Source organism: Pseudonocardia sp. CA-142604 (genome assembly GCF_050948475.1).
GTDB classification, from domain to species: domain Bacteria; phylum Actinomycetota; class Actinomycetes; order Mycobacteriales; family Pseudonocardiaceae; genus Pseudonocardia; species Pseudonocardia alaniniphila.
In genome coordinates this window covers 2112843-2170513 of the sequence record NZ_CP192045.1, presented here as the reverse complement: position 1 = coordinate 2170513, position 57671 = coordinate 2112843, and the positions used below count along the sequence as shown (strand labels likewise).

General features: G+C 71.9%; 53 protein-coding genes (2 of these 53 cut by a window edge). 12 read left to right on the top strand and 41 right to left on the bottom strand.

Annotated elements, in window-relative coordinates; all coding sequences use genetic code 11:
- Positions 1-974, top strand: the 3' portion of a protein-coding gene (locus tag ACQPZQ_RS09815; protein ID WP_433294256.1) for an ATP-dependent DNA ligase. The gene continues 94 nt to the left of window position 1, outside the view; the window shows 974 of its 1068 coding nt (coding positions 95-1068); its start codon lies off the left edge, out of view; it ends in the stop codon at positions 972-974.
- 27 nt (positions 975-1001) lie between these two features.
- On the opposite strand, the gene ACQPZQ_RS09810 is transcribed toward ACQPZQ_RS09815, so the two are convergent.
- From ACQPZQ_RS09810 to rpsB, 10 genes are all read right to left on the bottom strand, one after another.
- Positions 1002-1928, bottom strand: coding sequence for a TIGR03619 family F420-dependent LLM class oxidoreductase (locus ACQPZQ_RS09810; protein WP_433294254.1), 927 nt, complete (start codon positions 1926-1928; stop codon positions 1002-1004).
- Between the two features lie 219 nt (positions 1929-2147).
- Entirely contained in the window at positions 2148-3254 is a 1107-nt protein-coding gene (gene rlmN, locus ACQPZQ_RS09805; RefSeq protein WP_433294252.1) for a 23S rRNA (adenine(2503)-C(2))-methyltransferase RlmN, read from the bottom strand.
- Positions 3251-4390: a hypothetical protein gene (locus ACQPZQ_RS09800; protein WP_433294250.1), complete on the bottom strand. Its 1140-nt coding sequence runs from the start codon at positions 4388-4390 to the stop codon at positions 3251-3253. The genes rlmN and ACQPZQ_RS09800 overlap by 4 nt, the downstream gene beginning before the upstream one ends.
- Positions 4391-4466: 76 nt before the next feature.
- Positions 4467-5006: a hypothetical protein gene (locus ACQPZQ_RS09795; RefSeq protein ID WP_433294248.1), complete on the bottom strand. Its 540-nt coding sequence runs from the start codon at positions 5004-5006 to the stop codon at positions 4467-4469.
- Between the two features lie 62 nt (positions 5007-5068).
- The gene (locus tag ACQPZQ_RS09790) at positions 5069-5806 is read right to left on the bottom strand and encodes a class I SAM-dependent methyltransferase (protein ID WP_433294246.1); all 738 of its coding nucleotides are present in this window, start codon (positions 5804-5806) and stop codon (positions 5069-5071) included.
- Entirely contained in the window at positions 5806-6642 is an 837-nt protein-coding gene (locus ACQPZQ_RS09785) for a phosphatidate cytidylyltransferase (RefSeq protein WP_433299098.1), read from the bottom strand. The genes ACQPZQ_RS09790 and ACQPZQ_RS09785 overlap by 1 nt, the downstream gene beginning before the upstream one ends.
- A 34-nt stretch (positions 6643-6676) precedes the next feature.
- On the bottom strand, positions 6677-7234 hold the full coding sequence (gene frr / locus ACQPZQ_RS09780; protein ID WP_241040025.1) for a ribosome recycling factor: 558 nt from the start codon (positions 7232-7234) through the stop codon (positions 6677-6679).
- On the bottom strand, positions 7231-7998 hold the full coding sequence (gene pyrH / locus ACQPZQ_RS09775) for a UMP kinase (RefSeq protein WP_433294244.1): 768 nt from the start codon (positions 7996-7998) through the stop codon (positions 7231-7233). Before pyrH ends, frr begins: the two co-directional genes overlap by 4 nt.
- 40 nt (positions 7999-8038) lie before the next feature.
- Positions 8039-8854, bottom strand: coding sequence for a translation elongation factor Ts (tsf, locus tag ACQPZQ_RS09770; RefSeq protein ID WP_344725387.1), 816 nt, complete (start codon positions 8852-8854; stop codon positions 8039-8041).
- A gap of 87 nt (positions 8855-8941) precedes the next feature.
- Complete coding sequence (rpsB, locus tag ACQPZQ_RS09765; RefSeq protein ID WP_241040022.1) at positions 8942-9841, bottom strand: 30S ribosomal protein S2; 900 nt, start codon at positions 9839-9841, stop codon at positions 8942-8944.
- Positions 9842-10813: 972 nt separating this feature from the next.
- Here rpsB and ACQPZQ_RS09760 point away from each other — a divergent pair.
- Positions 10814-11227, top strand: a complete 414-nt coding sequence (locus ACQPZQ_RS09760; protein WP_433294241.1) for a M23 family metallopeptidase — start codon at positions 10814-10816, stop codon at positions 11225-11227.
- Positions 11228-11245: 18 nt separating this feature from the next.
- Here the strand turns inward: ACQPZQ_RS09760 and ACQPZQ_RS09755 are convergent, their stop codons facing one another.
- The 18 genes from ACQPZQ_RS09755 to ffh form a co-directional block, all read right to left on the bottom strand.
- On the bottom strand, positions 11246-12136 hold the full coding sequence (locus ACQPZQ_RS09755; protein WP_433294239.1) for a FliA/WhiG family RNA polymerase sigma factor: 891 nt from the start codon (positions 12134-12136) through the stop codon (positions 11246-11248).
- Positions 12111-13025: a tyrosine-type recombinase/integrase gene (locus tag ACQPZQ_RS09750; protein ID WP_433294237.1), complete on the bottom strand. Its 915-nt coding sequence runs from the start codon at positions 13023-13025 to the stop codon at positions 12111-12113. The genes ACQPZQ_RS09755 and ACQPZQ_RS09750 overlap by 26 nt, the downstream gene beginning before the upstream one ends.
- 268 nt (positions 13026-13293) lie before the next feature.
- Positions 13294-14457: a DNA-processing protein DprA gene (dprA, locus tag ACQPZQ_RS09745; protein WP_433294235.1), complete on the bottom strand. Its 1164-nt coding sequence runs from the start codon at positions 14455-14457 to the stop codon at positions 13294-13296.
- Positions 14454-15962, bottom strand: a complete 1509-nt coding sequence (locus ACQPZQ_RS09740; RefSeq protein WP_433294232.1) for a YifB family Mg chelatase-like AAA ATPase — start codon at positions 15960-15962, stop codon at positions 14454-14456. Before ACQPZQ_RS09740 ends, dprA begins: the two co-directional genes overlap by 4 nt.
- The gene (locus tag ACQPZQ_RS09735; protein WP_433294230.1) at positions 15962-16318 is read right to left on the bottom strand and encodes a YraN family protein; all 357 of its coding nucleotides are present in this window, start codon (positions 16316-16318) and stop codon (positions 15962-15964) included. The genes ACQPZQ_RS09740 and ACQPZQ_RS09735 overlap by 1 nt, the downstream gene beginning before the upstream one ends.
- Before the next feature lie 376 nt (positions 16319-16694).
- Positions 16695-17018, bottom strand: coding sequence for a DUF2469 domain-containing protein (locus ACQPZQ_RS09730; RefSeq protein WP_241040015.1), 324 nt, complete (start codon positions 17016-17018; stop codon positions 16695-16697).
- On the bottom strand, positions 17015-17860 hold the full coding sequence (locus tag ACQPZQ_RS09725; RefSeq protein ID WP_433299096.1) for a ribonuclease HII: 846 nt from the start codon (positions 17858-17860) through the stop codon (positions 17015-17017). The genes ACQPZQ_RS09730 and ACQPZQ_RS09725 overlap by 4 nt, the downstream gene beginning before the upstream one ends.
- 122 nt (positions 17861-17982) lie before the next feature.
- Positions 17983-19296, bottom strand: coding sequence for a signal peptidase I (gene lepB, locus ACQPZQ_RS09720; protein ID WP_433294227.1), 1314 nt, complete (start codon positions 19294-19296; stop codon positions 17983-17985).
- Positions 19297-19329: 33 nt separating this feature from the next.
- Positions 19330-19689: a 50S ribosomal protein L19 gene (rplS, locus tag ACQPZQ_RS09715; protein WP_241040014.1), complete on the bottom strand. Its 360-nt coding sequence runs from the start codon at positions 19687-19689 to the stop codon at positions 19330-19332.
- 148 nt (positions 19690-19837) lie between these two features.
- The gene (gene trmD / locus ACQPZQ_RS09710) at positions 19838-20584 is read right to left on the bottom strand and encodes a tRNA (guanosine(37)-N1)-methyltransferase TrmD (RefSeq protein ID WP_433294225.1); all 747 of its coding nucleotides are present in this window, start codon (positions 20582-20584) and stop codon (positions 19838-19840) included.
- 22 nt (positions 20585-20606) lie between these two features.
- Complete coding sequence (locus ACQPZQ_RS09705; protein ID WP_433294223.1) at positions 20607-21170, bottom strand: Clp protease N-terminal domain-containing protein; 564 nt, start codon at positions 21168-21170, stop codon at positions 20607-20609.
- A 13-nt stretch (positions 21171-21183) separates the two neighbouring features.
- The gene (locus tag ACQPZQ_RS09700; RefSeq protein WP_241040012.1) at positions 21184-21399 is read right to left on the bottom strand and encodes a helix-turn-helix domain-containing protein; all 216 of its coding nucleotides are present in this window, start codon (positions 21397-21399) and stop codon (positions 21184-21186) included.
- Positions 21400-21519: 120 nt separating this feature from the next.
- The gene (gene rimM, locus ACQPZQ_RS09695) at positions 21520-22098 is read right to left on the bottom strand and encodes a ribosome maturation factor RimM (protein WP_433294220.1); all 579 of its coding nucleotides are present in this window, start codon (positions 22096-22098) and stop codon (positions 21520-21522) included.
- A complete protein-coding gene (locus tag ACQPZQ_RS09690) occupies positions 22076-22315 on the bottom strand; it encodes an RNA-binding protein (protein WP_142049011.1) in 240 nt (79 codons plus the stop codon). The genes rimM and ACQPZQ_RS09690 overlap by 23 nt, the downstream gene beginning before the upstream one ends.
- Positions 22312-22764, bottom strand: a complete 453-nt coding sequence (gene rpsP, locus ACQPZQ_RS09685; protein WP_241040010.1) for a 30S ribosomal protein S16 — start codon at positions 22762-22764, stop codon at positions 22312-22314. Before rpsP ends, ACQPZQ_RS09690 begins: the two co-directional genes overlap by 4 nt.
- A 175-nt stretch (positions 22765-22939) precedes the next feature.
- Complete coding sequence (locus ACQPZQ_RS09680) at positions 22940-24151, bottom strand: lysostaphin resistance A-like protein (RefSeq protein WP_433294217.1); 1212 nt, start codon at positions 24149-24151, stop codon at positions 22940-22942.
- Between the two features lie 90 nt (positions 24152-24241).
- Entirely contained in the window at positions 24242-25327 is a 1086-nt protein-coding gene (locus ACQPZQ_RS09675) for an amidohydrolase family protein (protein ID WP_433294215.1), read from the bottom strand.
- Between the two features lie 3 nt (positions 25328-25330).
- On the bottom strand, positions 25331-26869 hold the full coding sequence (gene ffh, locus ACQPZQ_RS09670; protein WP_433294212.1) for a signal recognition particle protein: 1539 nt from the start codon (positions 26867-26869) through the stop codon (positions 25331-25333).
- A gap of 2156 nt (positions 26870-29025) precedes the next feature.
- Between ffh and ACQPZQ_RS09665 the strand changes: the two genes are divergently transcribed.
- The 6 genes from ACQPZQ_RS09665 (at position 29026) to ACQPZQ_RS09640 (ending at position 35175) form a co-directional block, all read left to right on the top strand.
- Positions 29026-30099 (top strand): LacI family DNA-binding transcriptional regulator, encoded by a 1074-nt coding sequence (locus ACQPZQ_RS09665; RefSeq protein WP_433294210.1) that lies wholly within the window; start codon positions 29026-29028, stop codon positions 30097-30099.
- Between the two features lie 79 nt (positions 30100-30178).
- A complete protein-coding gene (locus ACQPZQ_RS09660) occupies positions 30179-31414 on the top strand; it encodes a sugar ABC transporter substrate-binding protein (RefSeq protein ID WP_433294208.1) in 1236 nt (411 codons plus the stop codon).
- Positions 31415-31460: 46 nt separating this feature from the next.
- Entirely contained in the window at positions 31461-32420 is a 960-nt protein-coding gene (locus ACQPZQ_RS09655; RefSeq protein ID WP_433299094.1) for a carbohydrate ABC transporter permease, read from the top strand.
- 7 nt (positions 32421-32427) lie between these two features.
- Positions 32428-33255, top strand: coding sequence for a carbohydrate ABC transporter permease (locus ACQPZQ_RS09650; RefSeq protein ID WP_433294206.1), 828 nt, complete (start codon positions 32428-32430; stop codon positions 33253-33255).
- 37 nt (positions 33256-33292) lie between these two features.
- Entirely contained in the window at positions 33293-34072 is a 780-nt protein-coding gene (locus tag ACQPZQ_RS09645; protein WP_433294204.1) for a ThuA domain-containing protein, read from the top strand.
- Positions 34069-35175: a Gfo/Idh/MocA family protein gene (locus ACQPZQ_RS09640; protein WP_433294202.1), complete on the top strand. Its 1107-nt coding sequence runs from the start codon at positions 34069-34071 to the stop codon at positions 35173-35175. Before ACQPZQ_RS09645 ends, ACQPZQ_RS09640 begins: the two co-directional genes overlap by 4 nt.
- A gap of 42 nt (positions 35176-35217) precedes the next feature.
- Here the strand turns inward: ACQPZQ_RS09640 and ACQPZQ_RS09635 are convergent, their stop codons facing one another.
- The 8 genes from ACQPZQ_RS09635 to ACQPZQ_RS09600 form a co-directional block, all read right to left on the bottom strand.
- Positions 35218-35637, bottom strand: coding sequence for a DUF6924 domain-containing protein (locus tag ACQPZQ_RS09635; protein ID WP_433294200.1), 420 nt, complete (start codon positions 35635-35637; stop codon positions 35218-35220).
- A 122-nt stretch (positions 35638-35759) separates the two neighbouring features.
- Positions 35760-36383, bottom strand: a complete 624-nt coding sequence (locus tag ACQPZQ_RS09630) for an AAA family ATPase (protein WP_433294197.1) — start codon at positions 36381-36383, stop codon at positions 35760-35762.
- Between the two features lie 63 nt (positions 36384-36446).
- A complete protein-coding gene (locus ACQPZQ_RS09625) occupies positions 36447-38804 on the bottom strand; it encodes a [protein-PII] uridylyltransferase (RefSeq protein WP_433294195.1) in 2358 nt (785 codons plus the stop codon).
- Positions 38801-39139: a P-II family nitrogen regulator gene (locus ACQPZQ_RS09620; RefSeq protein ID WP_433294193.1), complete on the bottom strand. Its 339-nt coding sequence runs from the start codon at positions 39137-39139 to the stop codon at positions 38801-38803. The genes ACQPZQ_RS09625 and ACQPZQ_RS09620 overlap by 4 nt, the downstream gene beginning before the upstream one ends.
- A 111-nt stretch (positions 39140-39250) precedes the next feature.
- Positions 39251-39589: a P-II family nitrogen regulator gene (locus ACQPZQ_RS09615; protein WP_433294191.1), complete on the bottom strand. Its 339-nt coding sequence runs from the start codon at positions 39587-39589 to the stop codon at positions 39251-39253.
- Between the two features lie 3 nt (positions 39590-39592).
- Complete coding sequence (locus tag ACQPZQ_RS09610; RefSeq protein WP_433299092.1) at positions 39593-40948, bottom strand: ammonium transporter; 1356 nt, start codon at positions 40946-40948, stop codon at positions 39593-39595.
- 189 nt (positions 40949-41137) lie between these two features.
- Entirely contained in the window at positions 41138-42883 is a 1746-nt protein-coding gene (gene ftsY, locus ACQPZQ_RS09605; RefSeq protein WP_433294188.1) for a signal recognition particle-docking protein FtsY, read from the bottom strand.
- Between the two features lie 118 nt (positions 42884-43001).
- Positions 43002-45977 carry an ATP-binding protein gene (locus ACQPZQ_RS09600; RefSeq protein ID WP_433294186.1) on the bottom strand — a complete coding sequence of 992 codons (2976 nt, stop codon included), beginning with the start codon at positions 45975-45977 and terminating at the stop codon, positions 43002-43004.
- 133 nt (positions 45978-46110) lie between these two features.
- Between ACQPZQ_RS09600 and ACQPZQ_RS09595 the strand changes: the two genes are divergently transcribed.
- Together ACQPZQ_RS09595 and ACQPZQ_RS09590 are read left to right on the top strand one after the other, a co-directional pair.
- Positions 46111-46986, top strand: a complete 876-nt coding sequence (locus tag ACQPZQ_RS09595; protein WP_433294184.1) for an alpha/beta fold hydrolase — start codon at positions 46111-46113, stop codon at positions 46984-46986.
- A 338-nt stretch (positions 46987-47324) separates the two neighbouring features.
- The gene (locus ACQPZQ_RS09590) at positions 47325-47663 is read left to right on the top strand and encodes a DUF732 domain-containing protein (RefSeq protein WP_433294182.1); all 339 of its coding nucleotides are present in this window, start codon (positions 47325-47327) and stop codon (positions 47661-47663) included.
- A 60-nt stretch (positions 47664-47723) separates the two neighbouring features.
- Here the strand turns inward: ACQPZQ_RS09590 and smc are convergent, their stop codons facing one another.
- Entirely contained in the window at positions 47724-51317 is a 3594-nt protein-coding gene (gene smc, locus ACQPZQ_RS09585; RefSeq protein ID WP_433294180.1) for a chromosome segregation protein SMC, read from the bottom strand.
- Between the two features lie 42 nt (positions 51318-51359).
- Complete coding sequence (locus ACQPZQ_RS09580) at positions 51360-51674, bottom strand: acylphosphatase (RefSeq protein WP_433294178.1); 315 nt, start codon at positions 51672-51674, stop codon at positions 51360-51362.
- On the opposite strand from ACQPZQ_RS09580, the gene ACQPZQ_RS09575 reads away from it, so the two are divergent.
- A complete protein-coding gene (locus tag ACQPZQ_RS09575; RefSeq protein ID WP_433294176.1) occupies positions 51673-52419 on the top strand; it encodes a CAP domain-containing protein in 747 nt (248 codons plus the stop codon). The two genes, ACQPZQ_RS09580 and ACQPZQ_RS09575, sit on opposite strands and share 2 nt — an antisense overlap.
- Positions 52420-52441: 22 nt before the next feature.
- On the opposite strand, the gene ACQPZQ_RS09570 is transcribed toward ACQPZQ_RS09575, so the two are convergent.
- Together ACQPZQ_RS09570 and ACQPZQ_RS09565 are read right to left on the bottom strand one after the other, a co-directional pair.
- Positions 52442-53131, bottom strand: a complete 690-nt coding sequence (locus ACQPZQ_RS09570) for a response regulator (protein WP_241039990.1) — start codon at positions 53129-53131, stop codon at positions 52442-52444.
- The gene (locus ACQPZQ_RS09565) at positions 53128-55659 is read right to left on the bottom strand and encodes a DUF4118 domain-containing protein (protein ID WP_433294174.1); all 2532 of its coding nucleotides are present in this window, start codon (positions 55657-55659) and stop codon (positions 53128-53130) included. The genes ACQPZQ_RS09570 and ACQPZQ_RS09565 overlap by 4 nt, the downstream gene beginning before the upstream one ends.
- A gap of 134 nt (positions 55660-55793) precedes the next feature.
- Here ACQPZQ_RS09565 and ACQPZQ_RS09560 point away from each other — a divergent pair, with 134 nt between their 5' ends.
- Entirely contained in the window at positions 55794-57380 is a 1587-nt protein-coding gene (locus tag ACQPZQ_RS09560) for a Na+/H+ antiporter (protein ID WP_433294172.1), read from the top strand.
- Positions 57381-57448: 68 nt separating this feature from the next.
- On the opposite strand, the gene ACQPZQ_RS09555 is transcribed toward ACQPZQ_RS09560, so the two are convergent.
- Positions 57449-57671: the 3' portion of a potassium-transporting ATPase subunit C gene (locus ACQPZQ_RS09555; RefSeq protein ID WP_433294170.1), read on the bottom strand. The gene runs 395 nt beyond the window's last position; only the last 223 of its 618 coding nucleotides appear in the window; its start codon lies beyond the right edge, outside the window — the gene reads right to left on this strand; the stop codon is at positions 57449-57451.

The following is a 57671-nucleotide window of genomic DNA, read 5'->3' as shown; positions in this document are numbered from 1 at the left end:
GCTTCCGGTCGATCATCTTCCGGGACGGCGACGAGGTGGAGATCGGCAGCCGCAACGAACGCCCGATGACCCGCTACTTCCCCGAGATCGTCGAGGCCGTTCTCGCGGAGTTCCCCGAGCGTGCCGTCGTCGACGGGGAGATCGTGGTCGCCGACACCGCGCGCAACACCCTCGACTTCGAGGCGCTCCAGCAGCGGATCCATCCGGCCGCGAGCCGCGTCAAGCTGTTGTCCGAGCAGACACCCGCCAGTTTCATCGCGTTCGACCTGCTCGCCCTCGGCGACGACGATCTCACCGAGCAGCCGCTGGAAGACCGCCGTGCCGCACTCGAACGCGCCTTCGCCAACGCGGCACCGCCCGTCCATCTGACACCCGTCACCCGGGATCTGGACACCGCGCGGAAGTGGTTCGAGCAGTTCGAGGGCGCCGGCCTGGACGGACTCATCGCGAAGAAGCTCGATCTGCGGTACCAGCCCGACAAGCGCGTGATGAGCAAGATCAAGCACGAGCGCACCGCCGACTGCGTCGTGGCCGGCTACCGGGTGCACAAGTCCGGCCCCGATGCGCTCGGCTCGTTGCTCCTCGGCCTGTTCGACGACCGCGGCGTGCTCAACTCCGTCGGTGTGGTCGGCGCGTTCCCGATGGCGACGCGACGATCGCTGTTCACCGAGCTGCAGCCGCTGGTGACCACGTTCGACGAGCATCCCTGGAACTGGGCAGCGCACGAGCAGGGCGAACGGACGCCCCGCAAGAACGAGACCAGCCGCTGGAACGCCGGCAAGGACCTGTCGTTCGTCCCGCTGCGCCCGGAGCGAGTCGTGGAGGTCCGCTACGACTACATGGAGGGCGACCGGTTCCGTCACACCGCACAGTTCGTGCGCTGGCGGCCGGACCGTGATCCGGAGTCGTGCACCTACGACCAGCTCGAACGGCCGGTCCGCTTCAACCTCGCCGACGTCCTCACCAGCGGCTGAGAACGTCGGCGAGGTCTCCGGGCGTCCTCAGACGCGAGCCGCGGTCACCCGCTCCTTGATCTCCAGGGCCCTGTCGACCATCCACGAGGTGCCCTGGAAGGGCTCGTTCTGGGAGAGGTCGAGGAACAGCTCGTCGGCTCCGAGCCGGGCCGTCTCGACGATGTCCTCGACCACCTGGTCCACGCTGCCGACCATCGGCCGGCGCTCGCCGCTGATCGGCTGGTCGCTGAGCTCGACGTTCGCTCTGATCACGCACTCCATCGCCGAGACGTCCCGGCCGTAACCCGTCGCCTTCTCCCGGATCTGGTCCCAGAGCCGGGCGGTCGTCGCCACAGGAATGGCGGCGGGCGTCCAGCCGTCGGCGCGGCGAGCCACCTTGTCCAACGCCTTCTCGCCGTGGCCGGATGCGATCACCGGGAGCTTCGACACCGGCTTCGGCCCGACAAATGCGCCGTCGATCGTGATCCGCGCACCCTTGTACTCGACGGGGTCGGCTCCCCAGACCGCCTCGAACACGTCGAACGTCTCGTCGAGCAGTCGGTTGCGGTCGGCGAATGGAACTCCGACCGCATCGAAGTCGGAGTGGGCCCAGCCCGATCCGATGCCGGCGACGACCCGGCCGCCACTGATCTGGTCGATGGTGGCCAGTGCCGCCGCGAGCTGAGCCGGATGGTGCAGGGCCGGCACGAGGACGCTGCTGCCGATCCGTACCCGCTCGGTCACCGCAGCGGCGGCCGCCATGGCGGTCAGCGGTTCGCACATCCCCCTGTAGGCCTCGGGCCACGGCAGGCCGGGGATGCCGTACAGCCCCTCGGAGCCAGGGGCGGCATAGGTCGGTCGCTCCCCTACCCACACGCTGTCGAAGCCCTGCTCCTCCGCGAGTCTCGCGACTTTGACCACGTCGCGCCGCAGGTCCACCCCGTAGCGCTGGGGAAGGGCAAGCCCGAGCTTCATGCTCATCTCCTCTTCTGTCGGCTCTGGCAGCCGGCCCGTCGCCAGGGCAGTCGGAGACCGGAACGTCACGGCTCTCCGCTACGTCGTATTTGACGTGTCAACTACCACTGTCGAGCCAAGCAGCGACGAGATTCGGGGTCAAGGAAGGTGCTCGCTATGCCCAGTTCGTCCCGCCAACCGGACGTCGATCGCCCGTCGAACGGCCGTGAGGTCTGGGGCTCAGGCCTGCGACGCGGCGAGCTGACCGCAGGCAGCCGCGATCTCCCGGCCCCGTGTGTCGCGCACCGTGCACGCAACCCCCGCCGCCTGCACCCGCGCGACGAACTCGTCCTGCACCCGCCGCGGCGAGGCATCCCATTGGCTGCCCGGGGTGGGGTTCAGCGGGATGAGGTTCACGTGAACACGCTTCGTGCCGACCTGCTGGCGCAGCAGCGTGCCGAGGAGGTCGGCCCGCCACGGCTGGTCGTTGACGTCGCGGATCAGGGCGTACTCGATCGACACCCGGCGTCCGGTGGCCTGGGCGTAACGGCGCGCGGCCGCGAGCACCTCGCTCACCTTCCAGCGGTTGTTGACGGGCACGAGCGTGTCGCGCAGCTCGTCATCCGGCGTGTGGAGCGACACCGCGAGGGTGACGGGCAGACCTTCGGCTGCCAGCTTGTCGATCGCCGGAACCAGCCCGACAGTGGAGACGGTGACGCCGCGCGCGGAGATGCCCAGCCCGTCCGGCGACGGCTCGGTGATCCGCCGCACCGCGGCGACCACTCGCTTGTAGTTGGCCAGCGGCTCACCCATCCCCATGAACACCACGTTGGAGAGCCGGGCGGGACGGCCCAGCGCGCCGTCGCGGGCGGCGGCCGCGGCCTGCCGGACCTGCTCGACGATCTCGCCGGTGGACAGGTTGCGCTGCAGCCCGCCCTGCCCTGTGGCGCAGAACGGGCAGGCCATGCCGCAGCCCGCCTGACTGGACACACACACGGTGGCGCGGTCCGGGTAGCCCATCAGGACCGACTCGGCGCGAGTGCCGTCGTGGCCCTTCCACAGCGTCTTGCGCGTGGCGCCGTCGTCGCACGACTGCTCGAGGACGGGCGTGACGAGCGGTGGGAGCAACGCACGGAGGGTGTCGCGAGCGCCGGCCGGGAGGTCGGTCATGGCGTCGAGGTCGGCGGTGAAGCGGCCGAAGTAATGCCGGGCCAACTGGTCGGCGCGGAAGGCGGGCAGGCCGAGCTCACCGGCCACGCCCCGCCGGTCGGCGGGGTCGAGGTCGGCGAGATGGCGCGGCGGGGTGGCACGCTTGGGCGCGTCGAACACCAGAGGCAGGGCAGTCATGACCCGTCGATTGTGCCAGGCCGGGCCATGTCGTCCCGTCGGCGAAGGGCATAGGCCAGAACGGCAGCGCCGAGCGCGGGCCCCCAGACGGGGAACGGGAAGTAGAGCAGCATCTCAGGCATCCCGCTCGTGACCGCCATGACCGAGACCGGAAGAGCGGCCACGGTGAACAGGGTCGCCACCAGTGTGCCCGGCACGACGGCCGCGGCCACCGGGACGGGCCGTCCCCGCAGCACCGGCAGCCAGCGGGGCCAGACCTCGCCCCAGCCGGCGACGAGTCCGGTGGTGAGCACCGCGCCGGCCAGAGCGGCCAGGCCGAGCAGCAGTCCGTGCAGCCTGATCTCGGGATGGGCAGCCAGTTCCGCGACGTCGCCGCCCACCGGCCACGGGGTCAGCCACGTGAGCCGGACCAAGCCGTAAGGCAGCGCACAGACCGTGGCGATCACCACCGCCACCCTTCCCCAGCGCGCTGCGGCGGCGGGCCGCATCCATGCGGGAGCCGGGCGGTCAACCCGCACCCGCAGCAGCGTGTGCGTGCCGAACAGGCCCCAGGCCAGGCCGCCGACCAGGAAGAACAGCAACACGGCCGGCGGTCCCGCCCGCTCCGCACTGGTCGTGATGACGTCCAGGTAGCGCAGGAGTACGGCTCCGTCCGCGAGCCCGGAGAACCAGGCCAGCGCCACCACCAGCAGGAGAACACCAACCGCCCAGGGGCCGCCGCGCCACCGCCGGGCCCCGGCGAGCACCGCGCTGAACAGCACGGGTGGCCCGAGCATCGCCATCGCATAGCCGACGAGGGTGAGCGGTTGGATCCCGGGAACGACCAAGCCGAACACCACGGCGAACACCGCAGCGGTCCCCACGACGATGACCGTCGTGGGCCGTGCCTGCTGCCGCTGAGCGGCGAGCCACGCGACCACCGTCCCCCACGCCCCCGCCGCGACGAGCAGGGGTGGCATCGCGGGAGCGGGCAGCACACCCAGCAGGGTGCCGAATGTGGCCGGATCGCCCGGGGCGAAGGGGTAGCGCTGCGGCTGCCACAGCCACCAGAGGCCGAGGCAGATCGCCAGTACCGACCAGATCAGGGCCGGGACGGAAGAGGGAGCAGTGCGTGTGCGTTCACGCGCGATGACCATGCCGGAGACGATCCGCCGATCACGCTGCCGTGGCCTCCCAGCTGCGAGGGAACCCGATCCCCCGTGGGAGGGAGAGTCAGTGCCGGACGCGCTGCCGCGCCTCGTCGAGCAGACCAGTGCGGTACGCGCCCGCCAGCCAGAGGATCCCGCCCGCGACCAACCCGACCAGCCCCTGCGGATACATGTTCCCCGCGGAGTCCAGGGCGAGCAGCGCGCCCACCGCTCCGAGCACCATCAACCCGCCCCCGGCGGCGAGGAAGACCCGTTCGTCCAGCTGCGACGACAGGAGTATCAGGGCCACGCCCACCATCGCGCACGCGATGGGGATCGTGAGCTCGCCGAGGCCGAAGTAACCCAGCACCGTGCCGGCCACCGCCACCAGCGCCACAGTGATGCCGAGCAGTCGGAGGAACCGTCCGCGGCCGCGTGGAGGCAGCGGGACGCCGGTCCCGTACCGCTTCTTCAGGGCGACGATCAGGCCGGCGGTGACGCCCAGGCCCCCCGCCAGCACGACAGTGCCCACGCCGGCGTCGAGCGCCGCCGCACCGATCGTCCACCATGCCCCGCCGGCGATCGGCTCGACGTAGGGCACGTAGGGCTCCGCGGATCCGCGCATGGCTCCACGGTATCCAGAGCGGGCCGCATCGTGTCGGCGACCACCCTCAGCGACCGGGCCACTCACGCCTGCGATATGGCTACTTTGCGGCGCACGTGGACGCGGTACCCGACGGGCACCGTGAGCCCGACGGTCTCGGCCACGGCACGCTCGGCCACCGCGCGGGAGAACTCGATCCGCAGCACCGCCACACATGAGGCGCGGTCGGGAAAGCGCCAGGTGGTCGGTACCCGACGCAGGCTGAAGCCCTGTTTCTCGAAGAAGCGCTCGACGCGCGCCGGGTCGTAGCGGGGGATGTCGGCGCGCATCCAGCGGCCGTAAGGCTCCACAGTCGCATCCAGGTCGACGATGGCGATTGCCCCACCCGGACGCAGCACGCGCTGCGCTTCCGCCAACCCGGGCTCACATCCAGGACCGAAGAAGTACGCGGTGCGCGCGTGCACGAGGTCGACACTCGCATCCGGCAGCGGAAGCGCGGCGGCGCCCGCCTGCAGGACCCGTGCACGCGTCCCGACACGGCGGCGTGCGCGCTCGACCAGGGGCAGATGCGGCTCGACGCCCGTCACCGACGCCGCCTCCGCAGCGAAAACCGGGAGGTGAAATCCGTCGCCGCAGCCCACATCGAGCACCTCCAACCCGGCCCACGGCGTGAGCTCACGCAGAACCGTCCACACGGCACCGTCGGCGTCCTGTGCGCGGTTCTCCTGCTCGTAGACCTCGGGCCAGTTCCAGATGTTGGGGCTCGGGATCAGCGGGTCCGCGCCTGCGGCGGCAGCCACGGCAGCGCGCAGCGACCGCATCACTGCACGGGCACGACGATGCTGAGCAGCAACCAGGCCACGACGGCTGTGGGGAGCAGCGAGTCCAGCCGGTCCATCAGTCCACCGTGGCCGGGCAACAACGTGCCCATGTCCTTGATCCCGAGATCGCGCTTGATCATCGACTCGACGAGATCGCCCAGCGTGGCGCTGACCACCAGCAATGCTCCCGTGAGCGCTCCCCACCACCAGGCCCCACCGAGCAGGAAGTGGACGGACAGCGCTCCCGCGAGCATGCCGGCCACTTGCGATCCGGCGAAGCCCTCCCACGACTTCTTCGGGCTGATCATCGGCGCCATCGGATGCCGGCCGAGGAAGACCCCCGCCGCGTAGCCACCGATGTCGGACGCCACGCCGCAGATGAGGAACGTGAGAACGCGGCCGAGACCGTCGTCAGCCACCACCATGAGCGTGGCGAAGGAACAGAACAGCGGCACGTAGGCGGCCGTGAACATCCCGGCCGTGACGTCACGGACGTAGTGCACCGCCCCGGTGCGCATCCGCCAGATCAGCATCGCAAGTGCCGTGAGCACGAACGAGATGGCCAGGCCGCGCAGCCCGAACGGCCACGACAGCCACACCATCGCCTGCCCGCCGACGAGCAGCACCGTGATCGGCACCTCGATGCCTGCGCCACGACGCAACGCACCAGCGAGTTCCCAGGTGCCCACCGCCGTGGCCACGGCGAGGACGCCGATGAAGAAGTGTCGCTGGAACAGCAGTGAGGAAAGGATCACCACGCCCAACGCGACGCCGACAGCGATGGCCGCCGCGAGGTCGCGTCCTGCGCGGGAAGGCCGGCTGGCCGAGGGGACCATGGCCGTGGCGTGAGAGGAGGAGGCCGTCACCGGGTCAGACTTCGAGGAGTTCCGCTTCTTTGTGCTTCACCAGATCGTCGACCTGATGGACGTACCGGTCCGTGGTGGCCTGTAGCTCCTTCTCGGCGCGCCCGACCTCGTCCTCACCCGCGTCGCCATCGCGCACGATCCGGTGCAGCTCGTCCATCGCCTTGCGACGGATACTGCGGATCGTCACACGCGCATCCTCGCCCTTGCCACGTGCGACCTTGACCATCTCGCGGCGGCGTTCCTCGGATAGCTGAGGAATGACCACGCGAATGATCTGGCCGTCGTTGCTGGGGTTGAGCCCGAGGTCGGAGTCGCGGATGGCCTTCTCCAGCGCCTTCAGCTGACCGGCGTCGTACGGCTTGATGACGGCCATGCGCGCCTCCGGGACGTTGATGGAGGCGAGCTGGTTGATCGGCGTCATCGTGCCGTAGTAGTCGACGGCGACTCGCGAGAACATGTTCGGCGTTGCCCGACCGGTGCGGACGCTCGCGAGGTCGTCCTTGGCCACCGAGACGGCGCGTTCCATCTTCTCCTCGGCGTCGAAGAGCGTCTCGTCTATCACGGCTGCTCCTGCGGGTAGTCGGGCGTGCTGACCAGCGTGCCGATCCTCTCACCCCGCACCGCTCGGGCAATGTTGCCCTCCACCAGCAGGTTGAACACGATGATCGGCATCTTGTTGTCCATGCACAGGCTGAACGCAGTGGCATCAGCCACCGCCAGCCCCTGCTCCAGCACTTCACGGTGGGTGATCTCGTCGAACAGCTTCGCGCTGGGGTCGACCTTCGGGTCGGCGGTGAACACACCGTCGACGCTCTTGGCGAGCAGCAGCACCTCCGCCCCGATCTCCAGCGCGCGCTGTGCACCCGCTGTGTCGGTGGAGAAGTAGGGCATGCCCACCCCGGCGCCGAAGATCACGACGCGGCCCTTCTCCAGGTGCCGGATCGCGCGGCGCGGGATGTAGGCCTCCGCGACCTGGCCCATCGTGATGGCCGTCTGCACCCTGGTGTCGACGTGGTGCTCACGCTCCAGGAAGTCCTGCAGCGCCAGACAGTTCATCACGGTGCCGAGCATGCCGATGTAGTCGGCGCGCGCACGGTCCATACCCCGCTGCTGCAGCTCGGAGCCGCGGAAGAAATTGCCGCCGCCGATCACCACCGCGACCTGGGCCCCGGTGGCGACCACCTCGGCGATCTGGCGGGCAACCGTCTCGACCACTCTCGGGTCGACACCGACGGACCCGCCGCCGAACATCTCGCCGCCGAGCTTGAGCAGCACGCGGCGGAAGCCGGGGTGGGCGCCGTCGGCGCCGGTCCGAAGGTCGGTCATGACTTCCCGTCACTCATCTCGGATCGGAGCAGCCGGCCTGTCAGGCCTGGCCGACCTCGAAGCGGACGAACTCCTTGACCGTGACGCCCGCTGCGTCGAGCAGCGCCTTCACGCTCTTCTTGGAGTCCTGGACGGACGGCTGCTCGAGCAGGACGACGTCCTTGTAGAAGCCGTTGATCCGGCCCTCGACGATGCGGGGCAGGACCTGCTCGGGCTTGCCCTCCTCGCGAGCGGTGGCCTCGGCGATGCGCCGCTCGTTCTCGAGCACGTCGCCGGGGACCTCGTCGCGGGTGGTGTACTGCGGCCGAGCGGCGGCGATGTGCATCGCGACCCCCCGGGCGGCGTCGTCGTCGGCCCCCTCGTAGGAGACCAGCGCGCCGATGGCCGGCGGCAGGTCGGAGGCCCGCCGGTGCAGGTACAGGGCGACCGGCCCGTCTACGTGGATGTAGCGCTTGAGCTCGAGCTTCTCGCCGATGCGGGCGGACAGCGCCAGCACGGCCTCCTCGACGGTGCTCCCGTCGAGCGGAGCCTTCTTCAGCGCGTCGAGGTCGGCAGGCTGCTGGTCGACCGCGACCCGCAGGATCTTGTCGGCGAGCGCCTGGAAGTCGGGGCTCTTCGCCACGAAGTCGGTCTCGCAGTCGAGCTCGACCATCGTGCCGCCCTCGGCCGCGACGAGGCCGTTGGCGGTGTCGCGCCCGGCGCGCTTGCCGACGTCCTTCGCGCCCTTGATGCGGAGCAGCTCGACGGCCTTCTCGAGGTCGCCCTCGGACTCCTCAAGGGCCTTCTTGCAGTCCATCATCCCGGAACCGGTGAGGTCCCTGAGCTTCTTGACGTCGACGGCGGTGTAGTTCGCCATTTCGGTGCCTCTGGTCCGTTTCTCTTCAGGCTGTCGGGACGAGCGACGTTCGGGGCCGGTACCACCGGCCCCGAACGGGGAGCGGGATCAGCCCGCGGTCTGCTGCGTGCCGTTGCTGGTGGTGGCCGGCGCGGGCTCGGAAGCAGGGTTGGGCGACTCGCTCGCGGGACCGCTGGCCGTGAGGCTGGCCCCGTCGGAACCGGCGCCGTTGGTGAGCAGGTTCTGCTCCCACTCGGCCAGCGGCTCGTCGGTGGCGACACCGGCCTCCGGCTTGTCCTCGCCGTCTCCCCGGCTGCGGGCCGCACGCGCCATGAGCCCGTCGGCAGCAGCGCGCGCGATCACCTTGGTGAGCAGCGCGGCCGACCGGATGGCGTCGTCGTTGCCCGGGATCGGGAAGTCGACCTCGTCGGGGTCGCAGTTGGTGTCCAGGATGGAGACGACCGGGATGCCCAGCTTGCGAGCCTCGCCGACGGCGATGTGCTCCTTCTTGGTGTCGACGATCCAGACCGCGCTCGGGACCTTGGTCATGTCCCGGATACCGCCGAGCGTCTTCTCGAGCTTGGTCTTCTCGCGGGTGAGCATGAGGATCTCCTTCTTGGTGCGACCCTCGAAGCCCCCCGTCTGCTCCATCGACTCCAGCTCCTTCATCCGCTGAAGGCGCTTGTGCACGGTCTGGAAGTTGGTGAGCATCCCGCCAAGCCAGCGCTGGTTGACGTACGGCATGTTCACGCGGCCCGCCTCGTCGGCGATGGCCTCCTGCGCCTGCTTCTTCGTGCCGACGAACATGATCGTGCCGCCGTGGGCAACGGTCTCGCGGACGAACTCGTAGGCCCGGTCGATGTACGACAGGGTCTGCTGCAGGTCGATGATGTAGATGCCGTTGCGCTCGGTGAGGATGTAGCGCTTCATCTTCGGGTTCCAGCGCCGGGTCTGGTGCCCGAAGTGCACACCCGAGTCCAGCAACTGCTTCATGGTGACGACGGCCACGGCCGGTGTTCACCTCTCAGTCGGGCGTGGCCGCTCAGCGGCCACGCGCGCGGTTTCGCGGAGCGCCGGTTGGCGGCACCGCCCTGGCGTCGCGCCGGTGGCCGGACCCACATGGAGCTGCGCGGGACCGCCCGTCCACCGTTTCCGCCGGAGGGCCTGAAACGGCCGAACCGGGCAGGGCACGCGAGCGCGCGAAGTCACCCCTGACAGCAGTCGGGGTGCACGAGAAGTGTACGCCGAGGCGGGGAGGCCCCTCTCCTCGCATCCCTCGGTTGTCCACATCCGCACTCGGCCATCCACAACGCGGACGAAGGCGGTGTCCACCGCAGGCCACGGGGTCAGGCTGGGGCGGTGACCGAGGAGCGACGGCGGGCGGCATCCAGGGTGCCAACGCGGCCCGGGCGCCCGGTGCGTACGGGGCGGATTGCCGCACTCGCGTGGGCCCTGACCTCGGCGCTCAGTGCGGGCGTGATCGTGGCCGCCGGCGGTCCATCCAGCGAAGCCGCCCACCTCGCCCCGTACCGGGCCGCCGCCTATGACCCCGCCGGTCACGACGTAGGGCGTGCGTATCGGACGGGAGCGCCGGGACGCCCCGCACCGGACTCATCGCTCGGCCTCAATCCGGCTGCCGCACTCGCTGCTCACCATCCACCGGCCCGTGTCGCCGCGCCCCCGACCACCGTCGGCGGCGCAGCGATCAGCGCCACAACCCGCTCCACCGCATCCCCACCCGCAACCGGCCCGGCGCCTCCCCCGGACGTGGCTGATGTCCCTCCATCCGGTGCTTCGATTCCGCCGGCCGGAGCCGGCTCCGCCGCGCCTCCGCCTGCAGCCGACATTCCTGCCCCTCCACCCAGCACCGGGGTCACAGCCCCGAGGACCGGCTTCACCGCGCCTCCGCCTGCAGCCGACATTCCGGCTCCTCCACCCGGCGCCGGGGTCACCGCGCCGGGAGCCGGCTACGCGTGGCCGATGCTCCCCGCGCCGGCGGTCGTCACGCCGTTCCGGGCGCCCAGCCACACCTACGGGCCGGGGCACCGGGGCGTGGATCTCGGCGGAGCGCCGGGCGTGCCGGTTCTCGCCGCGCGAGCCGGCACGGTCGTGTTCGCGGGGCCGGTCGGCGGCCGAGACCTCGTGTCCGTGCTCCACGACGACGGCCTGCGCACCACCTACGAGCCGGTGCAACCCGTGGTCGAGACCGGGGCCGTGATCCGGGCGGGCGAGGTCATCGGGCTCCTGCAACCCGGGCACGCGGGCTGCGTGGCGCAGTCGTGCCTGCACTGGGGCGTCCGGCGGGATCGCAACGAGTACCTCGATCCCCTCGTACTGCTCCGGCCGCCGCGGGTGCGCCTGCTGCCCGTGCCGATCCCGTGGCCGGATGGCTGAGCGTGAGCGGTCCCGGCGTCAGCCTGCGGCGAGCTCCTCGAGCCGGCCCCTCAGCCGTCCCACCAACCGCGAATGCAGCTGACACACCCGAGACTCGGTCACACCGAGCAGCGTGCCGATCTCGGCCAGCGTCCGGTTCTCGAGGTAGTAGAGCCGCACCACCGTGCGGTCGCGTTCGCCGAGCTGCCCGACCGCCACCGAGAGCTGCCGCAACGTCTCATGGGCCTGCACGATCGCCATGGGGTCGGGGGCACTCTCGTCAGCGAGCAGCTCCGACACGCCGCCGCTGCTCTCCTCCAGCGCCTCCACGCTGATCACCTGCACCTGCCGCGTGAACGAGCGCAGCTCGTCCACGGCCACACCCAGCTCGTCGGCCAGCTCCCGCTCGGTCGCCGCGCGGAGCAGGCGCCCTTCCAACCGCTCCTGGGCCCGCTCGAGCTCACGGACGCGCCCACGCACGCTGCGAGGCACCCAGTCCTGCGCCCTGAGCTCGTCGAAGATCGCGCCGCGGATGCGTTGGCCGGCATAGCTCTCGAACCGCGGGCAGCGCTGCGGGTCGAACCGCTCGATGGCGTCGATCAGCCCGAAGATTCCGCACTGCACCAGGTCGGCGTGTTCGACGTAGGACGGCAGCCCGGCAGCCACCCGGTTGGCCACCGAACGGACTAGTGGCGTGTAGTGCACCACCAGTCGGTCGCGGAGCGCACGCGTCGGCTGCTCCAGATAAGCGGCCCAGACGTCATCGACCGGTGACGGCTCCACCGCTCGAACGGCGGCGTCAGCGGGCTCCAGAGCCTCCGCATGTTCGGGCGGAGGCTCCACTGTTGCCATGACGACCGGCGGTCCCACGGCTCTGAGCTGCGCCGACTGGACCAGGACACGGTCACGCCCTGGGATGCGCCTGCTCATGAACCACCTTCAACCGCTCGACGGTGACGTGCGTGTAGAGCTGAGTGGTTGCTAGCTTAGCGTGACCGAGCAACTCCTGTACGTAGCGGAGGTCCGCGCCGCGCTCCAACATGTGAGTTGCTGCGGCATGCCGCAGTCCGTGCGGTCCGACGTCCGGTGCGCCCGGAACTGCGGAGAGCGCCTGGTGGACGACACCACGGGCCACTCGCGGATCCAGTCGGCCTCCGCGGACCCCCAGAAGCAGGGCAGGCGGCGACCCGCTGCGCACCAGCGCCGGGCGGCCGGTGGCGAGCCACCGTCGAAGTGCGTCCTCTGCCGGCACTCCGTAAACGACCGTGCGCTCGCGATCGCCCTTGCCCACCACACGCAGGGCCCGCCGACCGGCGTCGATGTCGTCGAGGTCGAGGCCGCACAGCTCGGCGACACGGACCCCCGTGGCGTAGAGCAGTTCGAGGACCAGCAGATCCCGCAGTGCGACGGGCTCTCCCTCCGCGGCGCCCGAACCGGCGGCATCGAGCAGCGCGGTGGCCTCCGCCACCGTGGGCACGGCGGGCAGCGCGGAATTCGGCCGCGGGGACGCCAAGCGTGCTCCGGGATCGGTGGGGATCCGGCCGGTACGCCGGGCCCACGCGGTGAAGGTGCGGGCGGCCGCCGCCCGCCGGGCCAGGGTGGAGCGACCCGCCCCTGCGGCGTGTCCGGCAGCAAGCCAGCGGCGAAGCACCGGGAGGTCGAGATCCCGGAGATCCGCGATGCCGACAAGCAGACCGCTGAGGTCAGAGCGGTACGCCCGCACCGTGTGTGGCGAGCGGCCGCGTTCCAGCGCGAGATGTCGCAGGAACTCCTCAAGAGCCGCCGCGACACCGGAAGTGAGCTCCCCCGACGAGGTCACAGATCGACGGTGGGCGGCGGAACGCTCCTGGTCAAGCCCTACGGCGAATGCATACCGTACGCAGTTCGATCATGTGCGTCCTGAGGGCGCCACTCGCCGCTTTCAGCCATCGTCGCGCCACCTCCGGCCCCGATGCCGGAACGTTCGGCGGACGACCGAACTGCACTGAGCGGAGGGTGTCGGTGAGCCCGCGGGCGGCCCTGCCCGCAGCCGGGCACTGGCGTGCACCCGGCGCCCCACATCGTCGAGCCAGACGACGCAGCACGGTTCAGAGCTGTTCGCCGCGAGGACGACGCCATCGGCCGTCGCAGTGCTCCACGAGACCTCGGCGCTCCAGGTCGACGAGGGCGACACGCACTGCCCCGATCGGCACTCCCGCCTCCATCGCGAGCCACCGTGTGTCGCGGTGGGCCCGGGCCGGTAGCGCGTCATGCACCACGGCCGCGACGGGATCGAGACCGTCGGTCGGTCGCGAGACGCTCGAATCGAGTGGGTCGGCCAGGTCGAGCCCGAGCCGACCGACCGCCTCCAGCACTTCCTCGGTGCGCGTGACGAGAAGCGCTCCCTCCCGGAGGAGGCGGTGGCAGCCCGCCGAGAGCCCCGACGTGACGGGCCCCGGCACCGCCATCACCAGCCTGCCCAGGGCCGAGGCGTCGGCAGCGGTGCGCTGTGCGCCGCTGCGCAACCCTGCCTCCACCACGACCGTGCCCGCAGCCATACCCGCGATCAGCCGGTTGCGTACGAGGAACCGGTGGCGCCCAGGAACCGACCCTGGCGGGTACTCGCTGACGACGAGCCCGCTCGTCGCGATCCGCTCCAGCAGCATCTGGTGCGCCGCCGGGTAAGCGCGGTCGACGCCGCACGCAAGGACCGCGACCGTCGGCCCTTCGACGGCGAGCGCGCCACGGTGAGCCGCGCCGTCGACCCCGATCGCGGCACCGGAGACGACGGTGAATCCGCGGTCGGCCAGGCCCGCCGAGAAATCCCCAGCTACGTGGGCGCCGTAGCTGGTGGCCGCGCGTGCGCCCACCACTGCGACGGCCTGCTCGCAGAGCCCGGCGAGCAGGCCGGGACCACGGACCCACAACGCCAGAGGCGGTGCGAGCTCGCGCTGCCCGGTGAGGGCGAACGCCGCGAACGGCCACTGTGGCCACTCGGTGTGTTCGGGCGTGATCAGCCGGGCGCCGACGGCCGCAGCAGCGTCGAGATCGGCCGCCGCCCGCCGGACGACCCGCCGGGCGCCCGTCTCCCCCGCCACCGCCTCGCTGACCCGCCCGTCCTGGACCCGCTGCGCCGCCTCCACGGGACCGACCTCGGCGACGAACCCCGCGAGCGCGACGGCGGGGGCCTCGGCCACCCGCGAGAGGTAAGCCCTGGCGAGCAGCACGTCCTCCGCGACCTGGGGCGCGCTCGCGGACATCTGCCCGGTCATGCAGCCCTCCGATCGCGGAAGAAGAGGGCGGTCTCCACGAGCTCCCGATCCGGACGGTCCCGGCCGGCCAGGTCGGCGAGAGTCCAGGCCACCCGCAACGCGCGGTCGGCGCCGCGGGCGGTGAGCTCGCCCGCGCGCAGCCCTGCATCCAGGGGCCGGACGGCGCCGCGGGGCAAGGCGAACCGGGTGCGCAGCACCGGACCCGGGACCTCGGCGTTGGTGAGCCAGCCCTGTCCGGCCCAGCGCTCAGCCGCCGCGGCACGGGCGGCCAGGACCCTCTCCCGGACCGTGGCCGTGCTCTCGGCGAGGCCGGACGCGTCGGAGAGCGCGGTGACCGGGAACATCCTGGCCCGAAGGTCCACCCGATCGAGCAGGGGGCCGGACAGCCGCCCCAGGTAGCGCCGGCGGACCAGGGAGGAGCACACGCAGTCGCGGTCGTGGGCGGGAGCGCACGGGCAGGGGTTGGCAGCGAGCAGGAGCTGGAAGCGCGCCGGGTACTGGACGGTGCCGTCGGCCCGGGCGAGCCGTACCTCGCCTTCCTCCAGCGGGGTGCGCAGGGCGTCGAGCATCTGAGCGCCCCATTCCGGAGCCTCGTCCATGAACAGCACGCCGCGGTGGGCGAGCGACACCGCGCCGGGGCGGGCCAGGCCGCTGCCGCCTCCCAGCAGCGAGGCCATCGAGCTCGAGTGGTGGGGCGCCACCATCGGCGGCACGGTGCTGAGCCCGCTTCCGGGCGGGAGCTTTCCTGCCACCGACCGCACTGCGGCGAGTGCGAGCGCCTCGTCGGGGCCGAGCCGCGGGAGCAGCCCGACGAACCGCTGCGCGAGCATCGTCTTGCCAGTGCCCGGCGGGCCCACCAGCAGGACGTGGTGGCCGCCCGCTGCCGCGATCTCCAGCGCGTGCCGGGCGTCGTCCTGCCCGACGACGTCGGCGAGGTCGGGCGGCTCAGGACCCTCGTGGCCCGAGACCGGAACGGCGACAGGCAGGTCGTACTCGCCCCTCAGGAAAGCCAGCACCTCGGCGAGGCTGTGTGCCCCGTGCACCTCGATGCCCTCGACCAGCGCAGCCTCCGGCAGAGCGGCGGCCGGTACCACCACCCGCCGCATCCCGGCGGTCCGCGCGGCCAGCAGGCACGGCAGCACCCCGCGCACCGGACGCAGCCTGCCGTCGAGGGCCAGCTCGCCGAGCAGCACCGTGCCGTCGAGCGAGCGCTGGCCGACCACCTCGGACGTGCAGAGGATGCAACACGCGAGCGCGAGATCGAACCCGGAGCCGGCCTTGCGGAGCGTGGCGGGCGAGAGCGCGAGCAGGATGCGTTCGTTGGGCCACGTGCACCCGGAGTTGACGATGGCGGCCCGCACCCGGTCCTTGGACTCGTGCAGCGCCGCGTCCGGCAGGCCCAGCAGGTGGACCCCTGGCAGGCCGCCGCCGACGTCGGCCTCGATCTCGACGACGTGGCCCTCCACGCCGAGCAAGGTGACCGACCAGGCGCGCGCGAGCCCCATCAGAACGCCGCCTCGTAGTGGCGCACGGTGACGGGCTTGCCCGGCTCGGCGACGACCGCGAGCACGTCGAACCGGATCTCGCACCACCGCACCTGGTGGGCGGCGAGCCAGGCCTGGGTGACCCGCCGGATGCGGGCTGCTTTGCGCCGGTCGACGGCTTCCGCGGGCTCGCCGAACCGGACACCCGAGCGCGTCTTGACCTCGCAGACCACCAACCGGTCGGCATCGGTGGCGACCAGATCGAGCTCCCCGTGCCGGCACCGCCAGTTGCGGGACAGGACCACAAGACCCCGTTGCTCCAGGTACGTCGCCGCGAGGTCCTCGCCGTGGCGACCGAGCACGTCCTTCGCTGCCATGCCGACAACGATCGACGTCCGGCGTGTGCCGGGACAGCCGGTTCTCGCAACTGTGGACAGTTCGGGGGCGATGGGGACAACCCCGCCTACGGCGCTCGGCGAACGCCGATGCCGTCAGGAGGTTCGTGTAGGAGCCGCGAACTCGGCGTACCCGATGTGGACAACGGGTCGGTTGCCGATGCGCTCACGAAATCCACATCGGAACGTGCGAATGAGAGTCGCGCGCATCATTCTGGACGCACGGGCGCAGAGCGGCGTCAATCGGTGAATAGAAGAGATCGGGACCTACCGGCCGCTCTCGCGGCGGACGGTCCCCCGAGCTCACCCGCACCGAGTGGCGTGCTCGAACACCGGTGCAATAAGACGAAAACCGATGTCAGGAACCGAACTGGTCGCCGCCGGGTAGCCGCAGGTCCGGCTTGTCCAGCTCCTCGACGTTGACGTCCTTGAAGGTGAGAACCCGGACGTGTTTCACGAACCGAGCCGGCCGGTACATGTCCCATACCCACGCGTCGGACATGCGGACCTCGAAGTAGATCTCGCCGTCGGCGTTGCGTGCGGCGACATCCACCGAATTGGCGAGGTAGAACCGCCGCTCCGTCTCAACGACATAGGAGAACTGGGCCACGATGTCCCGGTACTCCTTGTAGAGCGTGAGCTCCATCTCGGTCTCGTACTTTTCGAGATCCTCGGCGCTCACGGTTCCATCCCTCCCTCTGCCCCCACCTCGGTCGACCCGACGGTGACTGTCCCATTGTGGACCAGAGCCGTGGGAAGCCCGACAGCGGCAGCGGTCTCGAGTGCGGCGACGTCGTCATCGTCCTCGATTGCGGTCCCGACGACACCGCCGCCGACGCCGACCGGAATACCGACGTCCCCACGGGCCGCCCGCACATTGACGAAGGAGAAGCGGTGCACCCGGCTCGGCCCGTGCTCCGTCAGCGCGGCGTCGTGCACCGTCGTGCAGTAGCCCTTGTGCTCGGCGAAGCCGTACTCCGGGAACTCCTCGTGCAAGGCGACCATGATCCTGTCCCGGGTCACCTTGGCCAGCACGGACGCCGCCGCGACGCACGCTGCCACCTGGTCGCCCTTGGGCACCGCGAGCGCGGGGCTGCCGAAGCCACGCACCGCGAACCCGTCCGTCAGAACGTATCCGGGACGATCGGCCAGCCCCGCCACGGCGCGGCGCATGCCCTCGATGTTGGCGACGTGCACACCCCGCCGGTCCACCTCCTCGGGCGGGATCACGACCACGGCGCTGTCCTGCGCCCAGCGCGTGATCAGCGCGTAGTACTCCTCGCGCGCGGCGGGTGTGAGCAGCTTCGAGTCGGTCAGGCCGTCGAGCCGCTTGGCGTCACCGGGCCGGAGGACGCAGGCCGCGACGACGAGCGGGCCGGCGCACGCACCGCGACCGGCCTCGTCGACCCCGGCCACCGGACCGAGGCCGTGGCGCTGCAGCGTGGATTGCAAGGTCCAACTGCCCGCGGAACGCCGTACGACGGCACGGGCGGGGCGGAGCTCGGGAGGAAGCGTCGGCCGCATCGGGCGGCGGGCCGGCGTACGACGAGGAGCAGGGCGTGCGGGCATCAGATGAGCAGTCTCCACCGGGCGGGCAGGGCGGGACGACACGGGTCCGATGGTCGGGCTCCGAGTCTCGGCGGCGATCAGGAGCGGGGGCGACCCGGGAGGAAACCCCATAGCTCCGGATCCTGCCGATACAACCTGCGCCGCCACACCGCGAGCGGGAGTGTGCCCAACAACCCGAGGCCGAGGGGTGCACCGGCCGGCGCTGCGGGCGCCGGCATACCGACTGCGGTGGACTGCGGGTCGATGGAGGAGATCCAGCCGAAGCGCGAGACGGGTAGCACGATCACCCGTGCTTGGCCGATCACGTTCGCCACCGGGACGGGCCCGTGGTCGGGCACCCGCGAGTCGGCGGAGTTGTTGCGGCTGTCGCCCATCATCCACAGCTGGCCCTCGGGCACCGTGACCGGCCCGAACGGGCTCTGCTTCGGCGGCCCGGCCGCAGGCAGGTAGTAGATGTAGGGCTCGGTGAGCGGTTCGCCGTCGACCATCACCCGGTTCCGCGAGTCGCAGCACGAGACCGTCTGGCCCCCGACCGCGATGACGCGCTTCACGAAGTCCTTCTCGTCGGGCGGCGCGAGTCCGATGAGCGAACCCAGCCCCTGCAGAGCCCTGGTCAGCGGGTTCGTCGGCTCCTGTACGTTGATCTCGCTGCTCCAGCTGTCCGGGCCGCGGAACACCACGACGTCGCCCGGGGCCGGGTTGGAGAACCGATAGGTGATCTTGTCGACGAGCACGCGGTCGTTGTTGCAGCCGGTGCAGCCGTGCAGCGTGGTCTCCATCGAGCCCGACGGGATCACGTAGACCTTGGCGACGAACGTCTGGATCAGGAACGTCAGCACCAGCGCTACCACGATGAGCAGCGGCAGTTCCTTCCAGAACGCCGGTCGCCTGCGGCGACCGCCGCGCTTCCTGCCCCCGCCTTGTGTGGACTGGTCGTCGTCGCGCGGGGGTGGAGCTGCGCCTGCCCGGCGGCGGTGCCGACCGGGAACCTCGGGGTTCTGGTCGGATGCGTCGTCGATCAGGCCGCGGTGGATGACGGTCGTCTCGTCGTCGGCGGGATCGCGCCGCCTCGGGGGCGGGGGACGTTCCGGAACCCGCTGACCGTTGACAGGTGGGCCGGCCGGGCGACGCGGAGGCGAGTAGGAACCTCCGGGCGCGCCTCCGTGCACAGGCGCTCCGTTGTACGTGCCTCCGCGCTGCGGAGGGGCCCCGTAGCCCGGGGGCTGACCTCCTGTGGCCGGCCCGGCAGGCGAGCCGTCGTAGGGCCCCGCATACGGCCCGCCCGGTGACGCGGGACGCTGCCCCTGGGATCGCCCGGGCGCCGGCTGGTCCGCCGGCGGGTAGCGCCGGGGCGGGGCCCGCCGGTCGTCGGGGAGCTCGGGTAGGGCCACGTCCACGAGGCTACGTCAACCTGACCGCGACAGTCAGGACGCGGACGGAGTCTCGCGCTTCTCCTTGATCTTCGCGGCCTTGCCGCGGAGCTCGCGGAGGTAGTAGAGCTTCGCCCGGCGGACGTCACCGCGGGTGAAGACCTCGATCTTGTCGAGGTTCGGCGAGTGCACCGGGAAGGTGCGCTCCACGCCGACACCGAACGACACCTTGCGGACCGTGAAGGTCTCCCGCGACCCGGCTCCCTGGCGGCGGATGACGACGCCCTGGAACACCTGAATGCGGGATCGAGTGCCCTCGACGACCTTCACGTGCACCTTGAGCGTGTCACCCGGCCGGAAGGCGGGGATGTCGGAGCGCAGCTGCTGTGCGTCCAGGGCGTCCAGGGTGTTCATCGCGAAGATCCGTCCTCGGTCCGTGATAGCGGTCGTGCGGGGGCGCCCTTCCAATCGTCGAGGATCGGTGGCGCCGACTGGTCCGACGCACGTGCGTCTGACGCTGGCAACCCGTCCATAGTGCCAGACGCGATCGGGTGCAGTGAAATCACCCGCCCCTCAGGTGGGTGAGAAACTCTCGGTCCGCGTTGTCGAGCGCGTCGTCGGGCATGGCGGCGAGCAGATCCGGGCGCCGCTGCGCCGTGCGTTCGAGAGCACGATCACGCCGCCAGCGTGCGATCGCGGCGTGGTTGCCGCTGCGCAGCACCTCGGGGACGGTGAGCCCGCGCCAGGTCACCGGCCGCGTGTAGGCCGGCCCTTCGAGGAGGCCGTCGGAGAAGGAGTCCTGCTGCGCCGAGGCCGGGTTGCCGAGCACGCCGGGCATCAGCCGCACCACCGCCTCGACCATCACGAGCACGGCCGCCTCACCGCCGACGAGCACGTAGTCGCCGATGCTCACCTCGTCGACGGGCATCCTGGTCGCCGCCTCGTCCATCACCCGCTGGTCGATCCCCTCGTACCGGCCACAGGCGAACACCAGGCGCGGCTCGGTGGCCCAGGCCTCGGCCGTGGCCTGGGTGAACGGCCTGCCCGCCGGCGTGGGCACCACCAGACGCGCCGGGCCGTTCTGCGCCAGCACGTCGTCGAGCGCCTGCCCCCACACCTGCGGGCGCATCACCATCCCGGGCCCGCCGCCGTAGGGGGAGTCGTCGACGGCCTGGTGGACGTCGCGCGTCCAGCTTCGTAGGTCGTGCACCGCAAGCTCGACGAGGCCCGCCGCGATTGCCCGGCCCAGGAGCGCCTCCCGCAGCGGGGCGAGGTAGGCGGGAAAGATGGTGACGACGTCGATCCGCACCGGGGCACCGTACGCGGGACGGTCAGCCGGCCTGCCGGCCGCGGACCAGCTCGTCCACGATCACGCGCGTGGCGTCGAGGCCGACTCCGTGCGACGCGAGGATCCGCTGCGCCGCTCCGGTCTCCGAATGGAGCATCCCCAGCAGGATGTGCTCGGTCCCGATGAAGTTGTGCTTCAACCGCAGCGCCTCGCGCAGGGCCAGCTCCAGCACCTTCTTCGCCGCGCGGTCGAACGGGAGGTGACCGCGCGGGGCGCGTCCGCGTGCAGCCCGGGTGCGTTCCAATGCGCCTGGCCCGAAGGCCTCCTCGACCTGGCGGCGCACCTCGTCGAGGTCGATGCCGAGGGTGGCGAGCGCCTCGGCGTCCGGAGGAGGGCTTCCGTCCGGCCGTAGTCGGCCGATCTCCGCATCCACCACGGCACCGTCGACGCCCAGGGACTTCAGGATCACGGCAGCCGGGTTGGGCCGCCCCACGACCATCGCGGCCAGCAGGTGCTCGCTCCGAATGGAGTCCGCCGCCCTGTCGCGTGCCTGCTCCTGCGCGGATACCACCACCGAGCGTGCCTCGTGACTGAAACGTTCGAACATCTCCCCGCTCCCCTCAGAACCCGAACCGGCGGTACTTCTTGTGCACTGCCTGCCTGCTCACCCGCAGCACCTCGGCGATCTGCTGCCAGGACCACCCCTGCGCACGCGCGTTGGTGACCTGGAGCTCTTCCAATGACTCGAGCAGCACCCGCAGGGACGCCACTGCCGCCAGGCCGACCGCCGGGTCCCTGCTCGACGCGGCTGCCGCCACTTTCGTCGCATCCGTCATGTCGTCAACCTATGTTGACAGCGAGGCGGTGTCAACCCTGGTTGACGCCACGTCGGAAACAGGCGGGAAAACAGGACGGCCCCCGCAGCTGTGCTGCGGGGGCCGTGAAGGTGGCTCAGTTCATTCCAGGTCGAGCAAGCCCTCGGGCGGGGTGAGCACGACCCTGCCGCCGTCGATGTCGACGGTGGGCACGATCGCGCGTACGAACGGCACGAGCGCATCCGGCCGGTCGGGCCGGACCAGCACGAGGAGCTCCCCGCCCGGACCGTGCACGACCTCACGGACCGACCCCACGACGGAGCCGTCCTCCAGCTCGGCCCGCAGACCTTCGAGCTGATGGACGTGGAACTCGTCCGGATCCGTCGGCGGCGGAACCGCGTCGGAGCCGATCAGGAGGCGGGCGCCGCGCATCGCCTCGGCGGCGTCGCGGTCGGGCACCTCGACGAACCGCACGAGCAGCCGGCCGGAATGGGGCCGGGTGGACTCGACGGTGAGCACGGCGTCCGGCACGCCCGCGCGCCGTGCTGTGAGCACGGAGCCGGACGTGAACCGCTCGTCGGGCGAGTCGGTGTGGACGTCGACAACGAGCTCGCCGCGCAGGCCGTGGGCCCGAGCGGCGATCCCGACGAGCAACTCGGTGCTGTCGCTGACCGGCACCGCTCGCTCGGCGGTGCCGTTACCGGTCGGTGTCGACGACATCGACCCGCACGCCTCGGCCGCCGATGCCACCAACGACCGTGCGGAGCGCGGTGGCCGTGCGGCCTCCGCGACCGATCACCTTGCCGAGATCCTCCGGGTGCACACGCACCTCGAGAGTGCGTCCCCGGCGCGTGGTGACGAGCTCCACCTGCACGTCGTCCGGGTGGTCGACGATGCCCCGGACGAGGTGCTCGAGAGCGTCCGCGAGGACACTCACGACTCGGTGGCCTCGGTGGCCGTGGTGGCCTCACCCTCGGCGGAGTCGGCCTTGGGCCGGCGGTCGCCCCGCTTCTTCGGGGTGGTGGCCTCGGTGGTGGGCTCCTCGCTCGCGGCGGCGAGCGCAGCCTGGAAGCGGGCCAGCTTGTCGGCCTTCTCCGGCTGCGGCTTGAGGGTGCCCTCGGAGCCGGGCAGGCCCTTGAACTTCTGCCAGTCGCCCGTGATCTCCAGCAGGTGCTGCACGGGCTCGGTGGGCTGCGCGCCCACGCCCAGCCAGTACTGCGCCCGCTCGGAGTCGACCTCGATCAGGCTCGGCTCGTTCTTCGGGTGGTACTTGCCGATGGTCTCGATCGCCCGGCCGCTGCGGCGGCTACGGGCATCGGCCACGACGATGCGGTAGTACGGCTGACGGATCTTGCCCAGCCTCATCAGCTTGATCTTGACGGCCACGCTGGTCGTTGCTCCTCGCGGATCGTGGTGCTTCTGGTGAGTCCGCGCGGCTCGCGTGGGGTTACGGGCAGCGCTTCGTCGACGTGTGCGGCCGCGGCACGGTAGAGGGCCAGCCGCATGACCGATCCGTCATTCTGCCAGACACCTTCGGGCGATGACGCACTGAGCCGCCGGCTCACCCGGTCGGCATGACGCCCAGAAGGCCGAGCATCAGCACGACTCCGGGGAGGAGGTTGTTCACCTGATGCGCGACGATGCTGGGGAGCAGCCTGCCTGTGTACAGCCGAGCCACTGCAATCGGGATAGCGACGATGAGCAGCAGCGGCGTTCGGGTGAACTCGAAATGGGCCATCGCGAAGAGCAGAGTCGTCACGCCGAAGGCCACCCAGCGGTTCGCAAGCCGCTCGATCCCGCCCCATAGCAGGCCCCGGTACACGATCTCCTCGCACAGTGGGGCGAGGAACACCACGATCACCAACACCACCGCGGCCAGCACCGGACCGGTCCTGACCGAGCCGAACACGTCGCCGACCGCCGAGCTCGCGTCCGGCCCGACGATCGCGACGTACACCAGCGAGGCAGGCACCGTGAGGGCCAGCCCGCCGAGCCCGAACGCGACACCCAGCCCGACGTCGCTCCACGACCACTGCAGGCGCAGGTCGGTGCGCGGCCCGTTGCCGCGCAGCACGGTGATCAGCACCGCGGTGGCGGCCGCCAGCACGGTGGGCACGGCGAGCGCGAGGATCAGCCCCCCGACCACCGGCATGTCGCCGAGCACGGCCCAGCCGATCAGCACGGACGTGAGCAGGAACACGGCCTCGACGAGCACGTAGGCACCCAGGCCCCAGCGGTGGGTGCGGACCGGGACCCCGGTGAGCGCCCGCCCCGCCGGATGCCGGGGCGACCGCCTGCCGGTGGGAGGAGGCGCGGACGGGTGGGGGTCCGGCATCGACGGGTAGGCGCTCGGCGGATACATCGGGTAGGGGCCCGACGTCCCCGGCCCGGCTGCGTACGGCTGGTAGGGACCGGATGGGTACGAACCTTCGGCGTACGGACCCGGTCCGGGCTGGGCGACAGCTGCGCCGGGGGCCTCTGCCGGCGCGCCTGATGCCGCCTCCTGCGACCACGGGGACCACTCCGGGGCCGCCCAGGGCGAACCGGCGGTCCCGTTGTGGGTGACGCCGTTGTGGCCGTTGCCGTTCGAGCCGTTGCCGTTGGGGGAGCCGCCGTTGCCGCTGCTGTCCGGGCTGCCCTCGCTCGTTCCGCCGGCGGCGGCGTTACCGGTCAGGCTGCTGTTGGCGCCGGTTGGACCGGCGTCGTTCGGTTCGGGGACGTCGGGTTCTCTCGAACCCTCCTCGGGTGACTCGTTCCCGTCCGTTGCTGCCACATATCCGACGCTACCGGCCCTTGGCTGCGGGCGTCTGCCCTCGGCGTGCAGGCGTGATCACGCCGGAATACAGCGTGCAAACCGCCCGCTTCAGCCCGTGGCGTGCACGGGCCGTCCGCGGAGCATCACGAGCGCCGGCTCGCGCAGGACCGAGAGGTCGGCCCGGGGGTCGGACCGGTACACGACGAGGTCCGCTCGCGCACCGGGCTGCAGCCCCGGACGCTCGAGCCACTCGCGGGCCGACCAGCTCGCGGCGCCGATCGCGGCGGTGGTGGACATCCCGGCCCCGTGCAGGGCCTCGATCTCGTCGGGCAGCCGCCCATGGACGATCCCGCCGCCCGCGTCCGTGCCGGCGTACACGGGAACCCCCGCCTCGACGGCCTGCCGCACGACGCCCACCGCTCCCGCGTGCAGCTTCCGCATGTGCGCCGCGTACGTGGGATACCTGGTGGCCGAGTCGGCGATCGTCGGGAACGTGTCGAGATTGATCATCGTGGGGACGAGTGCGGTGCCACGGGCGGCCATCTCCCCGATGAGGTCGTCGGTGAGGCCGGGCCCGTGCTCGATGCAGTCGATACCGGAGCGGATCAGGCCGGGGAGGGCGTCGGCGCCGAACACGTGGGCGGTGACCCTGGCCCCAGCGGCGTGGGCCGCCTCCACCGCGGCGACGAGCACGTCGTCGGGCCACAGCGGGGCCAGATCCCCCACGGACCGGTCGATCCAGTCCCCCACCAGCTTCACCCAGCCGTCGCCGTCCGCGGCCTGCTCGGCGACCACGTCGGGCAGGAGCGCCGGGTCGTCGAGCTCGGCGGCGACACCGGGGATGTAGCGCTTGGGCCGAGCAACGTGCACGCCTGCGCGGATGATCTCCGGCAGATCGGCGCGCGCCTGCAAAGGGCTGGTGTCGAGCGGCGAGCCGCAGTCGCGGATCAGCAGGGTGCCGGCATCACGGTCGGTGCGCGCCTGCGCGTCGGCCTCCTCGAGCTCGACGGCGCCGGACGAGCCCAGCCCGATGTGGCAGTGCGCGTCGACGAGCCCTGGCACGATCCAGCCGCCGTCGATGAGCGTCTCGGCGCCCGGGATGCGGTCGACGAGCACACCCGCCCCGTCGACGAACAGCTCCGTCGTCCGCTCGTCACCGCCTGGCCCGAGCAGCACCCCCCGCACGCGGTACACGCGCTACTTGCCCTTCGGGAACTTCAGCTTGCTCGGGTCGAAGCCGGGCGGGAGCTGGTCGAGCCCCGGCGGGAGCTCACGCAACGACGGCGGCAGGCCCGACAGGTCGGGGACGCCGCCCCCGAACCCGGCCGGCAGGGCACCGGCGCGGGCCGGTGTGGGGCCGCGGCCCTTGCCCTTCTTCCCCTTGCGGCCCTTCGCCTGCTTGCGCGTGGCGCTGCGACCGCCGAAGCCGAACTGCCCGGCCATCTGCTTCATCATCTTGCGGGCTTCGAAGAAGCGGTTGACCAGCTCGTTCACGTCGCTGACGGAGACGCCGGAGCCGTTGGCGATGCGGAGCCGTCGCGACCCGTTGATGATCTTGGGGTCGGCGCGCTCCCCCGGTGTCATGCCGCGGATGATCGCCTGGAGCTTGTCGAGGTGCTTGTCGTCGACCTGCGCGAGCGCGTCCTTCATCTGCCCGGCGTTGGCACCCGGCAGCATGCCCAGGATGTTGCCGATCGGCCCCATCTTGCGCACGGCGAGCATCTGCTCGAGGAAGTCCTCGAGCGTGAGCTCCCCCGTGCTGATCTTGGCTGCGGCCTTGGCCGTCTGCTCCTCGTCGAACGCCTGCTCGGCCTGCTCGATGAGCGTGAGCAGGTCGCCCATCCCGAGGATGCGGCTGGCCATCCGGTCGGGGTGGAAGACATCGAAGTCGGCGAGCTTCTCACCGCTGGACGCGAACAAGATGGGCTCGCCGGTGACTTCCCGCACCGACAGCGCAGCGCCACCACGGGCGTCGCCGTCGAGCTTGGTGAGCACCACGCCGCTGAAGCCCACGCCGTCGCGGAACGCCTCGGCGGTGGCAACCGCGTCCTGGCCGATCATGGCGTCGACGACGAAGAGCGTCTCGTCGGGACGGGTGGCGTCGCGGATGTCGGCGGCCTGGCGCATCAACTCCTCGTCGACGCCGAGACGGCCTGCGGTGTCGACGATGACGACGTCATACATCTTCTCGCGGGCGTGCCCGACGCCGCGGCGCGCGACGTCGACAGGGTCGCCCACGCCGTTGCCGGGCTCCGGGGCGAAGGTCGGCACCCCGGCCCGCTCACCGACGATCTGCAGCTGGTTGACCGCGTTGGGCCGCTGGAGGTCGCACGCCACGAGCAGCGGCGTGTGCCCCTGCCCCTTGAGCCAGTGGGCGAGCTTGCCGGCCAGGGTGGTCTTACCGGAACCCTGGAGGCCGGCGAGCATGATCACGCTCGGCGGCTCCTTCGCGAGCCGCAGGCGGCGGGTCTCGCCACCGAGGATCGCGATGAGCTCGTCGTTGACGATCTTGACGACCTGCTGGGCGGGGTTGAGCGCGCCAGAGACCTCCGAGCCCTTGGCCCGCTCCTTGATGCGCGCGATGAATCCGCGGACCACCGGCAGCGCGACGTCGGCCTCCAGCAGCGCGATGCGGATCTCGCGCGCGGTGGCGTCGATGTCGGCGTCGGAGAGGCGCCCCTTGCCACGGAGATTGGCGAGGGTGCCACTGAGGCGCTCGGAGAGGGTGTCGAACACCCGTCCCAGGGTACTGGGGCCGGATCGACGCGCGCTGCCCCGGAGCGCGGTCGCGGCACAATCGGAATGCCCCCGGTGCCGCCGCACGCACGGGGTTCGGGCGGACTGTGGCGCACCGGATGAGATTCCGGGAAAGATCGGCTGGCCGTGCGGGGTGCGTCGGAACGGCACCGCGCGGATGACATGCTCCTGCCGGTCCCGAGCCCTGATCGCTCGACAGGTGCGGGTTCGTCCGTGGCGTCGCTGAGCCGGGTCCCCGGGGTTCCGGCGGATGACGGGCCGCTTGGCCCGAAAGTTGAGGACATGGACGCCGCTCGCCGGGCTCGGCGGGTGCGGCTGGTTTCGGGGCGGCCCGTCCGGGTGCTCGGTGCCGATATGCCGGATTGCCGGGGGATTGCGGCCACCGGTGCTGCGAACCGGTTGCCGAGCTCGCTCGCGCTCGTCTTAGCCGGCCGCCGGACCTCACCGCTCCTCATGATCATCGGTTCGGGGTCAGGAACCGGGTCATGTGCTGCTGCGGGGCCCGAAACGGTGATCATGGAGGCGAAGGGCGCATGGGACGGCGGGGCGTCGGCTCGTGGGTGGCCGATGCGGCGGCATTGCCCGCCGGCCCACGGCACGCCGCTTGATGGCTCATCGCCGATTTCAAGACGGTGGCCGGGCCGGGACCGGGTCGCGAGTGCTGGCGATCCGCCATGATCATCAGTTCGGGGTCAGGAACCGGGTCATGTGCCGCTGCCAGGCCCGAAACGGTGATCATGAAGCCGAGGGGCGCCTGGGACGGCGAGGCGTCGGCTCGTGGGTGACCGATGCGTCGGCATACTCCGCCTGCCAACGGGTCACAGCCGCCTGATGGCTCACCACCGATTTCAGACGGTGGCCGGGACCAGGGCCGCGCCGGGACCGGGTCGCAGGTGCCGGCGATCCACATGATCATCGGTTCGGGGTCAGGAACCGGGCCATGTGCCGCAGCCAGGCCCGAAACGTTGATCAAGGACCGCGGCGGGCGACACGCCTGGCAGGGGCGCCTCGACTTCCTGGCCGATCGCCCCGCTGACCGGCCGACCCGGCGGCGCGCTCTCCGACGATGGTCCGCCGGGCCGGGGTCAGGGGTGCCGGTTGGACATGATCGCCGGTTTGGGCCCGGCGGCCGAGTCATGTCCTACTGCCAGGCCGAAGGATTGATCAGCGGACCGGACAGCGCAGCGGACTGACTCGGCTTAGTGGCCGATCGGCTGCGCGGTACCCCCGGCCGGATGGCGGACCCCAGCCGATCCCCGACGACGGCGACTGCCAGGCCGGGACCGGGTCGCGGGTGCTGGCGATCCGCATGATCATCATTTCGGGGTCAGGAACCGGGCTATCTGCTGCTACGGGGCCCGAAACGTTGATCAAGGACCGTCGGCGGCGAATGGCAGGGATGCCTCGACTTCCTGGTCGATCGCCACTGCAGTACAGCTCACCGACCGCCCGGCGGACCGCCGATCCCGGACGATGGCCCGCCGGGCCGGGGTCAGCGGGCGCTTGTTTCGACATGATCACCGGTCCGGACCCGGCGGCCGGGTTATGCACTGCTGCCAGGCTCGGAGAAGTGATCAACGAGGCAGGGCGGCGCGACGGAGTGCCTCGGCTTCGTGGCCGATCGGCTGCGCGGTACACCTCCGGACGACGGACCCCAGCCGATCTCCGACGACGGCGACCGCGAGGTCCGGGACCGGGTCGCGGATGCTGGTGATCCGCATGATCATCGGTTCGGGGTCAGGAACCGGGTCATGTGCCGCTGCGCGGCCCGAAACGTTGATCAAGGACCACGACGGGCGGCGCTTTTGGCAGGGGCCCTTCGGCTTCCTGCCCGATCGCCCCGCTGACCGGCCGACCCGGCGGCGCCGCTCTCCGACGATGGTCCGCCGGGCCGGGGTCAGGGGTGCCGGTTGGACATGATCGCCGGTTTGGGCCCGGCGGCAGGGGTCAGCGGGCGCCGGACTCGACATGATCACCAGTCCCCGGCCCGGCGGCCGGGTTATGCGCTGTCGCCAGGCCCGAAGTATTGATCACGCGCTGGGTCGCCGGTCGCAGAAGAGGCGAGTGGCCGACACAGGGACGCCACGATCAGGTTGACGGTCATCGCCTCAAGGTCTTGCACGTCGTTCCCGTCCATGGCTACGTTCACTGCGCTGTCGATCCGTATCGACACCAACGGAGGGCGACGCCGGATGGTGACCAGTAGGGACGTCGCCCGGGTCGCTGGGGTCTCGCAGAGCACGGTCTCCTACGTCATGAGCGGGCGACGCTCGATCTCGGCCGAGACCCGCCGCCGCGTCGAGGCGGCCATCGAGGAGCTCACCTACCATCCCAACGCCGGGGCCAGGGCGCTTGCGAGCCAGCGCACCCAGGTGATCGGTCTCGTCGTGCCGTTCACGCCCGGCGCCGACACCACGGGCCTGCTGCCGTTCATCGAGACCATTGCGTCCTGCGCGCGGGAGGCCGATCACGATGTCCTCCTCGTCACGGCGGACGAGGGGTCGGCGGGGCTGAAGCGGTTGGCCGGCCGGTCGCTGTGCGACGCGATCGTGATGATGGACATCGAGACCGACGACGCCCGGATCCCGGTGGCCGCGACGCTGAGTGTGCCCGTGATCCTCATCGGTGTCCCGGGCGACAACGCCGGCCTGCACTGCGTCGACCTGGACTTTCCGCTGGCCGGACGCATGGCGGTGGACGAACTGGCGGCGCTCGGGCACCGGCGGGTCGTCCTCGTGGGGCACCCGGCCGAGGTGGTGGAGCGCGACGTCAACTTCGTCGGCCGCTTCCAGCGCGGAGCGGCCGACGCGGCGAGCACCCACGAGGTCACGCTCGAGGTCGTGGCACCGGTGGCGCCGGGCCGGGACGGCGCCGAGGCCGCCGTGGAGCAGGTGCTCGCCGTCGGCGGGGAGCGGCCGGGGGTGGTCGTGCCGAACTCGCAGGCACTCCAGCCGGTGCTGCAGGTGCTGCTGGATCGCGGGCTCCACCCGGGTCGCGACCTGTCCCTCATCGCGCTGTGCACCGACGCCGCCGCCGAGGCCGTCACGCCCGCGGTCACCAACGTCTCGCTCGAACCGCGCGATGTGTCGCGGCGGGCGATGCAGATCCTGTTCCAGCTGCTCGACCGCAGCCAGGAGCCGCCCTCCGAGCTCGTACAGCTCATCCCCCCGCGCCTGACCCGACGACGAACCACCCTCCCCTCCCCCTGACCGCGGGCCGCGGTCGTACCGGTTCCGACGGGCGTGCGATCGATACGTATCGACAGTGAGATCGACGAGAGGACCAGACATGGCTCGACGAGGAGCACGACTGGGCAGAACCGCACTGGCGACGGCCACCGCTCTCGTAGCGGCAGCCGCTCTCGCCGCCTGCGGAGGAGGTGGTGGGAGCGGCTCCGGAGGACCGGTCACCAGCATCCGCGTTCTCGACTACTACAACAACGAACCCGATCGCACGGTCTACGCCCAGACCCTGGACGCGTGCGGCCGGCAGGCAGGCGTCACGATCGAACGCGAGGTCGTGCCCGGCGCCTCGCTGATCGCCAAGGTCCTGCAGCAGGCCTCGTCCCGGACGCTCCCTGACGTCCTGATGATCGACAACCCCGACCTGCAGCAGATCGCGGCGACGGGCGCCCTCAACCCGGTCACCGACTTCGGCCTCTCCGCGGACGGCTACGCCGAGGGCATCGTCAGCGCCTCGACCTACGAGGGCAAGGTGTACGGGCTCCAGCCGGTGACCAACACGATCGGCCTCTTCTACAACGAGGACATGCTGGCCCAGGCCGGCGTGACCCCGCCGAAGACGTGGGACGAGCTCAAGGCGGCCGCCGCGAAGCTCACCTCCGGCAACCGGTACGGCCTCGCGTTCGCCGCTCCCGCGAACTACGAGGGCACCTGGCAGTTCCTGCCGTTCATGTGGTCCAACGGCGGCGACGAGACGAACATCGCGAGCCCGCAGGTCGCGCAGGCCCTGCAGCTCTGGGTCGACCTGGTCGGCTCGGGATCCTCGTCGAGGTCGGTCGTCAACTGGACGCAGGCCGACGTCGCGGAGCAGTTCGGCGCGGGCAACGCGGCGATGATGGTCAACGGTCCGTGGCAGTTCCCCGTGCTCGACGAGGTCGCCGGCCTGAAGTACGGGGTGGTGCCGATCCCGGTGCCCCAGGCGGGCGCCACCGAGGTCGCTCCCCTCGGCGGTGAGACCTGGACGCTCCCCCGCACCGGCGACGACGCGCGCCAGAAGAAGGCCGCGGAGATCGTCGCCTGCCTGAACTCCGACGCCAACCAGATGGACCTCGCCACGAAGCGCAGCACCGTGCCGACGAAGACCGCGCTGCTGGACTCGTTCGTCGCGCAGGCGCCGAAGATGGCCGCGTTCACCGAGCAGGTGAAGACCGCGCGGTCGCGCACCGGCAAGCTGGGGGCCGACTGGCCCGCCGCTGCCACCAAGATCTACACGGCCGTGCAGAGCGCGATCACCGGCGGCGCCACGCCGGACGCCGCTCTGCGCCAGGCCCAGAATGGCTGAGCTCAGCCGGCCGGTCGGGGGCGCCACCACCGACCGGCCGCCGATCATGACGGTGGCACCGCCGAGCGCCACGGCGCAGGGTCCCTCGCCCGTCGAGCGGCACCGCGCGCCGTGGGCCTCGGCCCGGGGCCGGGAGCGGCTGCTCCAGCTGGCGTTCCTGCTCCCGGCCGTCGCCTACCTGCTGCTCTTCTTCGGCTATCCCGTGGTGCAGAACGTCCTGATGGGGTTCCAGGAGTACACGACCGCCACGTTCTACACGGGCGAGGCGCCGTGGGTCGGGTTCGCCAACTACGGCGCGGTCCTGACGTCGGCGGTGTTCGGCCAGGCGCTGCTCAACACCGTGCTGTTCACCGTGGGGTCGATCGCGGGGCAGTTCGTGATCGGGCTGGCGATCGCGGTGTTCTTCCAGCGCCGCTTCCCGCTCAGCGGGGTGCTGCGGTCGCTGCTGCTCCTGCCGTGGCTGATCCCGTTGATCGTCTCCGGGGCGGTGTGGCGCTGGATCCTCGACCAGGACAACGGTGCGCTCAACCGGTTCCTCGGCGGGCTGGGCCTGGTCGGGGAGAACCCGGGCTGGCTCACGAGCACGTCGCTGGCCCTCATCGCCGTGATCGGCGTCAACATCTGGATCGGGATCCCGTTCAACACCACGATCCTCTACGGGGGCCTGCAGGACATCCCCGAGGAGCTCTACGAGGCCGCGGCCCTCGACGGGGCCACCGGGTGGCGCGCGTTCCGGCACGTCACGTGGCCGTTGCTGCGGCCGGTGGTGAACGTCGTGCTGGTGCTCGGCGTCGTCTACACGATCAAGGTGCTCGACATCATCCTCGGGCTCACCGGCGGCGGGCCCGCGAACGCCACCCAGACGATCGCGACGCAGTCCTACCACCTGTCCTTCCAGGAGTTCGAGTTCGGGCAGGGCGCCGCCCTGGGCAACGTCCTGATCGTCATCTCGCTGGTGTTCGCGCTTCTCTACCTGCGCGCCAACCGACGCGTCGGGTTGGGGTGATCAAGTGATGTCAGTGCTCACGCGCCGGCCGGTCCGGCGCTCGTGGGGGAACACGCTGGTCGGGGTGCTGATCCTCGCCGTGATGCTGTTCCCCGTCTACTGGATGGTCAACGTCTCGCTGCAGCCCAGCGGCTCGGCGGTCAGCACCCCGTGGTTCCCGCTCCACGTGAGCCTCGACGGGTACGCCACCGCTGTGCGCGAGCAGGGCGGTCACCTCGCAACCAGCCTGGTGGTGGCCCTGGGAAGCGTGGTGTTCAGCCTGCTGATCGCCACGCCCGCGGCGTACGCGCTCGCGCACTTCCGGGTGCGCGGTGCGGGAGTGGTGCTGTTCGCGATCCTGATCAGCCAGATGATCCCGGGGATCGTCGTGGCGAACGCCCTCTACAGCGCCTACAACGACCTCGGGCTGCTCAACTCGATCCCTGGACTGATCCTCGCGGACTCCACCCAGGGCATCCCGTTCGCGATCCTGATCATGCGGGCGTTCCTCGGCAGCATCCCGGCCGAGGTGATCGAAGCCGCCCGCGTGGACGGCGCGGGTCAGATCCGCGCGTTCGTCTCGATCGTGCTGCCGATGAGCCGCAACGCCCTGATCACGGCCGCGCTCTTCACCTTCCTGTTCACCTGGAGCGACTTCCTCTTCGCCCTCACCCTCACCACCACCGAGGACGTCCGGCCCGTGACGCTCGGGCTCTACCAGTACATCGGGAGCTTCGTGAACGACTGGAGCGCAGTGATGGCCACCGCGGTCCTGGCCTCCCTCCCCGCCGTGGTGCTGCTGGTGGTGGCGCAGCGCTTCGTCGCCGCCGGTGTGAACAGCGGCGCCGTCAAGTGACCCGCAACGAGCTCGACGACGAAAGGCAGAACCGGCTGTGACCGACCCGTCCTCCGCCCCCATCCGCGTGACCGTGTGGGGGGAGAACCGCCACGAGCAGATCGAGGAGCACGTCACGAAGATCTACCCGCAGGGCATGCACACGACGATCGCCGAGGGCATTCGTGAGAACCTGCGCGACGGCTGCGTCGTGCGCACCGCCACCCTCGACGACCCGGAGCACGGCCTCACCGAGGAGGTCCTCGCGGCCACCGACGTGCTCACGTGGTGGGGCCACGCCGCCCACTCGGAGGTGTCCGACGAGGTGGTGGAGCGCGTGCACCGCCACGTCCTCTCCGGGATGGGTCTCGTGGTGCTGCACTCCGGCCACTGGTCGAAGATCTTCGTCAAGCTGATGGGAACGAGCTGCACGCTGCGGTGGCGCAGCGAGCACGACCGCGAGCTGATCTGGACGGTCGACCCGACGCACCCGATCGCCCGGGGCGTGCCGCATCCGCTGATCATCGACGAGGACGAGATGTACGGGGAGTTCTTCGACATCCCCGCGCCCGACGAGCTCGTGTTCGTCAGCTCGTTCAGCGGTGGCGAGGTGTTCCGCAGCGGCTGCACGTTCCGTCGTGGCCACGGGAAGATCTTCTACTTCCGCCCCGGCGACCAGGACTTCCCGACCTACCACCACCCCGACGTCCGCCGTGTGATCGCCAACGGAGTGCAGTGGGCCCGCACGGACCGGCCCGAGCGGGCGCACCCGGAGCTGCTGCGCTACGAGACCGGCGAGTTCTTCACCGGCGCGGCCTACAGCGGACCGATCGAATGACCCACCGCACGATCCCCGGCGGCGAGCCGGTTCGGGTGGTGTTGGCCGGCGCGGGGAGCATGGGCCGCGCCTGGCTCTCGACCATCATCCTCGCGCCCGACGTCGAGCTGGCAGGAGTCGCCGACATCGACGTGGGAGCCGCACGATCGGCCGTTGCCGACGCGGGGCACCCGGACCTCCCGGTGGGCACCGACGCGGTGGCCCTCGCCACGGCGGTGGGCGCCGACGCCGTGGTCGACGCCACGGTGCCGGAGGCGCACCACCCGGTCACCACCGCGGCGCTGTTCGCCGGCCTGGCCGTGCTCGGCGAGAAGCCCGTGGCGGCCACGCTGGCGCAGGCGCTGTCGCTGGCCGCCGCCGCGGAGGTGACGGGTGAGCTGTTCATGGTGAGCCAGTCGCGGCGGTGGAACCCGCAGCTGTTCGCCCTGCAGGCGATGGCAGGCGACCTCGGTGCGATCGGCACGCTCACCACCGAGTTCTTCCGGGCCCCGCACTTCGGCGGGTTCCGGGAGGAGATGGACCACCCGCTGCTCCTCGACATGGCGATCCATCCGTTCGACTCGGCTCGGTTCGTCCTCGGCGCCGAGCCGGTCGCGGCCTACTGCGAGGCGTACAACCCGCCGTGGAGCTGGTACGCAGGCGATGCCGCCGCCACGGCGGTGTTCGAGATGGAGGGCGGCGTCCGCTACATCTACGTCGGCAGCTGGTGCAGCCCCGGCGCGGAGACGTCGTGGAACGGCGTGTGGCGGGTCAGCGGCGAGAAGGGCTCCGCCCGCTGGGACGGCGACACCGAGCCGGTGCTCGATGCCGACGTGCAGCCCGTGACACGCACGCCCGCCCCGTACTCCGGCATCGCCGGTGCGCTTCAGGTGTTCGTCGACGCCCTCCGCACGGGCGCCACACCCATGGGCGAGGTGCACGAGAACGTGCCGAGCCTCGCCATGGTGGAGGCGGCGGTGCGCTCGGCCGACGGCGGCGGGCGGGTGCTGATCGACGACGTCCTCCAGCAGGCCCATGAGCAGGCGCTGCGCGAGGAGACCCGCGCGGATGTCCGGGCGGCGCTGGCCGGGTGGACGTCGGTGCGACATGCGCTGACGACCTGACATCCATGGGCGCCGTCCCGCTGGGACGGCGCCCATGGTGGCTCAGAAACCTCGGTAGACCCCGTCGGCCTGGACGGCGTCGGCGAACTCGAAGAAATCCATGTTGCAGATCGAGAGATTGCCTTCGATCTGGTACAGCACCGAGGCGGCGGCGCGGAACTCGCGGCCTCGGTCCTCCTGCAGGTCGATGACGAGGACGGGCCAGTCGGCCGAGGTCAGCGTGATCCGGTCGACCACGAAGATGCATGCTTGAAAGCCGACGGCCTCCCGGGTGGCCATCCCCAGGATCTGCTGCGCCGTCCAGCCGTCGAAGGCCGGATCGTCGACGAACTCGACGTCCGCCAGGAAGCCGTCTCCTTCGCTGGGCGCGACGATCGCTCCGCGAACGGCGAGCCAGGCCTGTTGATCGGAGAAGTCGGTGCGCAGCACCGGCGCGGCACCTGTTGTGGTCAGTGTGGCCATGGTGGCCTTTCTCGGGGGAGCGTCATGGATCGGCAGAACCATCGTGGGAGGCGGGTCGGTCGCCTTCGCTGAGCGCATGACCCCGGGTGCCGGACCGGCTCGCCCCGGCCCGGCACCCGGGGTCAGCTCCCCTCGACCGGAGCGGTGTCCAGCCGAAGACCATCGAGCGCCGCGGCGCGATCGAGCACGGTGACGCTCGACCAGCCAGCCGGCACGCCCGCGAGAAGTTCGGTGGTGGTGGCGGTGGCGCGCTGCGCGTGCCCGGCGAAGGAACGCTCGGGCACCACCCGGCCGCGCTCGCACTGGCCCCGCCGTGCGTCGGCCGGGTCGACGTGCATCCAGAGCAGGTGTGCGCTGCGACCGGTGGCCGCGGCGAGCCGGGCGACGACCGCGCGGGTGCCGCGGTCGGTGGCAGGTAGATGGACGACCACCGTGGGCGCGCCCGAGAGGGCGGCGATCAGCACGGCGAGGCGGTGCAGCAAGTGCACCAGCGGCCGGTACCACGCGTAGGGCAGCACGCCCATGACGCGGCGCAGCGCCGCCCGTTGCGCCTCGGAGTCGAGAACGACGAGGCCCGGCTCGTCCGGTAGGCCGTCGAGCAGGGTGGACTTCCCCGCTCCGGGTATGCCCGCCACGAGCAGCAACGTGCGGCCGGGCAGGGTGAGGCGCACCGCCGAGCGGCCCGTCGGGGCTGTCGGCGCGGCCGGGACGTCGGCGGACGCGGCGGTCGAGCTCGCTCTCGTCACGGTTGGACAACGCCCGTTACGGGTGATTCGTTCCAATAGTCCCGAATCAGTCGCGGCTGATCACTACGCCGCCGCCGCGAGCACCGCTCGTTCGATGCGGCGCCGCTCCGCCTTGTTCAACGCTCCCCCGGCGCCGCCGGCACCGGCGACGCAGAACGAGTCGACGACCGATGCGCCCAGCGTCGCGACGCGAGCCCATCGCAGGTCGGCCCCGCACTCCTCCAACGCGGCCGCCACCCGGTGCAGCAGCCCGATCCGGTCGGTGCTCCGCAGTTCCAGCACCACCGCACCGGTGGCCTCGTCGTCGAACCACAGTACCCGCGGCGGTGCCGGTGGCTCGCCGCTCGGACTGATCGGGGCGTAGTCCCGCTCCTTGCGGGCGAGTGCGTCGGCCAGCGTGAGGCTGCCGTCGAGCACCCGCACCAGATCCGATCGCAGCAACGCCGGATCGGGGAGGCCGCCGAAGCGCGGGGAGACGGTGAACGTGAAGACCGCCGCCTGCTCGGCGGTCGGCAGCTCGGCCGCGTGCACCTCCAGCGAGTGCAGCGCCAGCACCCCGGCCGCGGCGGCCAGTGCGCCCGGCCGGTCCGGGACCGCGACCATCACCGTGGCGGGGTCGGTCCGGTCGTCGAGCCGGATCTGCGGCTTCCGGTCGCGGGCGACGGTGGCGACGAGCTCCGCGGCAGCCGCGCTGGCTGTAGCAGGGGCGGGCAGCGGTTCGCCGGCCAACAACGCACGGCACCGGCTCACGAGATCCTGGATCAGCATCCGCTTCCAGGGGCTCCAGACCCCCGGTCCAGTGGCGAGCGCATCGGCCTCGGCGAGGTTCTCGAGGATGTCGAGCACGAGGCCGCTGCCGCCCACGGTCTCGACGACGCGCCTGATCGTCGCCGGGTCGTCCAGATCGCGGCGCGTGGCCGTGTGCGGCAGCAGCAGGTGGTGGCGCACCACCTGACCCAATACCGCCACGTCGGCGTCGGGAAACCCGAGCCGCCGTCCCACCTGCAGGGCCAGCGACTCGCCGACCACGGAGTGGTCGCCCGTACGACCCTTGCCGATGTCGTGCACGAGGGCACCGACGAGCAGCAGGTCCGGACGCGAGACGCGGGTGGTCAGCCGGGCGGCCTGCGCACACGTCTCGACGAGGTGCCGGTCGACGGTCCACAGGTGCGCGCGGTCGCGCGGTGGCAGGTCGCGCACGGCGCCCCACTCGGGGAAGAGCCGCCCCCACAGGCCCGTGCGGTCGAGCGACTCCACGACATCCACGAGCGGGCGACCCGTGCCGAGCAGCGACAGCAGCTCGCTCAGCGCCGCGCGCGGCCACGGCTCTCGCAGCTCCGGAGCGGTGTCGGCGAGCCGGTGCAGCGTGCCTGCGGCGATCGGCAGCCCGGTGCGTGCCGCGGTGGCCGCCACCCGCAGCACCAGCGCGGGATCGCGGGGAGCCGCCGCGTCGCGGGCGAGCACGACCTCGCCGCCGTGCTCGACGACACCGCTGTCCAGCGGACGCCGCACGGGCGGGCGGCGCAGCGCGGCCAATCCCCGCCGGGGCAGCGCGTTGCGGGCCGACCGCAGCCCCACCTCGGTGGCGAACGCCACCGACCGCGCCGCTCCCGACAGAGCACGCGCGAGCTCGAACCGGTCGGCGATCTCCAATGCCGCCGCCACCTCGTCGGCGTCCTGCGCCCTCAGTACGTCACGGGCGCGCCCGGCGAGGCGGTGCAGCTCGGTGCGGACGTCGAGCAGGAGCCTGCGGGCCTCCAGCACGTCTCCCGACGGCCGGTCGACGAGCTGGGCGGCCGCGAGTGCGTCGAGGAGCTGGATGTCACGGAGCCCGCCGTGGCCGTTCTTCAGGTCCGGCTCCACCCGGTGCGCGACATCGCCGACCTTGCGCCAGCGCTCCTGGGCCGTGTCGGCGAGCTCGTCGAACCGCCCGCGGATGCCGGCCCGCCACGCCTGCCGCACCGCCGCGCGCACCTTGTCGGAGAGCGTGGCGTCCCCGGCGATGTGCCGGGCCTCCAGCAGGCCGAGCGCCGCACGCAGGTCGATGGTGGCCACCTGGACGGCCTGGCCGGGGGTGCGCACCGAATGGTCGAGGCCGATCCCGGCGTCCCACAGCGGGTACCACAGCTGCTCGGCCAGCCGCTCCACGTCCTTGCGACCGTTGTGCAGCAGCACGAGGTCGAGGTCCGACCACGGGGCCAACTCGCGGCGACCCAGGGCACCGACCGCCACCAGCGCCGCGCGGTCGGTCAGCCCGATGGCCGCCGCCCGTGACGTCAGCCAGAAGTCGTGCAGATCCACCAGCGCCGTTCGCAGCGCCTCGGGCCCGAGTCTGCGCTTGCCCGCGCCCGACTCGAGAAGCACGGCCTTCGCCCTGACCAGGTCCTCTGCGTCCCCCGACGCCACAGTCACCGCACTCACAGCGCGTCGGCACCCCACGCTCCGGTGCCGACCAGCACGACGGTGTCGATCGGCGTGACCCACAGTTTGCCGTCACCGATCTTGCCGGTGCGGGCGGCGCCCGACACCGCTGCGATCACCTTCTCCACGTAGCCGTCGTCGACCACGACCTCCACGCGAAGCTTGGGCACGAGATCGACGTGGTAGTCCCCGCCGCGGTAGATCTCGGTGTGGCCCCGTTGTCGTCCGTACCCGGAGGACTGGCTGACGGTAAGTCCCGCGACGTCCAGACGATCGAGCCCGGCCCGGACGTTCTCCAGTGCGAACGGCTTGATGATGGCGGTCACGAGCATCATCGCGATCCTCCGATCGGTGACGAACAAGACAGTGCGAGAAAAACGCGGCGGGGCCCGCCGCACGATCATGCTGTGCAGCGGGCCCTCGGAACCGACGAACAGAAATGCAGGTCAGATGGCGTCGGTACCGCGTTCACCGGTGCGGACCCGCACCACGCTCTCGACAGGAGTGACCCATACCTTGCCGTCGCCGATCTTGCCCGTACGGGCTGCCTCGACCACGGCGTCAACGACCTTGTCGGCGAGGGTGTCGTCCGCGACGACCTCCACCCGGACCTTCGGTACGAAGTCCACGGAGTACTCGGCGCCGCGGTAGACCTCGGTGTGGCCCTTCTGCCGCCCGTACCCCTGTACCTCGCTGACCGTCATGCCCAGCACGCCGATCTGCTCCAGAGCGGCCTTGACGTCCTCCAGGACGAACGGCTTGACGATCGCCGTGACCAGCTTCATCGCTCAGCTCTCCTTGCCTGCGGTTGCGGGAACGTGCTCCGCGGCCGCGTTGGTGGCTGCGGACGGCCGAGGCGTCCCGAGGCCACTGGTGCCGTGGAGAGTGGAGAAGTCGTAGCCCGTCTCGGCGTGCTCGATCTCGTCGATGCCCGTGACCTCCTCCTCGGGGCTGACCCGCAGGCCCATCGTCGCCTTGACGATCAGCGCGAGGATCAGGCTCACGATGAAGGAGAACAGCAGCACCGCGACGGCACCGACGGCCTGCCGCCACAGCTGGTCCACGCCGCCGCCGTAGAACAGCCCGTCGACCGCGGCCGGCGCGCTGGAGGTGGCGAAGAAGCCGACCAGCAGCGTGCCGACGAGGCCGCCGACGAGGTGGACACCGACCACGTCGAGGGAGTCGTCGTAGCCGAAGCGGAACTTGAGGCCCACGGCGAGGGCACACAGGACACCGGCGATCGCACCGACCGCGATGGCACCCAGCGGCGACACCGACGAACACGACGGGGTGATCGCGACGAGGCCGGCGACCAGGCCGGACGCCGCGCCGAGGCTGGTGGGCTTGCCGTCACGGATGCGCTCGGTCAGCAGCCAGGCCAGCATCGCGGCCGAGGTGGCGACGAGCGTGTTGACGAACGTGATGCCCGCGACGCCGTTGGAGGCCACGGCCGAACCGGCGTTGAAGCCGAACCAGCCGAACCACAGCAGGCCGGCACCGAGCATCACCATCGTGAGGTTGTGCGGGCGCATGGGCTCACGCGGCCAGCCGCGGCGCTTGCCGAGCACCAGCGCGAGTGCGAGCGCTGCCGCACCGGCGTTGATGTGCACCGCCGTGCCACCCGCGAAGTCGATGGCCTTGAGGTTGTTGGCGATCCAGCCGCCGTTCTCGGCGGTGACGCCGTTGAACGCGAAGACCCAGTGCGCCACCGGGAAGTAGACGATGGTGGCCCACAGGCCGGCGAAGAGCAGCCACGGACCGAACCGCAGGCGGTCGGCCACCGCACCGGAGATCAGGGCGACCGTGATGATCGCGAACATCGCCTGGAACGCGACGAAGACCGTGGCGGGGATGGTGCCGACCAGCGGGATGTCGACCGGCGGACCACCCTCGGTGGCGAGATAGGTGCCACCGAACAGACCCTGCAGACCGGCGAACTCCGCCGGATTGCCCAGCAAGCCACCGCCCACGTCGTTGCCGAACGCGACGGAATAGCCGTAGAGCACCCAGAGCACGCCGACCAGTCCGAGCGAGGAGATGCTCATCATCATCATGTTGAGCACGCTCTTCGACCGAACCATGCCGCCGTAGAACAGCGCCAGACCGGGTGTCATCAGCAGTACCAGCGCCGAGCTGGCCAGCATCCAGGCGGTATCGCCGGTATCGGGCACGTCAACTCCTTTCCCGTCATCGCCGCTTGCCGGGAGATGGCGTGTGGAGCGGCAGGTTCCGGGAACTATCCGATCGGCATGTTTCATTCGCCGTCCGCCGCTGTTTCGCAGCGGTGAACGCGCCGACCCGTGGAGTTACATCCGCATTACACGGCTGGACACTCAGGCCAAGAGTGCGTCGACAAATGCCGCAGGCTCGAAGGGAGCGAGGTCATCCGGTCCCTCCCCGAGCCCGACGAGCTTCACCGGCACGCCCAGCTCCCGCTGCACCCGGAAGACGATGCCGCCCTTCGCGGTGCCGTCGAGCTTGGTGAGGACGATGCCGGTGACGTCCACGACGTCGCCGAAGACGCGGGCCTGCGTGAGGCCGTTCTGGCCGGTGGTGGCGTCGAGGACGAGCAGCACCTCGTCCACGGCGGCCTGCCGGGAGACCACGCGCTTGACCTTGCCCAGCTCGTCCATCAGCCCGGTCTTGGTGTGCAACCGGCCCGCGGTGTCGAGCAGCACGGCGTCGGCGCCCTCGTCGGCGCCCTGCTTGACCGCGTCGAAGGCGACGCTGGCCGGGTCTGCGCCCTCGGGGCCGCGCACGACCGTGGCCCCCGCCCGCTCGCCCCATGTGCCGAGCTGTTCTGCTGCGGCGGCGCGGAAGGTGTCGGCCGCGCCGAGCACCACATGGCGCCCGCCTGACACCAGCACCCTGGCGAGCTTCCCGGTCGTGGTGGTCTTGCCGGTGCCGTTGACGCCGACGACCAGCAGCACAGCCGGCCTGCCGTCGTGCGGGAGCGCGCGCAGCGAGCGGTCGAGGTCGGTTCGCAGCGCTTCGGTGAGCACCTCGCGCAGCAGTTGCCGCGCCTGGTCCGGCGTGCGGACGGCGCGGCGGGCCAGCTCGGTGCGCAGCGTGTCCACCAGCTCGGACGTCATCTCGGGGCCGAGGTCGGCCTGCAGCAGGGTGGCCTCCACGTCCTCCCACGACTCCTCGTCCAGCTCGCCTGCTCCGAGGAGCCCGAGCAGGCCCTGCCCGAAGCCGGAGCGCGACCGGGCGAGGCGGCCGCGGAGCCGTTCGAGACGACCCTCGGCGGGGGCGATGTCCGTCGGAGCCGCAGGCGTCGTCGGGGCGGCAGGCGTCGTCGGGGCGGCAGGCGCCGTCGGAGCGGCGCCGTTGGTGGCGGGCGGCGCGGTGGGGGCAGCGGGAGCCGCGGGTGCGGTCTCCACGGGCGGCGCGGAATCGCGCGCCGGAGCACGCTCAGCAGGCGGGGCAGGCGGTGCGGCGTCCACCGGCGGGGCGGACTCGGCAGGCGGCGCGACCGGCGCCGCATCCACCGGCGGAGCGGACTCGCGCGCCGGGGCGGATTCGGCCGGGGGCGCAGGAGGCGCGGATTCAGGGGCCGGAGCGCGCTCGGCCGGCGGGGCAGGCGGTGCGGCGTCAACGGGTGGAGCGGACTCACGCGCCGAAGCCGACTCGGCAGGCGGAGCCGCCGGAGCGGCGTCAACGGGTGGCGCCGACTCACGCGCCGGGGCCGCGGCGGCGGGCGGCGCGACCGGCGCCGCGTTCACCGGTGGTGTGGCTTCCCGGGCCGGGGCCGACTCGGCGGGCGGCGCGCTGTCCGCCTGTGGCGCGCGCTCGGCCGGCGGTGCGGTGTCCGTCGGGGTGCGCTCGACCTCGGGCGGCGCGGCGGGGGTGGGCGGCCGCGCGACGGTGTCGGTGCCCGCGGTGAAGTTGAACCCGCTCTCCGCCCGGTAGGTACCGCGCCGTGGCGGGGCGGTGGCGGGACTCGTGCCGCCCTCGACCTCCCCGGGCTCGCGCAGGCTGATCCGGCGTCGCTGCCGGAGCACCAGCCCCAGCGCGACGGCGACGAGCAGGACCACCACCGCGACCGCGACGATGATCCACAGGGTCTCGGTACTCACAAGTCAAGCCTGTCATGCGAAGCAGCGGCACGGGCGGCGAGCACCCCGTCCCCACCCCTCCGTCACCGGATGAACACCTGGGAGACGCGGACGCGTGGTCACTCCGCAGGGCCGCCTCTCATTCCCCAGAGGCCGGTACGTAGCGGCAGACCGTGCCGATACTGACCGTACTGCGCAGGTGCGCGGCGAGCTCCGGATCCACGGAGTCGACGCGCCGCAGCGCGTCGCGGATCCGCGCACCCACGGTCTTGCGCGCGCGTTCCGTCTCGTCCCCGAGTCGCCGGTCCCGTCCGCCGAGCCCCGCCGCGGCGGTCAGTTCGGCCACGAGTGCCTCGCGTTCCGCGTGCAGCCGCTCGGCCCGATCCGTGTCGTGGAACTGGGCTGCCTCGTCGATCTCGCCGTCGAGCTCACCGAGCCTCGACCGGTAGTGGGCCTTCGCACGGTCGTCGAGCACGGGGTCCGAGCCCGTCGCCGGGACATCACGCCCCAGCAGCGTGAACACGTGCACGTCCTGCCCCGGCGCCGCGATGAGAACGGCAAGGTCGCGCAGGCCCTTGACGTCGGGCAGGTGCTCCACCCGGCCCCGGTACGCCAGGCGCCAGGTGCCTCCGTCGCGTTCCACGACCGGCTCGGTCGAGCCCGCCTGCAGGCGGGTGAGTGCCTCGCTGCTGCGCCGCGACCACGCCGCGGCACCCAGCCGGTCGCACTGCGCCACCGCGGCCGTCAGGTGGGCCGCCGCCGCGCACCGGCGGCCGAGTGCGGCCGCCAGCACCCCGAGCAAGTGGTCGACCGGCCCGTGGTACGCCGCGCATCCGCCGACGACGACGTGGGTGCCTGTGAACGGCGTCAGCAGGTCGTAGGTCCAGGTTCGCTGCGTGTCGGTGCCGACGGCGGCGAAGACCGTGGCGGCGACGGCGACGACCTCGAGGTCGTACTTCTGCAGCACGTCCTGCACGGCGAAGTCGCCGAGGAGCGCGGCCGCCTCGGCGTCGCGGCCCCTCAACGCGGGCGCGAGTGCCCACAGGAGTGGGAAGGCGGGCCACGTCGGGTCGTCCTCGGGTGGTGTCGTTTCGAGCACGACCTCGGGGCCGCCGATCGACATGAGCGATGCCCGCAGGGCGGTGAAGCAGCCGACCGCGTCCGGTTCTCCGATCGCCGATCCCAGCGCCAACGCCTCGGCCGACAGCTCCACGGCCTCCTCGACCCTCCCGGCGATCAGGGCCAGGGCCGCCCGCCGGGTCAGCGCGCCGAACCGGCCTCGTGCGTGACCGAGTGCCGCGGCGAGGTGCACGTAGCGCTCGAGCTCCAGCCGGCCGTCGGGGTGACCGAGCTCGACGAGTGCGGTGGCCCGCAGCTGGTGCGCCACCGCGACGAGCTCCCGGTCACCCGCCCGGGTGGCCGCTCCCAGCATGTCGTCGAGCACCGGCAGACGCTCGGACGCCCGGCCCGGCACCCAGTGCACGTCGTGCAGCGCGAGCAGGGCTTCCGCGCGCGACTGCGGGTCGGCCGCCAGCTCGACGGCTCGCGTCGCCGCCGCGACCGCCTGTGGGTCCACCCGCCGCGAGTCCGCGTGCCGCCGAGCGCGGGCGAGGGTCGCGAACGCGCTGCTGCGCAGCGCCCGGTTGCCACCGGTCCACGCGGCCAGCGCATCGACGGCCTCCTCCAACAGCGCGATCGTCGTGACGTACTCGGCCGGGTCGCGCCCGCCCAGGCCGTAGAGCCCCTGCGCGGCCCGGGTGACCACTTCCCACTCCCCCTCGGCCCGCCCGAGTCGGACGGCCTCGTCGAAGGCGCTGCGCGCACTGTCGGTGCGCCCGATGCGGGCCCGAGCCGCGCCGAGCTCCGCGAGCAGGTTCGCCCGGCGGGCCGTCGCCACGGGCGGATGGAAGGAGGCGATCACCTGCAGGGCCTCCTCGTAGTGCCGGCACGCGTCCTCGTGCCCGAGCCGGGCGGTGGCCTCCCGCGCAGCGAGCTCCGAGTACTGCACGGCCTCGTCCGCCAGCTCGGCCCGCCCGGCCGCGACGAAGTGGGCCGCCAGCCGGGAGAGCCGATCACCCGTGGGCACCTGCGGGCTCGACTCCCGCAGCGCGGAGCCCACCGCGATGTGCAGGCCTGCCAGCCGCGTGGAGGGACAGTCGGCGAGCAGCACCTCCCGGTAGAGATCGTGGACGAAGGCGAGGCCCGGTCCGTCGACCACGAGGACCCGTGCGGTCACCGCCTCGTCGATCAGCCCCGAGATCTCCTCGACCGCGCACCCGGACGCCCGCGCCAACACATCGAGCTCGACGCCCTTACCCGCCACCGACACGGTCGTGAGCAGAGCCGTGCACGCTTCCGAGAGCTGTCCGAGCCGCCGCCGCAGGACGTCACGAACTCCGTCGGGGATCCCGTCGCCCGCCCTGAGCCGGCACATCTCCCGCATGAAGAACGGGTTGCCCCCGCACCGGCGCCGGATCTCCTCGACGGGCGCCTGCGGCCCGCCGGCACGCCGGACGAGCGCGGCCGCGGCCTCGACGCCGAGCCCGTCGAGCCGGAACACCGGCGCGGCGCCGAGGCCGGGCAGCGCCGCAACCTCCGTGTCGCGGTACGCACCGAGCAGCAGCACCCGCTCGGCCGCGAGTTGGGCCCGGAGGAAGGACAGCAACCCCAGTGACCCCTCGTCCGCCCACTGGAGGTCGTCGAGCACCACGACCACGGGCGTACCGGTGCTGAGGGCGGCGAGCGCGCGGGCGACCGCGTCGAACATCTCGAACTGCAGCGCCGAGGCCGGGCCGTCGGGGGACCAGCCGGCCGCGGCGTCGAGGAGCCGGGCGGCCGGGCCCAGTTGCACCTCCGCCCGATCCACCGCCCGTAGCACCTGCGTCCAGGGCCAGTACGGCGGCGACACCTCGCCGTCCCAGCAGACGCTCCGAAACACGCGCGCGCCGCGCGCGGCGGCCCTCCGCGCAACCTCGGCCAGCAATGCCGACTTCCCGATCCCCGGCTCCCCGGACACGAGCAGCAGCTGCCCGGATCCGCCGATGGCCTCGACGAGCGCCGCGTCCGCGGTGGCAAGCGCGCCTTCTCGTCCGACGAGCGAGCGGTCCTGATCCACCGCCCCATTCTCGCGATGCAGCCGCCCCGGATCTCGCGGCCCGCGAGACGAGATCTCGCGCCTAGTGGTGGAGGGGGCGTTCGAGGGGTTGCCCCCTCCCTACCGACCCGACCGTCATCAGGAGGAACGCCCGGTGTCCACGACGCCCGCTCTCACCGAGGGCATCCACACAATCGAGCCGGACGGCGTCACCATGCGCTACCACGTGGCCGGCAGCGGCCCGGTGTGCGTGCTCCACCCCGGGGGACCGGGCGCCGCGTGGGAGTACCTGCGCGCTCCGCACCTCGAAAAGGACCTGACCTGCGTGTACGTCGAGCCGGTCGGCACCGGTGGGTCGGGGCGTCTTCCCACACACCCCGACGGATACTCGCTCGACCGCTACGTCTCGTTCGTCGATGCGCTGATCGACCATCTCGACGTGCCACAGGTGCACCTGCTGGGCCACTCGCACGGTGGCTTCGTCGCCCAGCGGTACGCGATCACGCATCCGGACCGGCTCGCCGGCCTGGTCCTCTCCGGCACCGCACCCGCGGCAGGCCCCGAGCTCATGGCGGAGGCCGGACGGCAGATGGAGGAGTTCCTCGCACGCTTCCCGGACCGGCCGGAGGCGCACGAGGCGATGGCGACCTGGAAGGCCCTCGCCACGGGAACCGACGAGGAGTACACGCGCTCGATGCGCGGACTGCTTCCGGCCTACTTCGCCGACTCCCGTGCGACAGAAGCGTTCGCCACTCTGCGCGCGGAGCTGCGGGCCTGGGCGGTCACCTCCGACGAGGGTCCGTGGCAGCACCACGAGGCGCTCGCGACGCTGCACACTCCCACCCTCGTGCTCGTCGGGCAGTGGGACTTCATCTGTGGCCCGAGATGGGCCCACGAGCTGCACGAGACGATCCCCGGCTCGCAGCTCGTGACGTTCGAGCACAGCGGGCACTTCGTGCACATCGAGGAGCCCGAGGAGTTCGCCTCCGCGGTGGCCGGCTTCGTCGAGCGGAACGTGGCGGCGGGCTGAACCGGCAGCGCACCGCGCGGAGGCGCATGAAACGAACTGCCGGGACGGCCCGATGTCCTACTCGGCCGCCCGGAACGCAGCCGCCGACGCCGCTCGCTCCCCTGATCGCGCCGGATGGCACCGCCTCCTCGGCCGGCATCCGTACCGGCGGCCTCGGGCCGTCTTCGACGACCTGAGGACCCCGACATGCCTCTGCGGCTCTCCATCCCGCTATCCGGGCCGTTCAGCTCCACTACGACCATACGAGTGCGCCCCGCGTACCAGGCGCGTCGAGCCGGCCGATGAACGCCCGCGCCGGGTTCATCCGAGCCGCCGTGGTCGTGGGGGTCGTCGCTGTCGTGACGGTCGCGGTCGTCGCCATCCAGCCCGATGCGGTCGCCCCGGCCGCTGCGCCGGCGGCGGCGCCGCCGGACATGCCGGCTGCGCCCCTGATCCTGAGCGAGAGACAGGCCACGTACCTCGAGTATCTGCGGCAGGTTGCCCCGGGGATACCTGAAGGTGCCGCGGTCCAGTACGGGTGGGATGCCTGCAGAGGGGTCAACCTGGGAAAGGTGAGCGTGAATGAGGCCGATGAGATCATCGCGAGCGACACCCTGATTCCCGCCGCGGACCGCAGCCGGCTCGTCGAGGCCGCGATCAACGTGCTGTGCCCGAACGGCGAAGGGCCCACCGAATGAACGTCGCCGCCCCAGGAGTTCGCCTCCGCGGCGGCCGGCTTCGTCGGGCGGGCTGAACCGTCAGCTCGCCGCGCGGAGGCGCTGGCTGATCACCGTGGTGATCCCGTCGCCCCGCATGGACACGCCGTAGAGCGCGTCGGCGACCTCCATCGTCGGCTTCTGGTGCGTGATGACGATGAGCTGGCTCGTCTCCCGCAGCTCCTCCATGAGGGAGATGAGCCTGCGCAGGTTCACGTCGTCGAGGGCGGCCTCGATCTCGTCGAGCACGTAGAACGGAGAGGGGCGCGCCCGGAAGATCGCCACGAGCAGTGCCATCGCCGTGAGGGACCGCTCGCCGCCGGACAGCAGGGACAGCCGCTTGACCTTCTTGCCCGGCGGCCGCGCCTCCACCTCGATGCCCGTGGTGAGCATGTCGTTCGGGTCGGTGAGGACGAGGCGGCCGTCGCCGCCGGGGAACAGCGTGGCGAACACGATCTCGAACTCGCGGGCCACGTCGGTGTAAGCGGTGGTGAAGACCTCGAGGATCTTGTCGTCCACCTCGCGGACGACGGTGAGCAGGTCGCGGCGGGTGTTCTTGAGGTCTTCCAGCTGGGTGGAGAGGAAACGGTAGCGCTCCTCGAGCGCCGCGAACTCCTCCAGCGCGAGCGGGTTGACCTTGCCGAGGAGGCTCAGGTCCTTCTCCGCCCGCTGCGCCCGCCGCTCCTGGGTGGCGCGGTCGTAGGGCATCGGCGGCGGGGCCACGACGTCCTCGCCGCGCTCCTTCGCCGCCTCGTACTCGGCCATCTCCGCGGCAGACGCAGGCACCGGCGTATCCGGGCCGTACTCGGCAACGAGATCCTCGACGGCGAGACCGTGGTCGGCGAGCACCTTCTCGGTGAGCTGCTCCAGCCGCAGGCGGGACTGCGCCCGCAGCACCTCGTCGCGGTGCACGGCGTCGGTGAGCTTCTCCATCAGTGCGGTGAGGCGCTGCGTGGTGGCCCTGGCGTCGCCCAATGCGCGCTCGCGGGAGTCGCGGGCGGCCGCGGCGGCGTCCCGCTCGGTGGCGGCCGCGGACAGCGACACAGTGATCCGTTCGGAGGCGGTCTCGCCCGCGCTGACGACGAGGGCGGCGATCCGGGCGGCGCGGTGCCGGGCCTCCCGCGCCGCCGCGGCCCTGGCCCTGGCCTGCCGCTCCGACGACGCCTGCCGGCGCAGGGACTCGGCGCGCCCGGCGATGGCCCGCGCCCGCTCCTCGACGGTGCGCAAGGTGAGCCGGGCCTCCACCTCCTCCGCACGCGCGGCGGCGAGCGACTCGGCGGCGGCGTCGCGGATCTCGGTGTCGGGTTCGTCGTCGACCGGCTCGTCCTCGGCCACCGCGAGCTGCTGCTCGGCCGCCTCCAGCGCGAGCAGCGCGTCGGAGCGCCGCGCCTCGACGGCGTCGCGGCGCTCGCGCAACCGCTGCGCCTCCGCCGTGGCCGACCGCACGGCCTGCTCGTAGCGCCCGAGCTGAGCCGACGCGGCGGCGCGACGCTGTTCGGCGGCCGTCTGCATCCGCTGAGCGGCCTCCACGTCGGTGAGCCGGGCGGCCTCTTCCGCCCGCGCGCCCTCCAGAGCCGGACGGAGGCCGGCCAGTTCGTCCTCCACGGCCTCCCGCTGCTCGACGGCCTCCTGCACGGCGGCCTGGACGTCGAGCGCACTCGATGCAGTGCCGGATCCCCCGGATGCGCGTGCACTTCCGAGCACGTCACCCTCGGTGGTGACGGCGGTGAGCTCCGGGTGGGCGTCGACGGCAGCGCGGGCGGCGTCGAGGTCGTCCACCACGACGACGCCGTGCAGCAGCCTCGCGACGGCGCCGGCGAGCACCGGCTCGGCGGAGACGAGCTCACAGGCCCAGCGCCCGGCAGGCGCCTGCCCCAGGTCGGGAGAGCCACCGTTCTGCGCGGCGGAGCCCACCACGAGCGATGCCCGGCCGGCGTCGCGGGCACGCAACAAGCGCAGGGCGTCCACCGCGGCGTCGGACGAGGACACGGCCAGCGCGTCGGCGAGGTCGCCGAGTGCCGCCGCCACCGCGGCCCGCGCCCACGGCTCCACGGTGAGAAGGCCGGACACCGCCCCGAGCACACCGTCGGAGTCGGTGAGCGCGCCGGACCCGTCGCGGCGCGCGAGCCCCACCGACAGCGCATCGACCCGCGCCCGCCAGTGCGCGCGCTGCTGCTCCAGGTCACGCTCGCGGGCCACCAGTTCGGCCACTCTCGTGCGGGCGCCCTTGTGGGCCTCGACGGCCTCTGCGGAGCGGCGCTCCAACTCGCGCAGCGAGCTGGAGAGCGAGCCGTCGGCCGGGTCGTCGTCGCCGAGGGCGCCCAGCTCGTCGCGGGCCTGCTCCAGCTCGGCAGCTGCGGTCTCGGTGCGTTCCTCGGCCTCGGACAGGGCTTCGGAGAGCCGCTCGATCTCGTCGGCGGTGGCGGCGGCACCGCTGCGCAGGGCCTCGGCACGGCCGGCGAGCGTGGCGATACCGGCCTTGCGGTCGGCGAGCGCGCGGACGGCGGCGAGGTGGGCCCGCTCGGCCGCGGCAAGTGTCTTCTCGTGCTCGGCGCGTTCCTCCAGCACATCCGTCAGCCGCCTGCGGGCCTCCGCGACCGCCTCGACGAGCTCGTCCTCCTGCTCGGCGACGGCGTCGGCCTCGGCGTCCAGCTCGTCGGGGTCGCGCCCCGGGGTGCGCTCCTGCGGGTCGGCGAGATGGCGAGTGCGTTCCTGGGCGAGCCGGACGGTGCCGGAGAGGCGCTCCGCCAGCGCGGAGAGCCGGTACCAGGTGTCCTGTGCTGCCGCGAGCCGCGGGGCGTCCTCCGCCAGCGCGAGCTCCAGCCGTTCCTGCTCCACGCGGGCGACCGACAGCTGCTCCTCGACCTCGGCCCGGCGGGCCCTGGCCGTCGACTCGTCTGCTTCCTCGCGCGCGAGCGCGTCGCGCAGGGTGACGAGATCGTCGGCGGCGAGCCGCAGCCGGGCGTCCCGCAGCTCGGACTGCACGGCCTGCGCCCGCCGGGCGATCTCCGCCTGGCGGCCCAGGGGCTTGAGCTGGCGGCGTAGCTCAGCGGTGAGGTCGGTGAGCCGGGTGAGGTTGGCCTGCATCGCGTCGAGCTTGCGGAGCGCCTTTTCCTTGCGCTTGCGGTGCTTGAGGACCCCCGCGGCCTCCTCGATGTAGGCGCGCCGGTCCTCGGGCTTCGACTGGAGCACCGAGTCGAGCTGGCCCTGGCCGACGATCACGTGCATCTCGCGGCCGATGCCGGAGTCGGACAGCAGCTCCTGGATGTCGAGGAGCCGGCAGTGTGCGCCGTTGATCTCGTACTCACCCGCGCCGTCGCGGAACATGCGGCGGGTGATCGAGACCTCGGAGTAGTCGATCGGCAGCGCGCCGTCGGAGTTGTCGATCGTCAGCGTCACCTCGGCGCGGCCGAGCGCCGCCCGGCCGGACGTGCCGGCGAAGATGACGTCCTCCATCTTGCCGCCGCGCAGCGCCTTCGCCCCCTGCTCGCCGAGCACCCAGCTGATCGCGTCGACGACGTTGGACTTACCCGAGCCGTTGGGGCCGACAACACAGGTGATGCCTGGTTCCAGGCGCAGCGTCGTGGCCGAGGCGAAGGACTTGAAGCCCTTCAGCGTCAGGCTCTTCAGATGCACGGGTGAGTTCTCCAGGCTGGTGGCGGTTGACAAACATTACCGTCAGGCCTCCCGGAATCCCTGCAGGCCACCGCGGGCGTCGCACCACTGCTCGACGACCTCGGCCACGCTCCCCGGCGACTCCCCCGCGCGGATCGCGTCGCGGAGCCGTTCGCACGCCTGCCGCTCGCCCTCGGCCACTACGGCGACGCGTCCGTCCGGAAGGTTTTTCGCTACTCCGACGAGGCCCAGCTCCAACGCACGGGTGCGGGTCCACCACCTGAATCCCACACCTTGGACACGCCCAGCTACCCACAAGTTCAGCCGAATGACTGGGTCATTGCGTTTTCCCACGGTCCTCCCTAACTTACGCCGCATGACCGAACCGGCCAGGCCGAATGCGAGCTCACCGCGTGGCAATCGCGTGCTCAGCTTCGGCCATCGCGGCGGACCCCTCCTCCTCGGCGTCTCCCTCGGTGCGCTCCTGGTGGGCAGCATCGCAGTCGTCGCCGTTCCCCCCGTAGCGCCGGCGGACTCACCGGTCGCCCTCCAGGCGGCCGCCGTTCCCGAAGACGCCGCGCTCTCGATCCCCGTCGTCGCGCTGGGCATCCCCCAGGCGGCCGCGGCAGCCGCCGACGTCGCCAACCAGGCGGCCAGCCAGGCAGCCACCCAAGCGGCCGCCCAGGCGGCCCAGGCCGCCGCCCAGCCCCCTGCCCCCGCCGCCGCACCCGCGGTCCCCCAGCGCGAGGTCCCTCAGTCCGTTCGCGCGGCCGACGCCGTCATCTCCGCCACCAATGCCGCCCGCAGGGCGGCCGGGTGCAAGGCGCTGGTGTCCGATCCCCGGCTCACCGAGGCCGCCCAGCAGCATGCGGAGGACATGGCGGCCGAGGGCTACTTCTCCCACACCGCGGAAGACGGCCGCACGTTCGACGCCCGTATCCGTGACTCGGGCTACCGCTCCCCCGGCGGCGAGAACATCGCGCGCGGCCAGCGGAGCGCGGCCGAGGTCGTGGGTGACTGGATGGACTCGGCCGGGCACCGCCGCAACATCCTGGACTGCACGTTCAAGACGATCGGAGTAGGGATCTCCGGCTCGTACTGGGTGCAGGACTTCGGTCGCTGATCAGGCCCGCCCGCCCTCCCGGTCACACCTCGAACCGGTAGCCCATCCCGGGCTCCGTGATCAGGTGCTTGGGCCGGGAGGGCTCCGGTTCCAGCTTGCGGCGCAGCTGCGCCAGGTAGACCCGCAGGTAGTTGGTCTCGGTGCCGTAGTTGGGTCCCCACACCGCCCGGAGCAGCTCACGCTGCCCCACGAGCTTGCCGCGGTGGCGCACCAGCAACTCCAGAACACCCCACTCCGTGGGCGTCAGGTGCAGCTCGGTGCCGTCTGCGCGCACCACCTTCTTGGCGGCGAGGTCCACGCGGAAGTCGCCGGCGTCGACGACCGGCTCCCCGTCCACGGACGACACCGCGGCCCTGCGGACGGCCGCACGCAGCCGGGCCAGCAGCTCCGCCATCCCGAACGGCTTCGTGACGTAGTCGTCCGCCCCCGCGTCGAGGGCACGGATGGTCTCCGGCGCTCCCGTCCGGGCCGACAGCACGATGATCGGGACGGTGCTCCAGCCGCGCAGCCCCTCGATGACCTCGACGCCGTCCATGTCGGGCAGCCCGAGGTCGAGGACGACGACGTCGGGGTGCCCGTCGGCGGCGGCACGCAGCGCCGCGGCGCCGTCGGGAGCCAGGAGGACGTGATAGCCGTGCGCTGCGAGGTTGATCCGCAGCGCACGCAGGATCTGTAGGTCGTCGTCGACGACGAGGACGCGGTGCTCGGTCATCGACCCGCTCCGTTCTGCCACGCAGGCAGCGCCACGACCACGGTGAGGCCGCCACCGGGTGTGTCCTCCGCGGTCAGGGTGCCACCCATCGCCTCGGTGAGCCCGCGGGCGACCGAGAGCCCGAGACCCACGCCCGTCGCTCCGTCGCGGTCGCTCGGCAACGCGGCACCGAGCCGCAGGAACGGGGCGAACAGCGCGTCCCGCTCGGTGCGCGGCACCCCCGGCCCGGAGTCGACGATGCGCAGCTCGACGCGGTCGGCGTGCGCGCTGGCCCGTAGCACGATCGGGGCGTCGGGGGCGTAGCGCAGGGCGTTGTCGACGACGTTCGCGACGACGCGCTCCAGCAGGCCCGCGTCCGCGACGACGTCGGGGAGCGACTCGTCGATGTCCACCGTGACCTTCTCCGCGTCCGGCAGCCCCACCAGGGCCCGGCCCGCCACCTCGCCGTATCCGGTCGGCGCCAGGAGCGGCGTGAGCGTGCCCGAGGCGAGCCGCGCGGAGTCGAGCAGGTTGTCCACGAGCGCGGTCAACCGGTCGGCGGACTCCTCGATGGTGGCGGTCAGCTCCTGGCGGTCGGACGCCGGCAGCTGGAGGTTCGGATCGCGCAGGCTTCCGGCCGCGGCCTTGATCGATGTGAGCGGGCTGCGCAGGTCGTGGCCGACGGTCGACAACAACGCGCTGCGGGTCTCGGTGGCATGGGCCCGGGCCCGCGAGGCGTCGGCCTCCGCGGCGGCCCGCTGGCTGCGCAACGCGAGCAGCGCCTGGCCGCCCACCACCTCCAGCAGCCGCCGGTCCGCCGCCGCCAGCGACCGGCCGGTGCCGACCAGGTGCAGGTCGTCCTCGATCTCCACGTCGACGTCGGCGTCCTCGGGCGCCATGCAGCCCAGGGACCCCGACGAGGTGACACAGGTCCACTCGTCCACCGCCGACCCGCCGGTGCGCTCCAGCAGCGCGACCGAGCGCAGGCCGAACGCCTCCCGCACCTTCTCGAGCAGCCGCGGGAGCGGATCGCTGCGCGTGAGCACGGTGCGGGCGAACGAGGCCAGCAGGGCTCCTTCGGCACGGGCACGCGCCGCCTGCTGGGCACGCCTCGCCGCCCGGTCGACGACGAGCGCCACGAGCACCGCCACCACCACCATCGCCGCGATCGCCAGGAGGTTCTCCCCCTCCGCGATCGTGAAGGAGTACAGCGGAGGGGTCAGGAAGAAGTTCAGCAGCAGGCCACCGGCCACCGCGGCCACCACGGCGGGACCGAGGCCCCCCACCATCGCGACGACGACGGTGGCGAGGAAGTACAGCACGATGTCGGTGGACATCCCGATCGAGCTCCGCAGGGCGATGCCCAGGCCGGTGGCCGCCAGCGGCAGCGCCGGCGCGAGCACCCAGCCCAGCCCCTTGCGGATCGCCGGGAGCCCGCTGTGCAGCACCGGGAGCCGCAGTCCGCGACCGGCCTGCTGGTGGGTGACCATGTGCACGTCGATGGTGCCCGAGTCGCGCACGACACGGGCCCCGATCCCCTCCAGGAGCACACGTGCGAGGCGCGACCGGCGGGACGTGCCGACCACGAGCTGGGTGGCGTTGGCCCCGCGGGCGAAGTCGAGCAGGGCGGCGGGCACGTCCTCCCCGCCGACCACGGTGTGGAAGCTCGCGCCGACGTCCTCGGCGAGGGTGCGCAGCCGCGACACCGCGCCCACCGGAGGTCCGGCGAGCCCGTCGCCGCGCAGCACGTGCACGGCCAGCAGATCGGCGGCGCCCGCGCGCTTGGCGATCCTGGCGGCGCGGCGCAACACCGTCTCGCTCTCCTTGTCACCTGTCAGGGCGACGACGACGCGCTCGCGGGTCTCCCAGGTATCGCTGATCTTCTTCTCGCTGCGGTACCGCTGCAGCGCCACGTCCACCTCGTCGGCCACCCAGAGCAGGGCCAACTCGCGTAACGCGGTGAGGTTGCTCGGCTGGAAGTAGTTCGCCAGTGCCGCGTCGACCTTCTCGGCACCATAGACATTGCCGTGCGCCATGCGCCTGCGCAGCGCTTCGGGCGTGATGTCGACCAGCTCGATCTGCTCGGCCCGGCGCACCACCTCGTCCGGCACGGTCTCCTGCTGATGCACGCCGGTGATGCGCTCCACGACGTCGTTGAGCGACTCGAGGTGCTGCACGTTCACCGTGGTCAGGACGTCGATACCCGCGTAGAGCAGCGCCTCGACGTCCTGCCAGCGTTTTCGGTTGCGCGAGCCGGGCGCGTTGGTGTGGGCGAGCTCGTCGACCAGCACGACCTGCGGATCGCGCGCGACGACGGCGTCCACGTCGAGCTCGTCGAGGCCGGGATGGCCACCCACGGGCCGGCGGGGGATGATCTCGAGACCCTCCAGCAGCGCGGCCGTCTTCGCCCGGTCGTGGGTCTCGACGATCCCGACCACGACGTCGGTGCCCCGCTCCTGGCGGCGCCGGGCTTCCGCGAGCATGGCATAGGTCTTCCCCACCCCGGGTGCGGCCCCGAGGTAGATCCGCAACTCTCCCCGCCTGCTCACGGCATCGATTCTGCCCGTGGTGGCCGTGGAACACCGAAGACAGACGAAACGCTGGGACCTGCAGCGACAACATGCGGCCGCGCGGGGGAAAGCCTGCAGGCGGGGCCGCGACACCGGGTGGAGGGACGGAACCCGTGCAGGACCCACACGTGTTGCAGGTGCTGGTCGTGATCGGCTGCGCCGTCATCGCGCTCAGCCGGCTGGCGGCGTGGCTTCGGATCGCGTCGCCGATCGTGCTGCTGCTCGGCGGCGTACCGCTGGCCTTCCTCCCCTGGACGTCCGACGTGCCGCCGGCGCCCGAGCTCGTGCTGCTGGTGTTCCTGCCGGCGCTGCTCTACTGGGAGTCGCTCACCACCTCCCTGCGTGAGATCCGCCAGAACCTCCGGGTGGTCGTGCTGTCCTCGGTGGGGCTGGTGCTGGCCACTGCGGCCGTGGTGGCGGTGGCCGGGCACGCGCTGGGGCTGAGCTGGCCGATCGCCTGGGTGCTCGGTGCGGTGGTGGCTCCCACCGATGCCACCGCGGTGGCGGCCGTGGCGGGCCGCATGCCGCGGCGCACGCTCACCACCATGCGGGCCGAGAGCCTCATCAACGACGGCACCGCGCTCGTTGTCTTCGCGCTCGCGCTCTCCGTGGCCATCGGAGAGCAGACGTTCAGCTGGGCGTCGGCGATCGGGGCGTTCGCGCTCTCCTACATCGGGGGCGCCGCAGCCGGGCTTGTGGTGGCCTGGCTCGCCGTACAGGCCCGCAAGCTGGCGCGGGACCCGATCCGGGAGGCCGCGGTCAGCCTGCTCACCCCGTTCGTCGCGTTCCTGCTCGCCGAGGAGATCCACGCGTCCGGTGTGCTGGCCGTGGTGGTGTGCGGACTGACGCTGAGCCAGGTCGGACCGCGGGTGATCGGCGCGAGGACCCGCATCCTCACCGAGGCGTTCTGGCGCGTCACCACGTTCGTGCTGAACGGCACCCTGTTCGTGCTGGTCGGGCTCCAGCTGCGCGGCGCCGTGGAGGGGCTTCAGTCGACGTCCCTGGCGGGCGCGGCGATGCAGGCCCTGCTGATCTCGGCCGTGGTGATCGGCACCCGGGTGCTCTGGATCAACACCACCCCGTACATCATCCGTGCGCTCGACCGCCGCCCGCAGCAGCGGCTGCGCCGGGTGGGTTTCCGGCAGCGGCAGCCGATGGCGTGGGCGGGGTTCCGCGGCGGCGTCTCGCTGGCAGCGGCGCTCGCCATCCCGCACGACGTCCCCGGCCGTGACCTGGTCGTGCTGATCACCTTCGGAGTCATCCTGGTGACGCTGCTCGTCCAGGGCCTGACCCTGCCGTCGGTGCTCCGCTGGGCCCGGCTGCCCGACGACGGCATCGCAGGCGAACAGGCCCTCGCCGAGCGGGTCTCCACCGAGGCCGGGCTGTCCGCCCTCCCGGAAACGGCCGAACGGCTGGGCATCGGGCCCGCGGTCGTGGAGCGGGTACGGGCCGACTACGAGGAGCACCTGCACGTGCTGGCCAACCCCCTGATGCCCACCGAGGACCCGGCCCTCGCGGCCGAACGCGGCGAGCACGCGGACGACCAACGCCTGCGTGCAGCCCTGATCGCGGTGAAGCGGGCCGCGGTCGTGGGGCTGCGCGACGCACGGAAGATCGACGACATCGTGCTGCGCCGCTTGCAGACCCGCCTCGACGCCGAGGAGGTGCGGTTGAGCGCCCCGTTGCCCGAGCCCGACTGAGGCCCATGCCCGCGGGGGCCGGCGCCGCCGTGGCGACGACCCCCGCGCATGGGGAGCGGATCGTGCGGTCAGTGCCGGGCCTCCTGCACCGCGAGGTTCAGCTCGGTGACGTTGACCGTCGGCTCCCCGAGGAAGCCGAGGATGCGTCCGGAGCTGGCCTCGGAGACGAGGTTGCGGACCTCGTCCTGCGACAGCCCGGTGACCCGGGCCACGCGCGCGACCTGCAGCTCGGCGTAGGCCGGGCTGATGTCCGGGTCCAGCCCGGACGCGGACGCGGTCACCGCGTCGGGC

What these genes read in the sequence shown, in the direction of transcription:
- ACQPZQ_RS09610 (WP_433299092.1), bottom strand. Translation starts at nt 40,948, where the DNA reads ATGCTGGCCAGCTCGGCGCTGGTACTGCTGATGACACCCGGTCTGGCG.
- ACQPZQ_RS09755 (WP_433294239.1), bottom strand. Translation starts at nt 12,136, where the DNA reads ATGAGCAGGCGCATCCCAGGGCGTGACCGTGTCCTGGTCCAGTCGGCG.
- ACQPZQ_RS09705 (WP_433294223.1), bottom strand. Translation starts at nt 21,170, where the DNA reads ATGTTCGAACGTTTCAGTCACGAGGCACGCTCGGTGGTGGTATCCGCG.
- ACQPZQ_RS09570 (WP_241039990.1), bottom strand. Translation starts at nt 53,131, where the DNA reads ATGACCGAGCACCGCGTCCTCGTCGTCGACGACGACCTACAGATCCTG.
- ACQPZQ_RS09660 (WP_433294208.1), top strand. Translation starts at nt 30,179, where the DNA reads ATGGCTCGACGAGGAGCACGACTGGGCAGAACCGCACTGGCGACGGCC.
- ACQPZQ_RS09740 (WP_433294232.1), bottom strand. Translation starts at nt 15,962, where the DNA reads ATGGGGCTCGCGCGCGCCTGGTCGGTCACCTTGCTCGGCGTGGAGGGC.
- ACQPZQ_RS09700 (WP_241040012.1), bottom strand. Translation starts at nt 21,399, where the DNA reads ATGACGGATGCGACGAAAGTGGCGGCAGCCGCGTCGAGCAGGGACCCG.
- tsf (WP_344725387.1), bottom strand. Translation starts at nt 8,854, where the DNA reads ATGGCGAACTACACCGCCGTCGACGTCAAGAAGCTCAGGGACCTCACC.
- dprA (WP_433294235.1), bottom strand. Translation starts at nt 14,457, where the DNA reads ATGACCGGGCAGATGTCCGCGAGCGCGCCCCAGGTCGCGGAGGACGTG.
- pyrH (WP_433294244.1), bottom strand. Translation starts at nt 7,998, where the DNA reads ATGACCGACCTTCGGACCGGCGCCGACGGCGCCCACCCCGGCTTCCGC.
- ACQPZQ_RS09620 (WP_433294193.1), bottom strand. Translation starts at nt 39,139, where the DNA reads ATGATGCTCGTGACCGCCATCATCAAGCCGTTCGCACTGGAGAACGTC.
- rimM (WP_433294220.1), bottom strand. Translation starts at nt 22,098, where the DNA reads ATGTCGTCGACACCGACCGGTAACGGCACCGCCGAGCGAGCGGTGCCG.
- ACQPZQ_RS09785 (WP_433299098.1), bottom strand. Translation starts at nt 6,642, where the DNA reads ATGGTCCCCTCGGCCAGCCGGCCTTCCCGCGCAGGACGCGACCTCGCG.
- ACQPZQ_RS09725 (WP_433299096.1), bottom strand. Translation starts at nt 17,860, where the DNA reads ATGCGGCCGACGCTTCCTCCCGAGCTCCGCCCCGCCCGTGCCGTCGTA.
- ACQPZQ_RS09635 (WP_433294200.1), bottom strand. Translation starts at nt 35,637, where the DNA reads ATGGCCACACTGACCACAACAGGTGCCGCGCCGGTGCTGCGCACCGAC.
- ACQPZQ_RS09790 (WP_433294246.1), bottom strand. Translation starts at nt 5,806, where the DNA reads ATGCGGTCGCTGCGCGCTGCCGTGGCTGCCGCCGCAGGCGCGGACCCG.
- ACQPZQ_RS09735 (WP_433294230.1), bottom strand. Translation starts at nt 16,318, where the DNA reads ATGGCAGCGAAGGACGTGCTCGGTCGCCACGGCGAGGACCTCGCGGCG.
- ACQPZQ_RS09665 (WP_433294210.1), top strand. Translation starts at nt 29,026, where the DNA reads ATGGCTACGTTCACTGCGCTGTCGATCCGTATCGACACCAACGGAGGG.
- ACQPZQ_RS09760 (WP_433294241.1), top strand. Translation starts at nt 10,814, where the DNA reads ATGCTCCCCGCGCCGGCGGTCGTCACGCCGTTCCGGGCGCCCAGCCAC.
- rplS (WP_241040014.1), bottom strand. Translation starts at nt 19,689, where the DNA reads ATGAACACCCTGGACGCCCTGGACGCACAGCAGCTGCGCTCCGACATC.
- ACQPZQ_RS09640 (WP_433294202.1), top strand. Translation starts at nt 34,069, where the DNA reads ATGACCCACCGCACGATCCCCGGCGGCGAGCCGGTTCGGGTGGTGTTG.
- ACQPZQ_RS09800 (WP_433294250.1), bottom strand. Translation starts at nt 4,390, where the DNA reads ATGGTCATCGCGCGTGAACGCACACGCACTGCTCCCTCTTCCGTCCCG.
- rlmN (WP_433294252.1), bottom strand. Translation starts at nt 3,254, where the DNA reads ATGACTGCCCTGCCTCTGGTGTTCGACGCGCCCAAGCGTGCCACCCCG.
- ACQPZQ_RS09575 (WP_433294176.1), top strand. Translation starts at nt 51,673, where the DNA reads ATGACCGAACCGGCCAGGCCGAATGCGAGCTCACCGCGTGGCAATCGC.
- ACQPZQ_RS09655 (WP_433299094.1), top strand. Translation starts at nt 31,461, where the DNA reads ATGACGGTGGCACCGCCGAGCGCCACGGCGCAGGGTCCCTCGCCCGTC.
- ACQPZQ_RS09615 (WP_433294191.1), bottom strand. Translation starts at nt 39,589, where the DNA reads ATGAAGCTGGTCACGGCGATCGTCAAGCCGTTCGTCCTGGAGGACGTC.
- ACQPZQ_RS09795 (WP_433294248.1), bottom strand. Translation starts at nt 5,006, where the DNA reads ATGCGCGGATCCGCGGAGCCCTACGTGCCCTACGTCGAGCCGATCGCC.
- ACQPZQ_RS09580 (WP_433294178.1), bottom strand. Translation starts at nt 51,674, where the DNA reads ATGCGGCGTAAGTTAGGGAGGACCGTGGGAAAACGCAATGACCCAGTC.
- ACQPZQ_RS09650 (WP_433294206.1), top strand. Translation starts at nt 32,428, where the DNA reads ATGTCAGTGCTCACGCGCCGGCCGGTCCGGCGCTCGTGGGGGAACACG.
- ACQPZQ_RS09810 (WP_433294254.1), bottom strand. Translation starts at nt 1,928, where the DNA reads ATGAAGCTCGGGCTTGCCCTTCCCCAGCGCTACGGGGTGGACCTGCGG.